The sequence below is a fragment of the Rheinheimera mangrovi genome (genome assembly GCF_003990335.1).
Classification (GTDB): Bacteria; Pseudomonadota; Gammaproteobacteria; order Enterobacterales; family Alteromonadaceae; genus Pararheinheimera; species Pararheinheimera mangrovi.
The window spans coordinates 1-57,671 of sequence record NZ_CP034683.1 but is presented as its reverse complement, the minus strand read 5'-3'; the positions used below and the strand labels follow the sequence as shown (position 1 = coordinate 57,671).

The window sequence follows — 57,671 nt, the reverse complement described above, 5'->3', positions numbered from 1 at the left end:
AGCAGCAAACCGGACGAGGCGCCGGTTCGTACTGTTTGCCCCAGCAGTACAGAGCTGACACTGACACCAAACCATTTAGCTGCTGCCCGCACTGCCACCAAGGCCATAATCACAGGAGCAAAAGCCACTAGTTCGGCAAAGTGCAGGTTAGCACCGGCAAATACAAACAAGACGATAAAAAACAGCTCAAAAGCACTGCCAAACTCCAGTGCAGACACTACTTCTTTGCGTTCCATACTGCGCACTATGATACCAACCACCAGCGGCGCAAAAAGTGCCGATAGTTTTAATTGCTGGGCCAAACCCAGACACAACATTAAAGCGCCAACCACCAGCGCCAGCTTGTATTGCACGGCACTTTGAGTGCGACTGGTTAAAAAATGCAGACCATAAGCAATAACCCCACCTAACAAGGCCGATCCCAACAATAAATACATAGGTTGCAACACGATTTGCTGCCAACCCGCATCCTGCTCTGCAAGCAATACCGGCACCACAAAAGCAAAGGCCAGGAAAGACAGCAGGTTATTCAAAGCAACTAAGGACTTGGCCGTTTCAGTGACCGGACCTTTGGCTCCGACTTCATGGGCAACGTGCAATAACACTGCAGGAGAAGACGACACTAAAATAGCAGCAATTAAGGCGGCCAAAGCCAATGGAATTTGGAATAACCATAACAGGGTAAAGACCGCACTGAAGGTTAAGGTACTTTCCACCAGTGCTATCACCAGTAAACGTGGTGACTGCCGTAGAAAACGCAAATCCAGTGAAGAACCCAGCCGATATAAAATCAGCGCCAGCGTGATATCTATTAATATGCGGGAGTCTTTCAGTACGGACTCAGTCAATAATCCCAAGCCACTAGGCCCAACTAAAAAACCTACCAGCATAAAACCTGTGATACTGGGTAACCAGGAAATACGATGCGCCAGATAACCACCCAAACTGCCAATCAACAGCAGCAAACCAAAGGATGACAGCGGCGTAATGGTCAGTGGCCAGGCCGGTAAAAACTCCATCCAAAACTCTCCATGGCAAATTAAAAACCAAATCAGCCGATTAGCTTATCACAGCCTTATGACGACAGAAGGTGTTGATTTGGCCAAGAGGCCCAAACTGTAATTTTAGCTCTGTATTAGCAGGTACTTGCAATACGCCGGCGTAAGAACCAGTGATCACCCATTCGCCTTGTTTTAAACCAATGCCTTGCTGACTTAAATGCTTTACCAGCCAATACAAAGGTAATAGCGGGTCCTGATTGGGGTGTTGAGCCGCAAACTTGTGTTGCTGGTCCGAATACTCCAGCACCAGCTCAAACTTTTCTGATAAAGATTCTTCAGCTAAAGCCGGGCCTATATACAAACCCTGATTAAATAACCCTGCCGCCAACTGATCTAAAAATTCTGCACCAGCATCAGCGTTGTAAGGCCTAATGATCAGCTCCAGTGCCAGATGAGTAGCACCAATCGCCGCTTTTACCTCAGCTTCGCTATAAGGTTCGGTGCGGGCAGGTAAATCGGTCGCCAGCAAAAATGCCAGTTCAGGCTCAATACTGTACTGCTCTGATTGTTGTTCAAACAAGCAAAGCTCGCCTTGTTGCAGATGAGCTATAGGCGCCAGTACCCATTTATCTGGCCCAGGCAGTCCGGCTTTCCAACCAACCACAGGCAGCCCCAATTCAATAAACAACCATTGTTGGATTGCAAAAGCTTCAGCCAGAGAAGTTGGACGTAACTCTGCTGGCAATAAAGGTGCGGCTTCACCACGTTGTCGATAATCCGCCAGCCAGGCCGCAGAAAGTTGAATTTGTTCTGGAGTCACAAAATAAGTCCTTCAAGCATTGATTGACAGCATCCATAGGGCTTTGTACTTTAAGCCGCCTGCGGGTGTAGTTCAATGGCAGAATGAAAGCTTCCCAAGCGTTATACTGACGACTTTAAACAGAAAAAGCACCCGAAGGTGCTTTTTGCAAACAGGCAATAGCCTTAGATTTGCGACTGAATATAGTTTGGCAAACCAATCAGCTTGATCAGGCGCAGCTGTTGTTCCAGCCAATGGGCGTGATCGTTTTCAGTGTCGTCCAATAAAGTCATCAGCAAATCGCGGGTGACATAGTCCTGCACTGACTCACACAAAGCTATGGTCTTTTTCAGTAAAGCACCCACCGAATACTCCACATTTAAATCGTTTTGCAGCATAGACGGCACGTCAGTACCCACCTGCAGCGGGTCACGTTTGGATAAATCCGGTGTGCCTTCTAAAAACAAAATACGTTCAATCAAGGCTGCCGCATGAGCTTTTTCATCTGTCACTTCGTGATCGATACGTTCAAACAGTTTGCTTAAACCCCAGTCGTGATACATACGGGAATGGATAAAATACTGATCCATGGCGCTGAGTTCATTCGACAGCAGCTCGTTTAAGGCGGCTATAACCTGTGTATTACCTTTCATTGTTAGTCTCCTGAACCCATTTGGCTTTGCAGATAATTTTCCAGACCGACCAAATTAATTTGTTGCTGCTGAGTGTCAATCCAGTCGACATGCTCTTCTTCGTGCTCCAGAATTTCCTGCAGCAATTCACGGCTGACATAATCCTGATGCTGTTCACACAATTTGATGGCATCACGTAACAAAGGCAGCTGATCGTGCTGGAAATCCAAGTCGCACTGCAGCATTTCTTCGGTGTCTTCACCTATACGTAACTTGCCTAAAGCTTGCAGGTTTGGCAGGCCTTCGAGGAATAAAATACGCTCAATCAGCTCGTCAGCCTGCTTCATATCTTTGATCGATTTTTTATAACAAACCGAATTCAACTGAGCCAAACCCCAGTTTTTATAGATACGGGCATGTAAAAAATACTGGTTAATGGACGTTAACTCAGAGGTCAGCACCTCATTCAGTTTAGCGAGCACTAAAGGTTGGCCTTTCATAGCGAATACCTGCAAATTCAAAAACTGTGCTTATTGTAGTCAAAAAATCAACAAACTCAAGAAAAAACCAACAAAATCAATAAGATGACATTGAGAATAGTTCGCTTTAGTGCCAGAGTTCTTGCTAAGTTTTTATAAAGACCAACAAATCAGTAGCTTAAGGCTTTTGCTACTGTCAGCAGCCTATTTTGTGTTTCATCGAATGCCCTGCACTATTCGGCGTGATACTGCGTAACAGCCACCAAATCAGATATACTCGGCCCCACACTAAGCAGTTGTAATACTAAAACATGCAGCAAGGCCAGAATTTATGAGTCAGACAGAAAAGAAAAAATCATCAGGTTTTTTAGTTAACCTGGCATTTAACATCGTTATTCCCACGCTGATTCTGAGCAAATTGAGTGAAGATCACCAGTTAGGCCCTGTCTGGGCTTTAGTGGTCGCTTTAGCCTTTCCTCTAGGTTTTGGCCTGTGGGAATTACAGCAAAGTAAAAAGGTAAACTTTTTATCTGTGCTGGGTGTGATCAGTGTGTTATTTACCGGGGGTATTAGCTTACTGCAGCTCGACCCAGCCTACATCGCCATTAAAGAAGCCGCTGTTCCCGGTATTATTGCGCTGGTGGTGTTAATCAGCCAGCGCAGCAAGTACCCGCTGGTGAAAAAAATCCTGCTGAACGACGAGCTGATGGACTTAACAAAACTGGAAGCCAGCTTAAAAGCTCACAACGCAGAACAGTTGTTTGCGGCCAAACTACAAAACTGTGCTTATCTGGTGGCAGGCTCTTTTATGGTGTCTTCTGTATTAAACTATGGCCTGGCGAAATACTTACTGGTCAGCCCTCCCGGCACTGTTGCATTTAACGAAGAGCTGGCGCAAATGACAGCACTGAGTTATCCGATAATAGCTTTGCCTTGTACTATTATGTTGATGGTCGCCGTTTGGTACTTGTTCAGTCAGATTGGCAAAGTGACAGGCGAAAGCATCGAAGCCTTTTTACGCCAGTAAAATCTTTCAATAGCAGGCGCTGCACAAACAGCGCCTTTTGTTGATCAAAAAAACTGTTAATTCACGTTATTAAAACGCTCAAAAGCCGCTGTTAAATCAGCAATTAAATCTTCTGTATCTTCCAGGCCAATATGCAACCGGATCAAAGGCCCGCTGTAAGGCCAACTGCTGGCTGTTCTGAGTTTCTGAATGTTTAAGTTCGGAATAATCAGACTTTCATACCCCCCCCAGGAAAAGCCCATTTTAAAATGTTGCATGCCTTCAATAAAAGCGGCCACGGCCTGAGCATCCCCTTGTTTTAACACAAAAGAAAACAAACCATTACTGCCACTGAAATCGCGCTGAAAAATATCATAGCCAGGGTTTTCAGGCAGAGCAGGATGACGCACAGTTTCGACTTCAGGTCGTTGTTGTAACCACTTCGCCACTTTTAGCGCATTCGCCTCATGCTGAGCTAAGCGCACCTTTAAAGTTCGCAAACCCCGACTGGCCAGATAGGCATCGTCTGCCGAAGCACAATAACCCATCAGATAACTGTGTTCGCGCAGTTGTGGCCAATGTTTTTCGTTGGCTGTGGCAATACCCAGCATGGCATCTGAGTGTCCTACTATGTATTTAGTCGCCGACTGAATACAGATATCCACACCCAAAGCATAAGCATCCAGCAACACTGGTGTGCCCCAGGTATTGTCCAGCATCAAGACTATGTCATGAGCTTTGGCAACTTTACTAATGGCAGGAATATCCTGCAGCTCCATCGTCAGAGAACCGGGAGATTCCAAAAAAATCACTTTGGTATTGATTTTAATGAGCGCACTGATGCCAGCACCAATCAAAGGGTCGTAATAAGTTGTTTCTATACCCAAACCTGCCAATAACTTATCGCAAATAGCCCGGGTTGGCTCGTAAGCCGTGTCGACCATCAGCAGGTGATCGCCTTGTTTTAAAAAGCTCAGTAAGGCGGCGTTAATAGCTGCAGCACCGCAAGGGTATAATGCACAACCCGCTGCCCCTTCCAGATCACAAATCGCATCCTGTAAGGCAAAATGAGTGGCTGTACCACGGCGGCCATAATAAGGCACTCTGTCGCCGCGATGAGCTGTCGCATGTTTCAGCTCGGCCATGCTATCAAAAACAATAGTAGAGGCTCGCACTACAGGAGGGTTGACTGCCGAACCTGTCCACTCTTTACCACGGCCAGCATGGATCAGTTGAGTTGCTTTTTTCATTAAGAACACCTTAGACATCCAGATGTCTGATAATCTACAGTTTTTTTCTGCTTAACGCCAGCCGTTGATCTCACTATGAGTTAACAGCTTTTCCAGTTGAGGTTTGGCAAAGTAATAGCCCTGATACCAATTGATACCGCAGGCGACCAGGTAATCCAGTTCAGTTTTGCTCTCAACCCCCTCGGCCAGAATTTAGTGCCTAACTCACAACAGACCGCCAGAATGCCCTTCAGTACAGCTTGTTTTACGGAGTCCTTGTCAATATCCCGAATTAAACCCATATCCAACTTTAACACCGCAGGCCTTAGCGAAGTTAACCAGGCTAAGCCAGAATAACCGGCACCAAAATCGTCTATCGCCGTGATAAAACCTCTTTTGGCATAACTCTCGAAAATGCGTTTGAGTTTGGTCTGATCGATGATTTGTTCACCTTCTGTCACTTCAAACATAATTTGGGTGATATCAAAACCAAACAGATCGCCCGCTTCAATAGTGGCGCGAATACAAGTTTCAGGGTTATAAACTGCATTAGGTAAGAAGTTAATACTTAATAATTTCTTCAAACCCAGCCTGGAAGCTGCTTCTATGGCTTTTACCCGGCAGGCCTGATCAAAATAGTATTTATTGCTGTCGTTGATATGCTCAAACACCCAGCCAGCACCCTGACCTTCAGGGCCGCGCACCAAGGCTTCGTAGCCAATAATATCTTGCACTGACCAGTCGATAATAGGTTGAAATGCCATACGAATTTCAAAACCAAGTGATTGACCACTTAAGCAGTCCATGCAGCTTTGTTGTTTAATTTGTTGAGGAAAATCCATAAAACTGACTCCATCATGCTTATATGTACCACATTAGATGACGAAGCAGAGAAAACGCAATTCAGCTGCGGCCAGTTGAATATGACAGGTGACGATATCAGATTGGTCTTATCGACGTTTTACTCCGTATTCAACTAGTCCCTATAGCAGCACAGACTGGTTTGCCTATGTCAGCCATGTATAATAGCCCAACACCAAGCAGAGCCCGAGCCTTATGAAATACAAAGACCTGCGTGACTTTATCAGTCAGCTGGAGCAACGTGGATTGCTCAAACGGATTTCGATGGAAATCGACCCTTATCTGGAAATGACCGAAATCGCCGATCGCACTTTACGTGCCGGTGGCCCTGCGTTGTTATTTGAAAACCCTAAGGGCTTTGATGTGCCTGTGCTGGTCAACTTATTTGGCACAGCAGAGCGGGTCGCTTTAGGTATGGGTCAGACTGATGTTTCAGCGCTGAGGGAAGTAGGTAAACTACTGGCCTTTCTGAAAGAACCAGAGCCGCCAAAAGGCTTGCGGGATGCCTGGGACAAACTGCCGGTGTTTAAACAAGTGCTGAATATGCCTGCAAAGGAAGTCAAAAAGGCGCCTTGTCAGCAAGTGGTGCTGACTGGTGACCAGGTTGATTTAACCAAACTGCCAGTGATGACCTGCTGGCCTGGTGATGCAGCTCCTTTAATCACCTGGGGTTTAACAGTCACCAAAGGCCCGCATAAAGAGCGGCAGAATTTAGGTATTTATCGTCAGCAAGTGCTGGGTAAAAATAAAGTCATTATGCGCTGGTTATCCCATCGTGGTGGGGCCCTGGACTTTTTAGAATGGCAAAAAGCCAATCCTGGCCAACCTTTTCCAGTGTCCGTGGCTTTAGGTGCCGACCCTGCCACTATTTTAGGTGCCGTGACGCCTGTGCCAGATACCTTGTCCGAATATGCTTTTGCCGGCTTATTGCGTGGCGACAATACTGAAGTCACCCGCTGTATCAGTAACGACTTGCAAGTGCCTGCCAGTGCGGAATATGTGCTGGAAGGTTATATAGCAGCTGGTGAAATGGCGCCTGAAGGCCCTTATGGTGATCACACCGGCTATTACAACGAAGTAGATTCTTTTCCTGTATTCACAGTGACCCATATCACCCACAGAGAAAAGCCGATTTACCACAGCACTTACACTGGCCGTCCACCGGATGAACCGGCTATTTTGGGTGTGGCATTAAACGAAGTCTTTGTGCCTATTTTGCAAAAACAATTTCCGGAGATTGTCGATTTTTATTTGCCGCCAGAAGGCTGTTCTTACCGCATGGCCGTAGTGACCATGAAGAAGCAGTACCCCGGCCATGCCAAACGCGTGATGATGGGGGTCTGGTCTTTCCTGCGACAGTTTATGTACACCAAGTTTGTGATTGTCTGTGACGACGATATCAATGCCCGTGACTGGCAGGATGTGATTTGGGCTATTACCACCCGGATGGATCCGGCGCGTGATACCACTTTAGTGGAAAACACACCTATAGATTACCTGGATTTTGCTTCTCCTGTATCGGGTTTAGGCTCAAAAATGGGTATGGACGCCACCAATAAATGGCCTGGTGAAACAACCCGCGAATGGGGAGAACCTATAGTGATGGACCCGGCCGTCACAGCCAAAGTAGATGCTATCTGGACTGAGCTGAATATAGTGCCGGCTGAGCAGCCAGGTTCAACACTCAAAGTACCGGGCCAGAAATGAGCCATCAGGTGACAGTATTGCCCAGTGGCCTGAGTTTTCAGGTGGAAAGCAACGAAACTATTCTCGAAGCGGCGTTACGCCATGGCATCGACTTTCCGTTTCGTTGTAAGCAGGGTGTTTGCACCTCCTGCGTCTGCCGACTGCGCTCTGGCTCTGTGTCTTATCTGCCACCTGAACCTTTGTCTGATCTGGATAAAGCGCAGAACTTTACCTATTGTTGTCTGGCTTATGCCGAGTCAGATCTGACCTTACACCACCCTTTTATTCGTGGCTAAGCCGCAGGATTATTCATGACCAAAGTGATTTGTACCGTCGATAAAATTCAGCCGTTAACCTCTGGTGTGCATCAGGTGCTGCTGACGCCACAACAAAAAGTAGAGTTTAAGCCTGGCCAGTATTTACAGCTGTGTTTAACAGATCAGGATAAACGTCCTTTTTCTGTGGCTTCAATTCCGGGTCAAACTCAACTGGAGCTGCAAATTGGCGGCGCTGTAGCCGATCAGTATTCAGGCCAGGCCTTAGCCCATCTGCAAAGCAATGATGAAGTGACGGTAGAAGTGGGTTTAGGTCAGGCGTTCTGGCGTGAAGACAGCCATAACCCCATTTTATTGCTGGCCGGTGGTACAGGCTTTTCTTATGTTTATAGCATAGCCCAGGCGATAGCAGCAGCAGGCGTAAAGCGACCGGTATTTTTGTATTGGGGCGTACGTCACCAAGAAGCTTTGTACCATATGCCTGAACTACAACAATGGGCTTCATCTCACCACGATTTCAGGCTGGTCCCTGTAGTACAAAGTCCATCCGATAACTGGCAAGGCCGTTCTGGCTTAGTGCATCAAGCCGTACTGGAGGATTTTGTTTCGCTGGAAGCCTACGATATTTATATTGCTGGCCCTTTCCCTATGGTGGGTGTAGTACGCGACGCTTTCCTAGAGCAAGGTGCAAAACGTGAACAAATGTTTGCCGACGCTTTTGCTTATATCTGATTAACCCTGAATAAAACAAAAGGGCCGCTTTATTAAAAGTGGCCCTTTTAATTAATGCTACAAAACTCTACTTTTTATATTTGTTAAACCAGTAGGTGATATAGGCAGGTTTCGCCATCAAATTACTGGGTCTGATGTGGATACCATGTGAAGCGCCAGGGATCCGCACCATAGCGGTTTCAATACCCCGTAACTGCAGCGCCTGATAAAACTGCTCAGTCTCAGAAATAGGTGTTCTGTGATCGGATTCACCCGTCATCAGCATGGTGGGGGTTTTCACATTGCCAACATAACTGATAGGTGAATGCTGCAGGTAATGCTCTGGTTTTTCCCACGGCATACCAGGAAACCAATACTGGCTAAAGTAATTGTACATATCAGCATTGAGGACAAAACTAAACCAGTTAATCACAGGATTAACTGCCACAGCAGCTTTAAATCTGTCGGTATGACCCACTATCCAACTGGTTAACAGACCACCACCACTGCCACCCGTTACAAATAACTGCTCTGGGTCGATAAAACCTTTAGCGACTGTAGCATCGACCACATCCATCAGATCGTTATAGTCTTCACTTGGAAACTTATGGTGAATTAAATTGGCGAATTCCATACCGTAGCTGGTGCTGCCACGAGGGTTGGTATACAACACTACATAGCCCTGAGCCGCCATCAGTTGTAATTCCATCGCAAATACAGGGCCATAGGCGGTATGAGGGCCACCATGGATTTCCAGTATCAGCGGATACTTTTTGGTTTTATCGAAGTTTGGCGGCAAAATCAGCCAGCTTTGTAACTTACGCTGGTCAACAGAAGATGTCACCCAAAACTCTTCCACTTCGCCTATATCACGGGCAAGCTGCAAATCTTTGTTCAGTTCGGTCAGTTGTTTCTTTTTACCATCCTGCCATAAGCCAAGCTCAGCTGGAGCCTGAGTCGACATCTGTGTATAGGCAATATCACCTTCATCCGACACGGTAAAACTTCCGCCAGTATAAGGACGGCTATAGGAGGCTCCGCCAACCTGGTCGACCAGCACTTTGCGCTTACCATTCAGAGGTTGTAACGCAATTTTACCCTGAGCCTGGTTGTCATACTGAATATAAAGCGCATCACTGTCGCCATCCCAGCTGAAGCTGTCGATCGCCCTGTCTAAATCTGCGGTAAGAGCTTTTACTTCGCCAGACTGCAAATTTTTCACGTACAGCTGGTCGGCCTGATGCGCCAGTTTCTTATCGTCATAACCAAGATAAGCCAGCCATTTGCCATCGCCGGATAAAGCAGGTGCATGGTCAGGGCCAAAACGATCAGTGACTTGCGTCAGGCTTTTATCTGCAATAGTCAACTTATAGAGGTCGCTATTCTGGGCCTGAGCTCTTTTATCCGATTGACGGTTAGCAGAAAAATAGAAAGCTTTGCTGTCGTTTTGCCAGCTGATTTCACCCGCATGATCAAAATCGCCGCTGGTCAGCTGGATAGGAGTACCGCCCTCAGCGGCCATCAGGTAGATATGTTTGTATCCGGCAGGTAAATAGCCCCGGCCATCAGCCCGGTATTGCATAGTGTCGATATAAACAGGAGCTTTGGCCCAGTCATTTTGTTCGGGCTTACCAGGTAAAGTCACAGGACTTGCTGCTTTTTTTGGCGTAAACATCGAAAAAGCCAGCCATTTACCGTCAGGTGACCAGCTTAAATCGGAAGGAGAAGCGGGTAAGTGGCTGACCTGACCACTCTGGCCATTGTCCATCCAACGAATATGGATTTGTGGTTTACCTGAAGCCGCTGAGATAAAAGCCAGTTTTTTGCCATCAGGTGACCAGACAGGTGAACTTATATCCGCTTGTTCTGACACTAAAGGTCGTAGCTGACCTGTTTTTGTATCACTCAGCCATAAAGAGCCAATACGTTTATCCAGAGCCTGATCAAAACGGTTACGCACAAAAACCACCTGATCGCCGTTGCTGCTGATTTGCGGATCGGAGACAAACTCTAACTGGAAGACATCTTCATACTGCAGGGGTTGTTTTGCAGCTATTGTGCTCAGACTGATACCTGAAATCGCTGCGAAAACTGCTGTTTTAATCAATAAATGCACCTGAACCTCGTTATTCTGATTATGGGTTGAGCAAATACTAGGTTGAGTTAGATTGGTATTGCCAGTGGGATGCGGCTAATGGGGGTGTTTTGGGGTTGGGGGTTGGTGGAATGGCCTGTAGGGGCGTTCCTTGTGGGATTTTAAAAAGCAGATTTGCTTTGAATTTGGGCGGTCAGGTGACAGCGGGCCGTCTTGTCCGGCCATTGCTCGACCCATCCTGGGCCTCGTCGCTTCGCGACCCGCTGAAGCGGTCCCAAACTGCTCCCGGCAGTTTGGTCGCAGAGCTCAATGCGTGAAACAGGCGTGACGCAAAGCAGTTTGCGTCCCATTTTTCCCTGTTTCACCCTGGCGGTGAACTACGTTGCTCACCCCGTCCGTGGGGTTCGTCCCTGCGGGACCCGCCGTTGGCGGTCCAAAAACGTTCCGGACGTTTTTGTCGCATGGGGAATGCCCTGCTCGAATGGCCCACCACCGATTTCGAAGTAAATAAAAAAACCCCTCGCTTTCGCGAAGGGCTTTTCCATTTATTGGGAGCCTGGCGGTGAACTACTCTCGCATGGCATCTGCCACACTACCATCGTCGCGGCTGCGTTTCACTTCTGAGTTCGGAATGGAGTCAGGTGGTTCCACAGCGCTATTGCCACCAGGCAAAAACTGTTTTTATGTCTTTAACAAGCAAACCGATAGAATTCTTTATCACACCAACAAACACCTTGGGCGTTGTATGGTTAAGCCTCTCGGGCAATTAGTATGAGTTAGCTTAACACATCACTGCGCTTCCACACCTCACCTATCAACGTTGTGGTCTCCAACGACCCTTATGTGTACTCAAGGTACAAGGGATGACTCATCTTTTGGCCGGCTTCCCGCTTAGATGCTTTCAGCGGTTATCCGTTCCGAACATAGCTACCGGGCAGTGCCATTGGCATGACAACCCGAACACCAGCGGTTCGTTCATTCCGGTCCTCTCGTACTAGGAACAACTCCAATCAATCATCCAACGCCCACGGCAGATAGGGACCGAACTGTCTCACGACGTTCTAAACCCAGCTCGCGTACCACTTTAAATGGCGAACAGCCATACCCTTGGGACCGACTTCAGCCCCAGGATGTGATGAGCCGACATCGAGGTGCCAAACACCGCCGTCGATATGAACTCTTGGGCGGTATCAGCCTGTTATCCCCGGAGTACCTTTTATCCGTTGAGCGATGGCCCTTCCATACAGAACCACCGGATCACTAAGACCTACTTTCGTACCTGCTCGACGTGTCTGTCTCGCAGTTAAGCTGGCTTCTGCCTTTGCACTAACCGTACGATGTCCGACCGTACTTAGCCAACCTTCGTGCTCCTCCGTTACTCTTTAGGAGGAGACCGCCCCAGTCAAACTACCCACCAGACACTGTCCGCAATCCCGATCAGGGACCCACGTTAGAACATCAAACATACAAGGGTGGTATTTCAAGGACGGCTCCATCAGGACTGGCGTCCCAACTTCAAAGCCTCCCACCTATCCTACACATGTAGGGTCAATGTTCAGTGCCAAGCTATAGTAAAGGTTCACGGGGTCTTTCCGTCTAGCCGCGGGTATACGGCATCTTCACCGCAATTTCAATTTCACTGAGTCTCTGGTGGAGACAGCCTGGCCATCATTACACCATTCGTGCAGGTCGGAACTTACCCGACAAGGAATTTCGCTACCTTAGGACCGTTATAGTTACGGCCGCCGTTTACCGGGGCTTCGATCAAGAGCTTCGCTTGCGCTAACCCCATCAATTAACCTTCCGGCACCGGGCAGGTGTCACACCCTATACGTCCTCTTACGAGTTTGCAGAGTGCTGTGTTTTTAATAAACAGTTGCAGCCAGCTGGTCACTGCGACTCTCATATGCTTACGGAGCAAGTCCTTCACACACAAGAGCGTACCTTCTCCCGAAGTTACGGTACTATTTTGCCTAGTTCCTTCACCAGAGTTCTCTCAAGCGCCTTGGTATGCTCTACCTGACCACCTGTGTCGGTTTCGAGTACGGTCGACAATACCTGAAGCTTAGAGGCTTTTCCTGGAAGCGTAGCGTCAACAGCTTCACCACCTTAGTGGCTCGTCTCGTGTCTCAGAATATAGGGAACCGGATTTGCCTAATCCCCCTTCCTACGCACTTTCACATGGACTACCAACGCCATGCCTGCCTAGCTTTCTCCGTCCCCCATCGCAGTATTGTCGGTACGGGAATATTAACCCGTTTCCCATCGACTACGGCTTTCGCCCTCGCCTTAGGGGCCGACTTACCCTACCCTGATTAGCATGGGATAGGAACCCTTGGTCTTCCGGCGGGGAAGTTTTTCACTCCCCTTATCGTTACTTATGTCAGCATTCGCACTTCTGATACCTCCAGCAACCCTCACGAGTCACCTTCAACGGCTTACAGAACGCTCCTCTACCACTTGCACATAGTGCAAGTCCACAGCTTCGGTGCATGGTTTAGCCCCGTTACATCTTCCGCGCAGACCGACTCGACTAGTGAGCTATTACGCTTTCTTTAAAGGGTGGCTGCTTCTAAGCCAACCTCCTAGCTGTCTATGCCTTTCCACATCGTTTTCCACTTAACCATGACTTTGGGACCTTAGCTGGTGGTCTGGGTTGTTTCCCTTTTCACGGCGGACGTTAGCACCCGTCGTGTGTCTCCCGAGTAGTACTCATTGGTATTCGGAGTTTGCAAAGGGTTGGTAAGTCGGGATGACCCCCTAGCCTTAACAGTGCTCTACCCCAATGGTATTCGCTCGAGGCGCTACCTAAATAGCTTTCGAGGAGAACCAGATATCTCCGAGCTTGATTAGCCTTTCACTCCGATCCACAAGTCATCCCCAAATTTTTCAACATTTGTGGGTTCGGTCCTCCAGTTAGTGTTACCCAACCTTCAACCTGCTCATGGATAGATCGCCCGGTTTCGGGTCTACACCCTGCAACTATTCGCCCAGTTAAGACTCGGTTTCCCTACGGCTCCCCTATTCGGTTAACCTCGCTACAGAATGTAAGTCGCTGACCCATTATACAAAAGGTACGCAGTCACCCAACAAGTGGGCTCCCACTGCTTGTACGTACACGGTTTCAGGTTCTATTTCACTCCCCTAACAGGGGTTCTTTTCGCCTTTCCCTCACGGTACTGGTTCACTATCGGTCAGTCAGGAGTATTTAGCCTTGGAGGATGGTCCCCCCATGTTCAAACAGGATACCACGTGTCCCGTCCTACTCGTTTTCATTGATAAAGCCTTTTCGTGTACGGGGCTATCACCCTGTATCGCCGCACTTTCCAGAGCGTTCCACTAACGCTTTACCAACTTAAGGGCTAGCCCCGTTCGCTCGCCGCTACTAAGGGGATCTCGGTTGATTTCTTTTCCTCGGGTACTTAGATGTTTCAGTTCTCCCGGTTCGCCTCGTATGACTATGTATTCATCATACGATACCTGATAAATCAGGTGGGTTTCCCCATTCGGACATCTGTGAGTCTAACGTCTCTTACCGACTTCTCACAGCTTTTCGCAGGTTAGCACGTCCTTCATCGCCTCTGACTGCCAAGGCATCCACCGTGTACGCTTAGTCACTTAACCATACAACCCCAAAATGTCTGAAGTTATAGGTGTGATAAGGTTCACAAATAAATTGTTTTACCTTGTTTCTTTCTATCAGCTTGCCAATTTGTTAAAGAGCACTTCGAGCATAAAGCTCAAAAAGAACAATTCTTTCAAAGAATGGTTGTTTTTAAGTTTTCAAACAGTATTTACTTTCAGAATCTTCTTAAGTAATGGTGGAGTTAAGCGGGATCGAACCGCTGACCTCCTGCGTGCAAGGCAGGCGCTCTCCCAGCTGAGCTATAACCCCAATCTACATTGGTTCATTCGTTGTCAAGCTGACTTGCAGCGAATTGGTTGGTCTGAGTAGACTCGAACTACCGACCTCACCCTTATCAGGGGTGCGCTCTAACCACCTGAGCTACAGACCAGCTCTAACTTGTCTGTTTGTCTTATCGCTTCGTTGCAACCATCGCTCACTCAGTCATGTACTTTTCGTACACTCCTTCATTCGCTCAGGCTACGCTTTGCGCTAAACCAAACATCCTGCGTTATCCTCGCGGATACCGCTTTTACTGTTTGCTCTACGTATCAATCAATCATCTGTGTGGACACTACACGAACTAGTCTGCTTTAGGTAAGGAGGTGATCCAACCCCAGGTTCCCCTAGGGTTACCTTGTTACGACTTCACCCCAGTCATGAATCACAAAGTGGTAAGCGCCCTCCCGAAGGTTAAGCTACCTACTTCTTTTGCAACCCACTCCCATGGTGTGACGGGCGGTGTGTACAAGGCCCGGGAACGTATTCACCGCAACATTCTGATTTGCGATTACTAGCGATTCCGACTTCACGCAGTCGAGTTGCAGACTGCGATCCGGACTACGATACGCTTTAAGAGATCCGCTCACTGTCGCCAGCTTGCCTCCCTCTGTACGTACCATTGTAGCACGTGTGTAGCCCTACTCGTAAGGGCCATGATGACTTGACGTCGTCCCCACCTTCCTCCGGTTTATCACCGGCAGTCTCCCTAGAGTTCCCGACCGAATCGCTGGCAACTAAGGATAGGGGTTGCGCTCGTTGCGGGACTTAACCCAACATTTCACAACACGAGCTGACGACAGCCATGCAGCACCTGTCTTACGGTTCCCGAAGGCACAACTGCATCTCTGCAGTCTTCCGTAGATGTCAAGAGTAGGTAAGGTTCTTCGCGTTGCGTCGAATTAAACCACATGCTCCACCGCTTGTGCGGGCCCCCGTCAATTCATTTGAGTTTTAATCTTGCGACCGTACTCCCCAGGCGGTCTACTTAGTGCGTTAGCTGCGCTACTCACAGTACAAGACCACGAACAGCTAGTAGACATCGTTTACGGCGTGGACTACCAGGGTATCTAATCCTGTTTGCTCCCCACGCTTTCGCACCTCAGCGTCAGTATTGTGCCAGGGGGCCGCCTTCGCCACTGGTATTCCTCCAAATCTCTACGCATTTCACCGCTACACTTGGAATTCTACCCCCTCTCACATACTCTAGTTAGCCAGTTTTGAATGCAATTCCCAGGTTGAGCCCGGGGCTTTCACATCCAACTTAACTAACCGCCTACGTGCGCTTTACGCCCAGTAATTCCGATTAACGCTTGCACCCTCTGTATTACCGCGGCTGCTGGCACAGAGTTAGCCGGTGCTTCTTCTGCGAGTAACGTCAAAAATTGCAGCTATTAACTACAATCCCTTCCTCCTCGCTGAAAGTGCTTTACAACCCGAAGGCCTTCTTCACACACGCGGCATGGCTGGATCAGGCTTGCGCCCATTGTCCAATATTCCCCACTGCTGCCTCCCGTAGGAGTCTGGACCGTGTCTCAGTTCCAGTGTGGCTGATCATCCTCTCAAACCAGCTAGAGATCGTCGCCTTGGTGAGCCATTACCTCACCAACTAGCTAATCCCACGTAGGCGCATCCGATAGCATGTGGCCCGAAGGTCCCACACTTTGGTCCGTAGACATTATGCGGTATTAACAGTCGTTTCCAACTGGTATCCCCCTCTATCGGGCAGCTTCCTACGCATTACTCACCCGTCCGCCGCTAAATCAGGGAGCAAGCTCCCCTCATCCGCTCGACTTGCATGTGTTAGGCCTGCCGCCAGCGTTCAATCTGAGCCATGATCAAACTCTTCAATTAAAGTTTAATTGCTACCTAAGTAGCTGCTCAGTATCACTGACTTAAAACATATTTCTATGTAAGTCACTTCACTGATATATATTCTTTGTGCGATTGCTCGCTGCAGAATCTAAACCGTGAGTGCCCACACAGATGATTGATTGCTTATTGTTAAAGAGCTGTGCCGAACCGGTTATTACCTTGCTCAGCGGGAGGCGTATCTTACACTTCCCAGAATTTGTGTCAAGCCAGCGTCTTGAAATTATTTATCAAACCCACCTACTCAACGCGCTTCGCTTCACTTTTGAGCCTTTCGACTCCACCGCGTTGCGAGGCGGCCATTTTAGTGATTTTCAACTCCGTGTCAAGCGATGTTTTGCATCATTTTTCACTTCATTTCAAAACCACCCCAGAGCTGCTTTCGCACCACCCCGTCGGCATGGCGCGCATTATAGGGAGTTTTTGGCGGCGCGCAACACTCTTTTTAAGAAAACTTGGACTTTTGAGTGCGACAGCCTGAAATTCGACCGAACCGTGCTTTTTTTCAACATTTGTCGCATAATCCTGCAGCAGCAGAGGAAATTCTTATGTCATTAACTTCATATAAAGGTAAAACTCCACAGCTTGCTGACGGAGTTTATGTGCATCCATCGTCTGTTTTGGTCGGTGATATTCAAATTGGTCATAATAGTAGTATCTGGCCATTAGTAGCAGCACGGGGTGATGTGAACATTATCCGTATTGGTGAGCGTACTAATGTGCAGGATGGTTCTGTGCTTCATGTATCACGGCCAAGCACCAAGAACCCAGGCGGTTCTCCCCTTCTTATAGGAGACGATGTCACAGTAGGGCATAAAGTGATGTTGCATGGCTGCCAGTTGGGTAATCGTATTCTGGTCGGTATGGGCGCTATAGTGATGGACGACGTGATAGTAGAAGACGATGTCATTATTGGCGCCGGTAGTTTGGTGCCACCAGGCAAAAAATTAGAGTCGGGTTATCTCTATGTAGGCAGCCCGGTAAAACAAGCCAGGCCGTTGAATGAAGCAGAGCGTAGTTTTTTGACTCAGTCTGCTATTAACTATGTGGTATTAAAAGATGAGTATCTGGCCGAGCCGTTAAGCTGAGCCATCCAGGTACAACACACCATCTTTATTAAAGCGGTCTGCTTTGACCGCTTCTTCTATTTGTTCTTCCCAATAAAAGCAATCTTCTTTTATTTGTTCAAGCCAACTGTGGTTATCCCAGCCTTGTGGCTTCTTTATATAGATACGTAAGCGCATACCTGCGGCTAAACAACTGCAGCTGACGGAGTCAGTGTTGTCATCAAAACTGAAGTCATGATTAAAAATCAGTTGCTGGTTCATGCTTTCACCATTGCCGTCAGTTGCTGAAGAACAGGAGTGACATCAGGTTTTACACCCCGCCATATCGCAAAACTTTCGGCGGCCTGACTAACTAACATACCTAAACCATCAGCACAGTGCGGCACAGCTTGTTGCTGACACCAGTTCAGAAAAGCCGTCGGCTCTTTGCCATACAACATATCGTAGGCCAGAGTACAGTGCTGCAGATGGTGTTCTGCCAGAGGTGGTCTTTGTTGCTCCAGGCCACTGGAGGTTGCATTGATCACTATACCCCACTGAATAGCTGATACATCCTCATAACCTGATGCAGTGACTTGCTTTCCAAATAGCTCAGCTATGGCCAGGGCTTTAGCCGCGGTTCTGTTGGCGATATGGATCTGTTTTACGCCTGCCGCCAATAAAGGCCCTATGACACCACGACAAGCTCCGCCGGCACCTAAGATTAGAATCGACGCATTCTGAAGCTTGGCTCCCAGCCGGGTTAAGTCAGCCACTAAACCCAAACCATCGGTGTTATCGCCACAAAGCACACCGGCTTTATCTATATATAATGTATTGACCGCACCTGCCTGCAACGCGCGTTCACTAAGTTGTTCTGCTAACTGATAGGCCTGCTCCTTAAAAGGCACAGTGACATTGCCGCCCCGGCCACCAGCAGCGACAAAGCTAAACCAGCTGTCGGCAAAGGCGTCGACCGGTGCTAAAATGGCCTCGTAACTCAAAGCTTGAGCGGTTTGTTTGGCAAACCAGCTATGGATCAGCGGCGATTTTGAGTGCCCAACAGGATTTCCAAATACAGCGTAACGGTCCACAGGTTCACCATGAAAAAGTTGTTTGACGCGATTTTTAATAAAAGCCAGCCAAATAGCAAGCCACATCCGACTCCGGCGACCACGCCATACGAGCTGATTGGCGGCGAAGTAGCAACACGGCGTCTGGCCAACAGATTCTACGACATCATGTCGACAGCACCAGAAGCAGCTGAATTGTATGCCATCCATCCTCTGCCACTGGATACGATAAGGCAAAAGTTTTTTGAGTTTTTATCCGGCTGGTTGGGCGGCCCTGCTTTGTTTGAAGAAAAATACGGCCATCCACGTTTGCGGATGCGCCATATGCCTTTTGCTGTGGATCAGCAGATGCGCGATCAGTGGATGTTTTGTATGGATAAAGCCTTGGCAGAAGTAGTTGAAGACAAATTGCTGCGCCAGGGCTTAAGTCATTCGCTGGGGCAACTGGCCAGTCATATGATTAATCGAGATACCTAAACACAACTATCCATTACAACAAGAAGGGGCAGTTCGGCCCCTTCTCTTTCCTGCTGTTTTATTTACTCAATGATTATTGCTGCGGCACAGCACGCTGCAAAATCTGCTGTAAAAACAAGCCAAACTGATGACCATGATGTGCCAGCATTTGCGGGAACATTGAAATAGAGGTCATACCGGGGAAAGTATTAATTTCGTTTAGCAAAATCTCACCTTCTTCGGTCAGGAAAAAATCGACTCGCGACAAATGCCGTAAATTCAGTTGTCTGAATGCTTTTAAGGCCAGTTGCTGCATTGTAGCAATTTGAGATTCGGTCAGGCCGGCAGGTTCCAGACTGGTAGTGGTATGACTGGCGTTGCTGTATTTTTCTTCGTAAGAATAAAAGCTGTCCTGCGGCACACAAATTTCGCCTGGGTGGGTCGCTATCAGTTCGTCACCATATTGATAAACAGCCACCTCTAGCTCGCGCGGTTTTAGTGCTTTTTCAATCAACACCTGCCCGGAATAACCAAAAGCGTCGTCAATGGCCTTGAGCAGTTCATCTTCAGTACTGGCTACATAACACCCCACCGAAGAACCCTGACTGGCCGCCTTCACAAAGACTCTACCCCATTTGGTCAGCGCCTGTTTGGCTTGTTGCAGGCTGTTCGTTGACGCTTCGGTTAAAAACAAATATGGGGTATTTGGAATACCAACGGCCGATAACCATAATTTGGTGCTGATTTTATTAAAACATAAAGTGCTGGCTTCCGGCCCACAGCCCAGATAAGGCAAGCCGGCCAGCTCCAGCATAGATTGCAGATCACCGGTTTCGCCCGGGTAACCGTGAATACAAGGCACCACATAATCAACTAAAAGGGTTTTATCACCAGTCAGCAATTGACGGTTTAAACCTAAGCTACAATCAGAGCCGTCAGCAGCCAGCCAACGGTCTTTCTGTATCTCAACTCTGGTTACTGCAACACCCGGCAAAGCAGCTAATTGTTGTTCGAGAAAATCAGCGCTGCGAAGTGACACGTCGTGTTCAGCACTACCACCACCACACAATAACAATACATGGATATTTATCATTTAGTTTTTCCTGAGATACAACAAGCAGACACTAAACAGACATTGAAAGTAGTTATCCGTTCAGGCCCAGCCAATCTTGTGGCGTTAAATAACGTTGATACAACTGTGCTTCCGGCGAACCTGTTTCAGGCTGATAACCATATTGCCAGCGTACTAAAGGTGGCATCGACATCAAAATAGATTCAGTGCGACCACCACTTTGCAAACCAAACAAAGTGCCTCGGTCAAACACCAGATTAAACTCGACATAACGGCCACGGCGATAAAGCTGGAACTGGCGCTCTGCTTCCGAAAACGCCTTGTTTTTATTACGTTCGACTATTGGCAGATAAGCCTTAGTAAAGGCTTCACCTACAGCAGACATAAAAGCAAAACTCTGCTCAAAACCCGGTTCGTTTAAATCATCAAAAAACAAACCACCTACACCACGGGTTTCGTTGCGGTGCTTTAAGTAGAAGTATTCATCGCACCATTTTTTGTATTTAGGGTAATAAGTGGCGTCAAACCCATCGCAACAGTCTTTGGCCACCTGATGCCAATGCACCACATCCGCTTCAACCGGATAAAAAGGTGTTAAATCAAAACCGCCCCCGAACCACCAGACCGGTGCTTCACCCTCTTTTTCGGCGATAAAAAACCGTACATTGGCGTGACTTGTGGGGATATGTGGATTGAGCGGATGGATCACTAAAGACACGCCCATGGCTTCAAACTTACGCCCAGCCAGTTCAGGCCTGTGCGCTGTAGCTGAAGCTGGCATCTTATCGCCAAAAACATGAGAGAAATTCACACCAGCTTGTTCAAACACAGCACCCTGAGTCAATACACGACTGCGACCACCACCGCCTTCTGCCCTGTCCCAGCTTTCTTCGACAAAAATTGAAACGCCATCAGCAGCGGCAAGCTCAGCGCAAATGCTGTCCTGCAGTGCCATTAAAAAAGCTTTTACCTGATGTTTATCGACGTTTTGCATTTGCTTATCTCTTGATTCGCAGGCGACTATTAGCCCGCCCGATATATATGGCCCGTAGTGATATCACGTATTTCTGAAGGCACAGCTCGCCCACCTGTTGGCGCATCCACTATTACAGCAACTTGCTCTGCCAGTTGCTGCTGAACTTCGACCGTGCTGCGACAAGGCTCGAGGCCAGATAAATTTGCACTGGTCGAGGTAATAGGCTTACCAAAAGCCAGACATAACTGCTGCACTACAGGGTGATCACAAACCCGAATCGCAATGCTATCAAACTGCCCTGTCAGCCAGTCACTGCAAAGATTCGAAGCGGGCACTACCCAGGTCACTGCAGCTTTGTCTTTCACTCCTGCACTGTCACGCCATGAATCCAGCATCAGCTGAGTTTGTTCTGTGCTGAGCTGGTCGGCTGCAATATATGGAATCAACTGGGAAAAGTCCGCAGCAATTAAGATTAAGCCCTTGGATTTTGGCCTTTGTTTGACCTGCAGCAAGTTTTCAATGGCCTGACTATTATCCGGGTCGCAGCCAACACCAAACACAGCTTCGGTTGGGTAGGCAATCACTTGACCTTGTCGCAGGGCGGTCACGGCAGATGTGATATCTGTCACTTTTTTAAGTCCTGTATCTGAGGTTTTTAATCAAAAATCTTTCTGGTCGCGGCCAGAGTCTTCCCTGAAGCTACAGCTTCAATTACTTTGCGTATATAATAGCGGCCTTATTATGCCAGTTCTTTGCAGCTTTAAGGAAACAACGATGAAAGTAGGTATTATCATGGGGTCTAAATCTGATTGGCCCACAATGAAAAACGCGGCCGATATGTTAGATCGTTTTCAAATCGCCTATGAAACCACTGTTGTTTCAGCTCACAGAACCCCTCAACTTTTGGCTGACTATGCAACCAATGCGGCCAGCCGTGGTTTAAAAGTCATTATTGCCGGTGCTGGCGGCGCAGCCCATTTACCTGGTATGGCGGCGGCTTTTACCAGTCTGCCGGTCTTAGGTGTGCCAGTGCAGTCGAAAGCCTTAAAAGGTCTGGATTCCTTGTTATCCATAGTGCAAATGCCAAAAGGTGTTGCAGTGGGAACGCTGGCTATTGGTGATGCGGGTGCTGCCAATGCTGGCTTATTGGCCGCCCAAATTCTGGCGACCTCTGATGCAGAGCTGATGAGCAAAATTGACGCTTTCCGCAAAGAACAAACTGACTCTGTATTGGCTCACCCGAATCCAGCCGAGGAATAAGCAATGAAGGTTCTGGTTTTAGGTGCTGGTCAACTGGCTCGAATGATGAGTCTGGCTGGCACGCCACTGAATTTAAAAGTCTCGGCTTATGATGTAAACAGCGACACAATTGTTGACCCAGTCACTCAGCAACAACTGGGCACTGGTCTGGTTCAGGCTATTGCCAATGCCGATGTCATCACTTCTGAGTTTGAGCATATTCCTTATCCGGTGCAGGAGCTGTGTCAGCAAAGCGGTAAGTTTTTACCCAACAGCACAGCAATCAAAGCAGGTGGCGATCGCCGTCAGGAAAAACAACTGCTGGATAAAGCCGGTGTCGCCAATGCGGCCTACAAAATTGTGGTGACTGAGCAGGATTTTTATCAGGCCATAGAACAGCTGGGCTTACCACTGGTACTGAAAAGTGCTTTAGCTGGATATGACGGCAAAGGCCAGTGGCGCTTAAAAACTCAGGCGGACGCACAAGCCATTTGGGCTGATATTCAGCAGTTTATGGCAGGCGCCGATCACACTTTGCCTCAAGCTATAGTGGCAGAGCAGTTTGTCCGTTTTGACCGTGAAGTCAGTTTAGTTGGAGCCCGTAATCAGGCTGGCGAAATGGTGGTCTACCCTCTGACAGAAAATCATCATGTCGCTGGTGTACTGGCAGTGTCTTTGGCCTTGCCAGGTCAGCAGGAATTACAGCAACAAGCCAAGCAGATGTTTGAAGCTGTAGCCAGCGCTTTGGATTATGTTGGTGTATTGGCACTGGAGTTTTTTCAGGTGGGTGACCAGCTGCTGGTCAATGAGATAGCGCCACGGGTGCATAACTCAGGACACTGGACTCAACAAGGTGCAGACACCTGTCAGTTTGAAAACCACTTAAGAGCTGTTTGTGGTTTGCCTTTGGGCAGCACAGCTTTAGTGCGCCCTACTTTGATGGTGAATATTCTGGGCGAAGACCATGTCAGCCCTGCCGTCTTAAGCTTACCAAGCTGCCATTTGCACTGGTACGGCAAAGGCAAAAGACCTGGCCGCAAAATGGGCCATATCAATTTAAGTGCCTCCAGCACCAGCGAACTGGCACAACGTTTTGATCTGCTGCGTCAGCATTTACCAGAGCAGGAATTCCCAGAGCTGGATTTAGTAGCGGCACGCTTAAAACAACTGCAATAACAGATCTACTGTTAACGAAAAGGCCCGTACGGGCCTTTCAGATTAATGACAAACCCCACCTTTTTGATGGGGTTTGTTTTTTTAAGGACTTTTAGCGCGAGTTTTACGACAGTTGACGGCTGAAGCTCGATGACTTCATGACTGAGTGTTTTGGCACGTTGGGTTGTTCTGAAGAGGTCTGGTCGTGTGTCTGTGGTCGATTAGCAGGTGTTTGAAGGGCTTCTTCCTCAGGCGGCCAGTAGCAACGCCATTTTTTTGATGTTTTGCGCGGTGCCTGCCATCAGGCATTGCATTTGTACGTTCTGTAATCCTCTGAAGCGTGCATATCGGTGACCATGATGTTGTTTAGCGTCTGCGAAGCTACGCTCTACCGTCTCTTTTCGTCGTTGGTAGATTTTCTTACCCCAAGCGCTGAGTCTCGTCTGGTTTGCGGCTTCTTTGGCTTGCTCAAACACATGCCGCGTCAACACTTTGGTCTGGTTTTTACTGCGCGTGCATTGTTTGAGTAACGGACAATTCCTGCATATCGCCGGGTCTGATTTGTATTCGTGGTATCCATCACGGTTGGTGGTGCTGTACTGAAGACTCTGACCTTGTGGGCAGAGGTAGCTGTTGCTGTCTTTCTCATAGCTGAACGCACTTTTACGCAGCAGTCCCTTGCCTTTATTCGGTCGACGATACCCCATCACAGGTTCAATCTGGCGCTCTTGAATTAAGTGACACAACATGGCCGTGTTGTAGCCAGCATCTAATCCGACCGCCACCGGGTTCAGGTCAAAACGCTCCAGTTGCCGGTCTAATCGGGCAAGGTAAGGTTGACTGTCGTGCACATTACCAGGGGTTGCAAAGGTATCGGTGATAAGGCCATGTTTGCCGTCGACGGTTCTGTGGTCCAGGTAGAAGAAGCCTTGTGGCTTGCCTTCGCGTGTCATAAATCCACTGTCCGGGTCCGTGGTGCTACTCTTGATAGATTGCAGTTCACAGACCTGTTCTTGCTTCTCCTTCAGCGGCTTTTTTCCGGCGACTTTACGCTCCTCCTCAACCGCTTCATTCAACTGCCTGATGTACGCAGATGTGCTGGCAGACACCAGTTTATTGATGGACTTCCCCTTGTTCGCACTGGCTTTTAAATGGGTGCTGTCGGTGTACAGCGTGCGTCCTCCAATCAGATGGCGGGATATGGCCTGCTCCACAATATGGTCAAAGATACGCTGAAATACATCAGTGCCATTAAAGCGGCGGATACGGTTCTGGCTTAAGGTCGAGGCATCCGGCACTTTATCCGTCAGGCTCAACCGTAAAAACCAGCGATAGGCTACATTGACTTCGATTTCCTGCATCAGTCGCCGCTCACTTGGCACACCAAATACATAACCGAGCAGCATGATTTTAAACAGCACCACAGGGTCAATCGCCGGACGGCCATTGTCTTTGCAATAGAGGTGAGCCACTTCAGCGCGGATAAATTCAAAATCAATAGCAGTATCAATCTTACGAACCAGATGGTCTTTAGGAACCAGTTGCTCCAAAGTTACCATCTCAAGCTGATATTGTTGGGGAGATGTGTCTCGTAACATAGATAATCAGTCCTGTGTTGAACTGATTCTATTAGATCAAAGGTCTGGAGCTACGTCCAGACCTTTGTCAGCAGTCTGAAAGGCCCGTACGGGCCTTTTTTTATTTGCTGCCAGTTTGGAGCCCTGTTTTAACTGCCCTGCACTTTCTGACATTTCTTACTGGCACAAAGTAACTTCACACCAGAAGCTGAAGGTTTTTCCATCAAAAGTGGATAATTACAGAACTGGCATTGTCCTTCGACTGGCTTAAAGTTCAGCAGGCATTTGCAGTCCGGGTATCTGCTGCAACCGTAAAAGGCTTTGCCGTATTTACTGGTCCGCTCCAGCAACTGCCCTTTTTTGCATTCAGGGCAAGCCAGATCACTGGCTTCAGGTTCATCGGCATGCACCACAAAATGACAATGCGGGTAATTACTGCAACCAATAAACATACCGTAGCGGCCATTTTTCACCGCTAATTCGTTTCCGCATTCTGGACAAAGTTGATCTTCCAGCACTTTAACTACTGTATTTTCATGCGGATGCAGAGCCTTCAGGTAATTACAGGCTGGATAGTTGCTACAGCCTAAAAAAGGTCCGTTTTTGCCACTTTTAATCTGCAAGGCATGGCCGCACAGAGGACAAGGCTCTGCGGTTTTTTCGTGTTGAAAAAGTGTATCGTCAGACTGGGACATACAAAGGCCATAGAAGAAAACTGGCAGGATTATATACCCAAAATAATTGGAGTTGCAGCAATGCTTACAACGAAAAAGGCCGCTTAATGCAGCGGCCCTGTAGGTTCGTCAAAAATAAGGTCTTCCATCTGGGCATAAGCATTTTCACGACCAGGCACATTAAACAGCACCATCAACACCACCCATTTTAAATCGTCCAGACTGACAGAACTCTGATCCAGGTCCATCACTCTGTCCAATACCATCTCGCGGGTGGGCGCATCCAGCACGTTGATTTGTTCCAAAAACAGCAGGAAACCCTGACACTCAGTCTCCAGCTTACGTTGCTCTTCCACAGTGTAAATACGGACTGCGGTCGAATTCACTTTGGTTAAATAGGGCTTAACATGACTTTCCTGCAAGGCAGACAACGAATCCAGCCAGCGCAGGGCCTTAAAAATATCATCATCATGGAAACCAGCTTTGCTGAGCTCACGCTGCAGATCGGCATGATTTACATAAATTTCTGACTCATTGTGGATATAGTTTTCAAACAAATATATGAGGATATCAAACATAGTCAGGCCCTCCTCACTCTGATGTAACCACCAGGTACTGCTGCCACTTCACCGGCCAATTCCAGTTGAAGTAATTCAATTGAGACTTGCGCTACAGATAAACCACTACGCTCTGCTATTAGATCAATTGCAGTGGCCTCATCACCTACGTTAGCCAACAAGCTGTCGTCAAACAAGTCTGTTTGTAATTTTTTTTCTTTGTCCTTTACAGTACTTAGACTGTTATTTTGTAAAAAGCTCCATTCTTCTATGATATCGGCGACACAAGTGGTTAATTTAGCACCTTGCTGAATAAGCTGATGGCAGCCCGCAGCCTGCAGATTGTAGATGGAACCCGGAATCACAAAGAGTTCACGACTGTACTCTGCGGCATAACCTGCGCTGATTAAAGACCCACTTTTAAGCGCGGCCTCTACCACTAAAGTACCCAAGCTTAAGCCGACCACAATACGATTGCGCAGTGGAAAATGCTCTCCTTTCGGAGGCACGTCAGGCAAAAACTCTGAAACCAAAGCACCGCTGTTGGCAATGTCGCCGGCCAGTTCTTTATGCGCAGGCGGATACACTGAATCAAAACCATGGCCAAGCACTGCTATGGTATTGCCACCTACTGACAAAGCCCCTCTGTGACTGCAGCCATCTATGCCTTTGGCCATGCCGCTGGTGACAGTTAAACCTAAACGACATAAGTCAGCCGCAAAATTAAAAGCCACTTGCTTGCCTGTAGCAGTCGGCTGACGACTGCCGACTATCGCAATCTGTGCTTCGTTTAACAAAGCCGGATTGCCTTTGATAAACAAGGCAAAAGGCGGCTGTTTAATCTGGCTGAGTAATTCTGGATAAAGTGGGTCTATGTAACGGATAAAATGATGATCCGGGCTGGCTTGCAGCCACTGCAGACAATCTTCTATACGCTGTGGCCTGATTGCCCTGTGGCACTGAATCTGGCCTGCAGTAAACCCAAGCTGCTGCAGTTGAACATCATCCAACTGATGGAAATCTGCGGCAGTGACCAGCTCTGCCCACTGCTGATGCTTCAGCCTGTCCATAGATGGTATAGCTGCTAAACGGATCCAATGCTCGAGGTCATCCATTTTCCTCTCCTTTGTCAGAACACTAGAGATTACCTATTAAATCACCCACCCGTACCGGTTGTTCTGTGCGTAAAATCATCGCAAAACTGCTGTGTTCACTCACTTTGACTATCATCAGCTGGCCCACTAATTCGGTGGGCATTTCATCGGCAGAACCTACCACTTCATGCAAAATGCGCTGGAGCTTGTCGCTGTCTTCCGGATACGAAGGTTTATCGCAAAAATCAACCACTGCGGGCGACGGACGGAATATCCCCAGCAAATGACCAGGTTGTAGCTGAGCGTTCTGGCCTTGATTCAGCAGCACAATTTCGCCTTTGGCAAACTCGCGCCATTCAGATGCGCTATCCACTATCACTCCGGAAACTACAGTTTCTGGCGATTGCAGTTGAAAAAAGTCCGGATACACAGACTGCTGTGGCATAGGTAACAACCTGTCACCTTGTTTCACTTCACGTCTGGATTTTTGCACTTCAATCCGGCTGATTTGTTGCTCGTCCACCATGGCGGGCGGCAAGACTTTTGCTTCTGCCATTAATATGGCTTCATAACCCAATACATTACCGCTTTGTGGGTCTTCGTAGACTTCCCCCTGCCGGTAAATGCCATAACGCTGAGTTTGATCCAGCTCCCCCTGAACATAAAGCAGATGACCGGATACAGCATTTTTCACGTTATCCTTGCCACCCAACACATAAGGCAGGCTTTCCAGTTGATCCTCAGATACCAGTTGCTCTTCCGATAAAAAAGGCGCTATTCCGGCAAGTGAGACTAAAGGCACTGCTTTGTCTGCTTTTGCTATACGTCGAATTTGAGGGGTTAATTTGATAGTGCCTGCAGCTGTGCTATTGCTTTGGGATTGAGTAACTTCGGAGCTGCTGGCTGTCACTCGCTGGCTATTTAAAGTCAGTATCGGCTGACCGTCGGCATCAAACTGCAAATGCAACTCATCACCGGGATAAATCAGATGAGGATTATTCACTTGGGGGTTTAACTTCCATAAACGCGGCCACAACCAGGGGTGCTGCAAATACAAACCCGCTATATCCCATAAGGTGTCGCCCGCCTTGACCTGATACAAGGTAGGCGCATCAGCCTTGAGTTTCAGCTCATCAGCCAGCAGAATAGTACTGAAAAACACAGAGAAGCTGACTAAAATAGCAAGAAGCTGCTGTCGCATAACACCGTCCCCATCCGTACTTATAGTAATTCTTGCACACTAAGCTATTCATACTGTGCATAAATGGCTAAAATTAGACCATAGCACAGCCAATTGAACATAGACGACTTTTGTAGGTTCCATGACAGTATTAACAGTTTTACATTATCCAGACGACCGTTTACGCACAGTAGCCGCTGCTGTGCCTGAAGTTACGGCCGAAATTAAGCAACTGACAGCAGATATGCTGGACACTATGTATGCCGAAAATGGCATAGGCTTAGCCGCCACTCAGGTCAATGTGCACAAGCGTGTTGTCGTGATCGATATTTCAGAAAACCGTGACGAGCCGATGATTTTTATCAATCCGGAAATCATTGCCAAAAGTGGTGACACTGAATACGAAGAAGGCTGTTTGTCTGTGCCGCAAAGCTACGCCAAAGTAGAACGCGCCGCCGCAGTGACAGTCAAAGCGCAAAACAGCAAAGGCGAGTGGTTTGAAATTCAGGCTGAAGGTTTACTGGCGATTTGTTTACAGCACGAGCTGGACCATTTAATGGGCAAATTGTTTATAGATTATTTATCGCCATTAAAACGTGACCGTATTAAGAAAAAGCTGGAAAAAGAAGCTCGTCTGGCAGCCCGTTAATCAAGCAGGAACTATTTTGACCACTCCTTTACGTATTATTTTTGCGGGCACACCAGATTTTGCTGCCCGCCATCTCGCCGCCCTGCTGGATTCCCCTCATCAGGTGATTGCCGTCTACAGTCAACCCGACAGACCTGCAGGTCGTGGTCATCAGTTACAACAAAGCCCGGTGAAACAACTGGCATTGCAACATGATATTCCGGTGTATCAGCCGAAGTCGTTAAAAAAGGCCGCTGCTCAACAAGAATTAGCGGCGTTAAATGCCGATCTGATGATAGTGGTCGCTTATGGCCTGATCCTGCCTCAAGCTGTGCTCGATGCTCCACGTTTAGGTTGTATCAATGTGCATGGCTCGTTATTACCACGCTGGCGCGGTGCTGCACCTATTCAACGCGCCATTTGGGCCGGTGACGCCGAATCTGGCGTGACTATTATGCAAATGGATATAGGCCTAGATACAGGCGCTATGTTGAGCAAAGTCAGCACCCCTATAGCAGCAGATGAAACCAGTACCAGCCTGTACGACAAACTGGCTCTGACCGGCCCTGTCGCTTTAGTGGATGCTCTGGCTAATCTGCAAGCTCTGCAAGCCCAAGCTCAGCCACAGCAGGATCATTTGGCGAACTACGCCGAAAAATTGTCCAAAGAAGAAGCTTTGTTAGATTTCAGCAAGCCAGCCATAGCCCTTGAACGCGAAATCCGCGCTTTTAACCCATGGCCAATGAGCTATCTGCAACTGGGTGCTCAGCAGCTAAAAATCTGGCGCGCAGTAACAGAACCAGGTTCAGGCCAAGCAGGCCAAGTCTTGCGGGTCGATAAAAAAGGCATAGCTATTCAAACTAGTGATGGCGTGTTGGTAATCACCGAATTACAACCTGCCGGAAAAAAAGCCATGAAAGTAATGGATTTTCTCAATGGCCGCGCCGACTGGTTTCAACCAGGACAGATGCTGAGTGGCACTCATGAGTAAAAATTTACGCGCTCTGGCGGCAACAGCCTGTTATCAGGTGGTGGATCAGGGTAAATCCTTATCAGAAGTTCTGCACAAAGCTCAGCAAGAGCTGGAATCCCCTTTAGATAAAGCCCTGCTGCAGGAAATCTGTTTTGGCGTGATGCGCTATTTGCCTCAGCTGGAAACTGTCTGTCAGAAGCTGATGGATAAACCTCTGGTCAAACACTTGCGACCGCTGCAGTTTTTAATTTACGTCGGTTTGTATCAGCTGAAATTTTTACGGGTACCAGACCATGCCGCCATAGGCGAAACCGTAGAAGCAGCCCGCGCCTTAAAAGGCCAAAGTCTGACAGGCTTAATTAACGCCGTATTACGTTCAGTGCAGCGCCAGCCAGAAGTCTTTGATTTTCAGGAAGCCCCTTTACCAGTCCGCTACAATCATCCGGGCTGGATTATTCAGTTGCTGCAACAGGCGTATCCGCAGCAGTGGCAGCAAATACTGGATGAAAATCAGCAAAAAGCGCCGTTATGGCTGAGGGTCAATCAGTTACGTACTACACCCGAAGCTTATCTGGCCGCTCTTGCTGAACAAGGCATAGCAGCCAGTCAGCCTTTTGCTTATTTACCTTGTGCCCTACTTCTGGAGCAGGCTTCTGATGTGACCTTATTACCAGGTTATGCCGATGGCTGGTTTTCAGTACAGGATGGTGCAGCTCAGCATGCGGCTTATTTCCTGGGTGCGCGCAATAACGATTCGGTATTAGATGCCTGCTGCGCTCCTGGTGGCAAAACCTGCCATATTCTGGAGCTTGCGCCAGAAGCTGATGTATTAGCGCTGGATAAAGACCCACGCCGTTTAGACAGGGTGTACGACAATCTGGACCGCTTAGGTTTAGATGCCCGGGTGATGGCCGCTGACGCTGCAGACCCGGATGATTGGGCAGGCTTCCAGACCTTTGACCGCATATTGCTGGACGTGCCATGTTCAGCCACTGGCGTGATCCGTCGCCACCCTGATATTCGCTGGCTGCGGAAGAAAACCGATATAGCGCCATTAGTCGAGTTGCAGCAACAAATTTTGCGCAATATCTGGCCTTTGTTAAAGCCTGATGCTGCATTGTTGTATGCCACCTGCTCTGTGTTGCCGGAAGAAAACCTGCAACAAATTCAGGCCTTTTTAGCAGAACATCCAGATGCAAAATTGATCCCCTTGGCCGACAGTCACCCGGACTTGCACTGGCAAATTTTGCCAGGCCAGCAGCAAATGGATGGTTTCTTTTATGCCAAACTTCGCAAGACAAAGCGGTAACGCAGAGGCTTTATGAAAATTATAATTCTGGGTGCAGGTCAGGTAGGTGGCACTTTAGCGGAAAACCTGGTCGGTGAACAAAACGACATTACTGTCGTTGACACCAATATTGAAAAGCTACGCGCCCTGCAAGACAGATACGATTTGCAGGTGGTGCATGGCCATAGTGCGCACCCGGATATTTTAAAACGTGCCGGGGCTGAAGACGCCGATATGATTATTGCAGTCACCAGCAGCGACGAAGTAAACATTGTCGCTTGTCAGGTGGCCTACAGTATTTTTAATACACCGCTGAAAATTGCCCGTATCCGTACTAACCAGTATCTGAAATACCGCGACCAGTTGTTTAACAAAGACGATATGCCAGTCGACCACTTTATTTCCCCTGAAACCCTGGTCACCGACTATATCAAACGCTTGATCGACTACCCTGGCGCTTTGCAGGTGGTGGAGTTTGCCGAAGGCCGTGTCAGCTTAGTAGCGGTAAAAGCCTATTATGGTGGTCTGCTTGTCGGCCATGCCTTATCGACCTTAAAACAGCATATGCCGCATGTGGATGCCCGTGTTGCCGCTATCTATCGTCGTGGTCATGCGATTAAGCCCTTAGGCACTACGGTAATAGAAGCGGACGACGAAGTATTTTTTGTCGCAGCCACTAAACATATCCGCGCTGTGATGAGCGAGCTGCAAAAGCTGGAGAAAAGCTATCACCGCATTATGATAGCCGGTGGTGGTAACGTAGGTTATGGTTTGGCTCGCGCCTTAGAGAAAAACCATAGCGTGAAGCTGATTGAACGCAGTAAAGAGCGAGCTGAATACCTGTCCAGTGCTTTGGACAATACAGTGGTTTATGTCGGCGATGCGTCAGACCCTGAATTGCTGGAAGAAGAAAACATCGAACAGGTGGACGTGTTTTTAGCGGTCACCAATGACGATGAAGCCAATATTATGTCCGCCATGCTGGCCAAACGTATGGGCGCACAAAAAACCATGGTGCTGATTAAACGCGGCGCTTATGTGGATTTGCTGCAAGGCGGCGAAGTAGATATAGCGGTATCACCACAACAAGCTACTATTTCAGCCCTGCTGACCCATATCCGTCGTGGTGACATAGTGAACGTTTACTCACTGCGCAGAGGAGCTGCAGAAGCCATTGAGGCTGTTGCTCATGGTGATAAATCAACGTCAAAAGTAGTAGGTCAGGCCATAGGCCAGATTAAACTGCCACCAGGCGCAACCATAGGCGCCATAGTGCGTGGCGACGAAGTATTAATAGCTCACGATAACGTAGTGATTGAAACTGACGACCATGTGATTTTATTTCTGGTGGATAAAAAGTACATCACCGAGGTAGAACGCTTATTCCAGGTCAGCGCGATATTTATTTGATACCACTCGGCACTTGCATCTGACCATCTAATAGCAGCGCAAGGGCTGGGACAAGCCGCGGCCCCTCTGCAATCCAACCAGAACATGGATTAACACCTATTGCTGGTTAAAAAAACCGTAGGGGCGGGTCTTGCATCCGCCCGTCTGGAATTCCAAATTGATTTAGGAAAGATTAATCCGCAAGGACGACGGCAGAATTAATCTTTCCAGAACGCGGCAGTAAACAGCACCAACAAGGTAAAAATCTCTAAACGACCAAAGATCATAGCGACCACCAACACCCACTTGCCCGCATCAGGCACTGAGGCAAAGTTGGCGGCCACTTCACCCAGACCAGGGCCTAAGTTGTTTAAACAGGCGGCGGTAGCAGTAAAAGCGCTGATATTGTCCATACCGACCAAAAGCAGCAGCAACATAATAACTACAAAGACAAAAGCGTAAGCAGCAAAGAACCCCCAGACGGCTTCCACTATCCGATCCGGTACTGGCCGACGGCCAAGTTTGATCGAATAGACAGCCCGTGGATGCACTAACCGGTTTAACTCCCTTTTACCCTGTAAAAATAGCAGCAGTACCCGCACTACTTTTAAACCACCAGCAGTAGAACCAGCACAACCGCCGATAAAGCTGGCGAAGATTAACAGAATAGGCAAAAACAACGGCCAGCTGGAAAAACTTGCGGTAGAGAAACCCGCAGTAGTGGACATAGACACAGCCTGAAAAAAACCATGGTTTAACGCATTTTGCCAGTCCGGATAAATCCGCTCTTCTAAAAGCACCAAAAAACACAGCAGCATCAACGCCAACTGAATAGCAACAAAGGCTTTAAACTCTGGATCGCGCCAATAGGTTCTAATGTTTTTGCCTCGTACAGCGGCAAAGTGCAGAGGAAAATTGACTGAACTAATCAATAAAAAGATGGCACAAATCATATTAATACTGACGCTGTTAAAATAACCAATACTGGCGTCGTAGGTTGAAAAACCTCCTACAGCTACGGTAGAAAATGCATGGCAAATCGCATCAAAAACACTCATACCTGCGACATAAAAAGAGACAGCACAAGCGATAGTAATACCCAGATAGATAAACCACAGATGCTTGGCGGTATCAGCGATACGGGGTGTCATTTTGTTATCTTTGACCGGACCCGGAGTTTCAGCCCTATACAACTGCATACCACCCACCCCTAACATCGGCAGTATAGCCACAGCCAATACGATGATCCCCATACCACCGAACCACTGCATTTGCTGGCGATAATACAAAATAGCTTTGGGCAGACTTTCTAAACCGGTCAGCACTGTAGCACCTGTGGTGGTTAAGCCTGAAAAAGACTCAAACATACTGGCAGCCAGATCCATATCCGGATTTTCGGTCAGCCAGAAAGGTAAAGCCCCTACTGCACCTAATACGGTCCAGAACAGCACCACTATTAAAAAACCTTCCCGTACTTTCAGTTCAGACTTTTCATTGCGGTTTGGATACCAGACGACAAAACCAATCAGTAAGGACAAGAAAAAAGACAATAAAAAGGGCACTCCAGCGCCGTCTTGATACCAATAGGCAACAAAGGCAGGAGGCAACATGGTAATACTGAAGATGGTAACCAGCAGACCTAAAATACGAATGATGGAACGGTATTGCATCAGGAATCCTGCTCTGACGGGTTATGCCACATCAGGGTGGCTTGCGGTTCTTTTAGTCTGAGTATGGTCTGCATAAACTGCTGTTCAAATTCCTGTTGGTCGCTTTGAGCGATACGTACTGTTAAGCGCACTTGCTGGTCAAACTCTTGCTGATCTACCAACCAGCGGTTTTGCCACAGACGCTGCATGGCTTCAAAAACTGCATAAGGCACAGACAAAGTGGCCTGTTGCCGTATAGGTATAAATTCGCGTTGTGTCAGCGTCAGAGCTTGTCGTACTGCATCACTATAAGCTCGGACTAATCCGCCAGTGCCCAGCTGAATGCCGCCATAATAACGCACTACAGTCGCACAAAGCCCTACCATGCCGGAGCCTTGCAATACAGCCAACATAGGTTTGCCTGCAGTGCCTGAAGGTTCACCATCATCACTGAAGGCTTGCGGCTGACCCGTTGCACCTGCTGGCAACAGCATAGCACTGCAGACATGAGCTGCTTGTGGATGTTGCTGCTTTTGCTGACGAATAATCTGCTGGCCTTCTGCCAGACTCTGTATTGGCCATAAAGTACATAAAAAACGGCTGCGTTTGATTTCTTGCTCAGACGAAACCGTTTTAGCCAACACCCAACTGCCGGACATCAAAGCGCCTTAAGCTAGCTTCAGCTCACGGGTCATATTTTCGTTGCGGTCTTTGTGCACTATGACGTTATCTTCAATCCGGATACCACCGTATTTACGGAACTCCGCCACTTTATCCCAATTCACCGCTTTGCCATGGGCTGTTTCTTTTAAATCAGCCAATAAAGAGTCAATAAAATACAAACCCGGCTCTATGGTAAAGACCATGTTGGCTTCAACCAGACGAGTGGTACGCAGGAATGGATGATCGGCAGGAGCCGCCACATGAGTACCACGTTCATCGGCCATAAAACCGCCGACATCATGCACCTGTAAACCCAGGTGATGACCTAACCCATGCGGGAAGAAGGTACGGCTGATACCGGATTCCACAATGCCTTCAGCTGACATCTGTACAAAGTTGAAGTCGGCCAGTATCTTTGCAATATGTTGATGAGCTTCGATATGTAAATCCGGGTATTTGATGCCTGGCTTTAAGCCATCCACCAGCTTCAGCTCTATGTCCGTCATGGCATTGATCAGCGCAGCAAATTCATCGTCTAGAAAGCTGTAAGTCCGGGTAATATCAGCGGCATAGCCATGGAAACTGGCACCAGCATCAATTAAAAACGAATGGAATTGGTCCGGTTTTTTTCGCTCTAAAGCTGTGTAATGCAAAATGGCCGCGTTTTGATTCAGCGCTATGATATTGCCGTAAGGCACTTCGTTTTCGCCCTGACCCACAGCTGCCAGATACGCCAGCTGAATATCAAACTCTGAACCTCCCGCCATAAAAGTAGCTTTGGCAGCATTGTGCCCTGCCACTGCAAGAGTGTTAGCCTGACGCATACAGGCCAGCTCGTAGTCGGTTTTATAAGCCCTATGGTAATGCAGATAGCTGATCACGCCTTCAGGGTTAATTTCGCTAAAACCTAAAGCAGTCGCCACTTCAATATGCTCGCCCAGATAGGCCATACGGCCTTTGTCATAAGGCAAAATACGTTCAACCTGATTGGCCTTTTCCAGAATCTGAATATCAAAAAAACCAGACCAAAACGAATCCGGAGCGTCTGGCACTTTATGCCAGAAATCTTTTGGCAGATAAAACGCTAGTTTAGGTTTATTCACACCATCGACAATCAACCAGCAATTCGGGTTGTCTACCACTGGGATCCAGGCTTTAAACAGCGGATTTACTTTAAAAGGGTAATCCATATCGTCGAGGAACTGGCGTTTGGCCTGACCTGAGTGGATCACTAACGCGTCCAGATTCTCGCGGGCTAATACGGCTTTAGTGCGTTGCTGCAACACAAATAAATGAGCGGCGTAAAGTTCATGATAAGCTGGACGCATAAATTCGGATCCCAATAAATATTTACTAATTCAAAGCCATTGTACCACGAGAGCCTTAGCCCTCGATCCCTACCCGCATTTCTGCCAGAGGCTCAAAAATATGCTGGCTTTTCTGCATTTTTAAGCTGTAGATCTGGTAATACATCATGACGTTTTTGACATAATCACGGGTTTCCTTAAAAGGAATAGTTTCAACCCAGATATCCAGTGGCACTGAACCATCTTTTGGGATCCAGGATTTCACTCTGCTATAACCGGCGTTATAAGAGGCTGTGGCAAAAACAACATTGTTGTCAGTGCTTTTCATCAGGTAGTTCAGATAATAAGTACCGTAATTAATATTGGTGACCGGATTGTACAACTGCTCAACTGGCACACGACGGCCGGTAATATGTTTGGCCGTTGCTGGCATTATTTGCATCAGACCATGAGCACCAACAGGCGATTTAGCCGTTGGAATAAAGGTACTTTCACGCCGCGCTATCGCCATAGCCCAGGCCGGATCGACCTTGGCTTTTTTCGAGTAGGTCTGAATTTCTTTGTTAAAGGCCATAGGGAAACGTAAGTCGACATCATCCCAATAGCCAGCTTTGGCCAGTGCCACTATAGCGTTATCGTACCAACCCAATTCATAGGCCAGTTTAACGGCGCTGTATTTTTGTAAGTCGCTGCCGTATTGCTGCAAATGTGTCAGTTCACGTTTGGCTGCATTGGGTCGCTTAAGCGCTTGCCATTCTTTCATTCGCCGCACTGGAGCACTGCTTTTAAAAGCTAAAAAGTCGGTGGCTGACACTGGCACTGGCTTATGTGCCAGACTTGGCGGCTGACCTAAATGAGCAGCAGCCAGATAGCCGTAGTAACTGCGCAGCTTGGCCAGTTGTTGATAAATATGCACAGAGGATTCTTTTAAGTTCACCTGCTGATAAGCGCGGGCTAACCAATATTGGCTGGAATCTTCTTCGGCCAGTTTTGCAGGCAATGCTTTTACGGCATCAATGACTGCGTACCAGTCTTTTTTGCGTAACAGGCTGGCCAATTGCCACTGCACAAACAAAGTGTCTTTGTATTCATTTGGCACTATGGCGATAAATTTATCAGCTCGGGGATCGTTTTTACTGGCTAAAGCTATGGCAATCTGACGAGCGGTCACAGCACGATTTTCGTTGCTGAAGGCCGGGTCATGAGCAAATTTGTTCCAGACCTCAATAGCTTGATCTGGTTTTTTCCATACCAACTTTTGTATGCCATAGGCAGCTAAATCACGCTCAAGTGGGCTGCGCAGTGGCAGGAAGCTTTTGCGATAGACCAACGCAGGGTTGTCCATCACCTGCACCCACTTCTCTGCCAGGTATTTCTGGTCCTGCGGTAACAAACTACGTAAATAAGGCAACATGCGCTGATTGTCAGCTTTTACCGCGGCCAACACCCGTTGCCAAACGGCATCAGGCGTACGCTGACCGGCTTTGCGCCAACGGTCAAAAATAGGGTCGCATTCATCAGGACGAGTTTTACCTACAGCCCACAAATCACGTACTGCGGGCCAAACGGCAGCAGGCTTTTCCAGCACCAGCCGCATTTCCAAAGCCTGACAATCAAGCACAACGTCAGAGCCATATTGATAGTTCTTCAGAAATAACTGAGCTTGTTTGCGATTTGCCAGATAATTCAGCCAACGCGCGCGTAAAGTACGCTCTAATGGTGTGCCCTGATGCTCTTGCATAAAACGTACAACAGCATTGGTGTCATCCAGCGATTTACTTAGCCACTCCAGTTCCAGATAAGGCTGCAGCGGATAAGCCTGCATTTCTTTTAATACTTTTTTGGCCTGAGTTTCAGTCAGTTTATGGATATTTTTCTCAGCCAGTTCGAAACGTTTACGCATGCCCTCATTGATAGCATGTACAGGAAAAACGACGGACAAGGCGGCGGTTGCCAGCAACCAAAGCGATGGACGGAAAACAGAGGATAAACGCCACATACAAATATTTACCACCTATAGTTACTGGAACATCCACCGTCAATTCAAACAAGTGTTTAAATAACGGTTGAAATTTTTACTTAACCACGACACACTGAGACTGCAATAGACTCATCTTACCAGTTGCGAATAAAAGCAACAGTCCACCCTATCGGACGAAGGAGAACATTCATGATCTACCAGAGTAACAGCATCACCGTCGCCTATCTGGCGGATGGTATTGCCGAGTTTACCTTTAATGCTGCCGGTTCAGTTAATAAATTTGACCAACAAACCTTAGCAGATTGTCGCACCGCTTTGAATCTGCTGCATGCAGATAAAAACCTCAAAGGCGTGATTTACACCTCAGGAAAAGACGCATTCATCGTTGGCGCTGACATTACAGAGTTTTTAGGTACATTCCAGCAGCCTGAAGCTGAACTTATCCCCTGGATCAAATCTGCCTCTGACGTATTTGACCTGGCAGAAGATTTACCGGTTCCAACCATTGCTGCTATTCGTGGTTTTGCCTTAGGTGGTGGTTTCGAGTGGACCTTAACTGCAGACTACCGTGTCGCAGACACCACAGCCAAAGTAGGTTTACCTGAAGTGAAACTGGGTTTAATGCCAGGCTTTGGTGGTTCAGTGCGTTTACCTCGCATTATTGGTGCTGACGGTGGTATGGAATGGATCACCACAGGTAAAGAACGTGGTGCTGACGCTGCGTTAAAAGAAGGCGCTATCGACGCCGTTGTTGCTCCGGAAAAATTAAAAGACGCAGCCTTGTCGATGATCAAGGATGCCATTGCCGGCAAACTGAACTGGCAGAAAAAACGTGCCGTTAAATTACAGCCATTAAAGCTGAATAAAATTGAAGCCACCATGAGCTTTAACACAGCCAAAGGCATGGTATTTGCCAACGCAGGTAAACATTACCCTGCTCCTATGGTTGCGGTAGAAACTATCGAAGCAGCAGCCCGCTTAGACCGTGCTGGTGCTGTCGCTTTAGAAAACGCCTCTTTTGCCAAACTGGCAAAAACTTCTGCCGCTTCGGCCCAGATCGGCTTATTCCTGAACGACCAGCTGATTAAAGGCAAAGCGAAAAAAGCAGCCAAAACAGCGACCAAAGACATTAAAAAAGCAGCCGTTTTAGGTGCAGGCATTATGGGTGGCGGCATCGCTTACCAGTCTGCATTAAAAGGCGTGCCAGTTGTGATGAAAGACATAGCCGACAAAGCTTTAGAGCTGGGTATGGGCGAAGCCACCAAGCTGCTGAACAAGCAGGTTGAACGCAAAAAGTTAGATGCTGTAGGTATGGCAAAAGTGATTGCCAGCATCCAGCCGACTTTGAGCATGGAGCCGGTAAAAGCCGTTGATATAGTGGTAGAAGCTGTAGTTGAAAACCCCAAAATCAAAGGTGCGGTGCTCAAAGAAGTAGAAGAGTTAGTAGCAGCAGACGCTATTATTACCTCGAACACTTCGACTATCTCTATCGATTCATTAGCCGCCAACTTAAAAGACCCAAGCCGCTTCTGTGGTATGCACTTCTTTAACCCAGTGCACCAAATGCCGCTGGTTGAAGTTATTCGTGGTAAGGACACCAGCGAAGAAACCGTAGCTGCGGTAGTGGCTTATGCAGCTCGTATGGGCAAATCTCCTATAGTAGTCAACGACTGCCCAGGTTTTTATGTCAATCGCGTACTGTTCCCTTACTTTGCAGGCTTCAGCAAACTGGTGTTAGACGGTGCTGACTTTGCCAAAGTAGACAAAGTGATGGAAAAAACCTTTGGCTGGCCTATGGGCCCTGCTTACTTACTGGATGTAGTAGGTTTAGATACAGCCTTCCACTGCACTGACGTAATGGCTGCTGGCTTCCCAACTCGTATGGGTAAAGTGGAAAACGACCCTGTGGCTGTGATGTATCAGGCACAACGTTTCGGTCAGAAAAACGGTGCAGGTTTCTATGCCTACAGCAAAGATGCCAAAGGCAAGCCGAAGAAAGACTCAGATGCTGCAGCCTATGAATTACTGGCTAAAGCAGGTAGCACAGGCGTGGAATTCAGTGCTGACGACATAATTGCCCGCTGTATGGTGCCCATGATTAACGAAGTGATCCGCTGCTTAGAAGAAGGCATTGTGGCCTCAGCTGCAGAAGCAGATATGGGCTTAATTTATGGTTTAGGTTTCCCTCCGTTCCGTGGTGGTCCGCTGCGTTATGCCGACACCATTGGTCTAGCGAACTTTGTGGCTTTAGCCGACAAATACGCTCATTTAGGTGAAATCTATCAGGTAACAGACAAAACCCGCGCCATGGCAGCTTCTGGTGCCGTGTTCTACCCTGTTTAAGGCGGAGAGAAACAAATGAAACAAGCAGTGATAGTTGATTGTATCCGTACCCCTATGGGTCGTTCTAAAGCTGGTATCTTCCGCAACGTGCGTGCAGAGGAATTATCGGCTTATGTGATGGCCGCTCTGGTTGAACGTAACCCGGCTTTAGATCCGGCTGAAATTGACGATGTGATCTGGGGTTGCGTGCAACAAACTCTGGAACAAGGTTTTAACGTCGCCCGTAACGCCGCTTTGTTGGCAGGTATCCCGCATTCTGTACCAGCTGTGACGGTAAACCGCCTCTGTGGTTCATCCATGCAAGCCTTACACGACGCAGTACGTGCTATTCAAACCGGCATGGGTGATGTGTACTTAATTGGTGGTGTGGAACATATGGGCCATGTGCCTATGACCCATGGCGTGGATTTCCACCCAGGTTTAGGCAAAAACATAGCCAAAGCTGCAGGTATGATGGGTTTAACCGCTGAACTGTTAGGTAAACTGCATGGCATCAGCCGTCAGCAACAAGACGAATTTGGTGCCCGTTCACACCGTTTGGCGTATGAAGCCACGCTGCAGGGTCGTTTTAAAAACGAAATCATCCCGGTGCAAGGCCATGACGCTGACGGCGTACTGAAAGTCTTTGATACCGACGAAGTAATACGTCCAGAAACCACAGTAGAAGCCTTAGCTGGTCTGCGCCCTGTGTTTGACCCAGCCAACGGTACTGTAACTGCGGGGACATCCTCTGCTTTATCAGACGGTGCTTCCGGCATGCTGGTGATGAGCGAAGAAAAAGCCAAAGCCTTAGGCTTAAAAATCCGCGCCAAAGTCATAGGTATGGGTGTAGCAGGTTGCGATCCATCCATCATGGGTTACGGCCCTGTTCCTGCCAGTAAAAAGGCGTTAAAAGCGGCGGGTTTAACAGTGGCTGATATCGATTATGCCGAGTTAAACGAAGCCTTCGCTGCTCAGGCGCTGCCAGTGATGAAAGACTTAGGCTTACTGGAAGTGATGGATACTAAAGTGAACTTAAACGGTGGCGCCATTGCTTTAGGTCACCCGCTGGGTTGCTCTGGCTCACGGATCAGCACCACACTGATTAACGTGCTGGAAGACAAAGGTGGCAAATACGGCTTAGCCACTATGTGTATCGGCTTAGGCCAGGGCATAGCGACAGTGTTTGAACGTGTCGAATAAATAGTAGCTGTTAGCTATTGAATAACAGGGTTGGCTTAGGCCAGCCCTTTTTATTATATTCAGCCTAAGTTAGCATATGCGCCTTTTCTCACGTGGAACCTGAACTATGTCAAACCCTGAACAGTTATTTTTAGCGGCCGATCAGCAGCTGGATACTTTAGGTTTACGCTGCCCTGAGCCTGTGATGTTGACCCGCTTGGCGATTCGAAAAATGACGGCTGGCCAGACTTTATTAATTACCGCTGACGATCCGGCTACTACCCGGGATATACCAGCTTTTTGTCGTTTTATGGAGCATGAACTGGTGGCCAGCGATACCAGCGCCGAGCCTTATCGTTATTTAGTAAAAAAGTCTGGCTAAGGCACAAGTTTCAAGTTTCAAGACTTCGTTTTCAGGCTTAAAGAAGCACAAATGCCGGGTAGACTTTCAGCCGTCATGCCTTCTTGTAAAAACCCATCTGTAGAGCTTAGTTTTGCTCTTGCTGTATCATCCGCTGCCATCACCTGATCAATCCAGCTGGTATAGCTTGATACTCGGGTATACAGCTCTTTGACGCCATATTCACCGACATCCTTAAACCAGGAGTCCACTCTGGAACTCACGCCCAACAGATAATAGTCATCGTCTTTTTTTAGATAAGCCGGGCCACCACTGTCGCCATTACCTGATACACCTTCCAGCTCCAGAGCCTGTTGATCCGATTCAAAAACAAAACGCAGATCGAATTTGGTCACTGCTGTTACTTTATTCTGGGCCTTACGCAGCACACCATTATTTTCTTTATAGCCTACAGTTTCACCTGTTAAGCCTGTGCCAGTGCCTCCACTGCCGATAAACCACAGTACCTGATCACTCTCGTCCTGCTGACGGTATAACCTAGCTGGCTGCACGCTAAGCACAGGTTTTGCCAGCTTAATCAGCGCCAAATCATTGTGTTCACCCAGCTGATATGTCGGGTAACTATAACGTGCTTGAACTTCAACCAGTTCATCTCCCACTTGAACAGGCTGGCCAGGATTTAAACAAAACACCGTATGAGCGGCGGTGAGCACCCATTCTGGCGCAATCAAAGTGCCGTGCACACCAATGTTGTAGAAGGTCACCAAAGGCGGAAAATCAGCCTTAGATGCCAGATACTGCTCTGGCGCTTTGTCGTGGCGAATAACAATTGCTGAAGCCTGCATCGCAAGAATACCGCTCGCAATCAGGAAACAGCCACTCAACAGCCTTAACTTGATCCTGTTCTGCATCAGTCTTTCCTTATTTAGCTTCTAATTACAAGCAGATTGACAGAAAAACAAAAACAACTTAAGTCATTAAATGTAAGCAGTTATTTAAACAAAACCTGCTGATCCATCTGCATTTTTCCGCCCTTTAGATGAAGTTTTCCGCTCTTTATAGGTTCACTCTGTAAGGGTCAACCCCCTTCCGCCACACTGCCAGCATCAAGACAATGAATCACTGATAAACAAGGAAAACACCATGCAACAGTTCAATAAAATCTTTAATCAAACCAATTTAAACCTGCTGCTAATCACAGCGCTGGTGGCTTTAACCATTAAAACCCAATGGCTGCCCAGCGACAGCAGCACAGTGCGCGAACTCAATGTACAGCGTATCAATGTGATGGAGCCTAGTGGGCATCCGCGGCTGGTGATCGCCAATACAGGCCATGCGCCTAAGGCCATAAAAGAAGGCAAAGAGTTTTTCGATCCGGGCCCACGCCCAGGCATGATTTTTTACAATGACGAAGGCACAGAAAACGGCGGTTTTGTATTTCGTGGTTTTGAAAAAGACGGCAAAGTAGAACATGGTCTGCATTTATCCTTTGACCGTTACAATCAGGACCAAAGCCTGGCGCTGCAGCATATTGAACAAGACGGCATGCTGATCACTGGCCTGAACGTGGTAGACAGACCGCAGTACCCCATAGACGACTATATGCAGCTGATGCTGGCAGCAGAAAAAGGTGATGCGAAAGCTCAAGCGCGCATAAAAGAACTGGAACAACAACACCCAGATATTCATGGCAACAGAAGAGCTTTTTATGGCACATTAAACAAAAAAGCTATGCTGCAACTGAATGATCCACAAGGAAATAAACGAATTGAAATGGCTGTAGGAAAAGATGGCAAACCTCAACTGGTGTTTTACGCCGAAGATGGCAGCGAATTGATGCGTTTGCCTGAAGCAGTACAGGTGAAAGGATGAAACAACTCAAAACCTTTTTCAGCTTGCTGCTGTTTTCCTATGGCTTGATGTTGTATCTGGCGCTGTTGCAAACAGCGCCGGGACAACCCCTGCTGTTTCACGCTGATGCTCCACTTTGGCTGACCTTGCAGGCGGCGTTATCGCTTTGGTTAAGCCGTACTTTGGATGCCCGGCTTTGGACCAAACATACACCAACCTCTTTGTTACAGCGTTACAGCCAAAGCTTTGCTTTAAGTATGGCACTGTTTGTCGGCCTGATGACCGTATTACAGCTGGTTATTGACCTGGCCACCAGCCAGCCCTTAGTAATGCAGCAGTATTTGCGGGTGAGCCTGATGTATCTGCTGGTGCATAGTTTAATAGCTGGTGCTGATTTGTTGTGGCAAGCTTTAAAGCGCCAGCAACAGCAACAACTCGAGCTGCTGCAGGCACAACAACATAACCAGCAGTTCAAGTTGCAATTACTGCAACAACAACTGGACCCACACTTTTTGTTTAATAACCTCAATGTACTGTCTGTGCTTATTCATAAAAGCCCGGATCAGGCTGAGCAGTTTCTTGACCATTTTGCCGATATTTACCGTTACCAATTGCAGCAAGGCAGTAAAACGCTGGTGCCTTTGGCTGACGAGCTGGCTTTTGCACAGCAGTATATGACACTGTTGGCGCAACGTTTTCCGGCCAGTTTTCAGCTAAAGAGCTCTGTAGAGCCGGAGCAACAAACTAACTATCAGTTAGTGCCCTGCAGCCTGCAGTTGCTGCTGGAAAACGCAGTGAAACATAACAGCGCATCAGCTGAACAACCATTGTTGATTCAACTGGAACTGCAACAAGGTCAGTTAATAGTGCGTCACCCATTGCGAACCAAGGCTTATGCCCAGCCCGGTACAGGCACAGGTTTAAGCAATTTATCTGAGCGCTGCCAGACGGTGCTGGGCAAGCCAATAGAAGTGACACAAAACGACGAGTTTATCGTCTCTGTGCCACTGCAGCAGAGTGTTTAAAGGGCGGCATAAGCAAGGATGGGCCATGAAAGTACTGATTATTGAAGACGAAGTATTAGCGGCAGAAAAACTGGCCGCTTATCTGAAACGCTATCAACCCGACGCCGAACTGGTAGCTCAGCTTAGTTCTGTCGCTCAGGTGATTGAGTTTTTCTCTGCAGATCCAAAAGCTCAACAACTGGATTTAATCTTCTCCGATGTAGAGCTGACAGATGGTCAGGTATTTACTGCGTTAGAGCAGCTGGATTTGCCTTGCCCTGTGCTTTTCACCACAGCTTATGATCAGTACTGGATGCAGGTGTTTCAGTATCAGGCGGTGGATTATTTGCTGAAGCCCTTCTCCTACCCCAGATTTGCCGAAGCTATGCTGAATTTCGCTCAGCTGAAACATAAGCTGCAACAGCCTGTAACAGCTACAGCACCGGCTTATAAAAAGCGGTTTTTATTACGTAAAGGCCAAAGTTTATCTATTTTGCCAGTCGCCGATATTCTGCTGATACGTGCCGCCAACGGCGTATTACTGGCGACAGATAAAAATAACAGCGTACATATACTGACCGAAGCCAATTTGGGCGATATAGAAAACCAGCTCGACCCCAGCGAGTTTTTCCGGCTAAACCGCAGCGATATTATTCATATCAGCAGCATCTTACAGGTAGAGCCTTACAACAAAGAGTCAGTGGCTGTAGTGCTAAGCTGCGACAAAGAACCCGCCATCAGCAGTAAAACCAGAACAGCGCAGTTTAGGAAGTGGTTAAATCAGTAGGTTCCGAAGCATCAACTTTTATCATCACTTTAACCAACAAAAAAGGAGCCGAAGCTCCTTTTTTAATTACTATCAATCAATTGCGTATCACTGCAATACAGAAATATCCGCTACGCGCAGGAATAATTCACGTAATTGCTGTAACAAAGCCTGACGGTTTAAGCGAACTGCAGCGTCATCAGCATTGACCATGACTTTATCGAAGAACTGATCGACCACATCACGCATGGCGGCCAGATGGCTTAAACCTTCAGCGTAGCTGCTTACAGTGGCCTGATAGGCTTGTTCAGCCACTATGGCCTTATGCAGGGCTTGTTCGGCGTCTTCGCTTAGCAGAGCGCTGTTGATGCTTTGTGGAATAGCTTCTGTCACTTTCGCCAGAATGTTTGCTACCCGCTTATTGGCCGCGGCTAAAGCTAAAGCGGCGTCCAGTTTGCGGAATTCAGCCACTGCTTTAACACGACGGTCGAAGTCAGCCGGATTGGTTGGACGGCGGGCCAATACAGCCTGGATCACGTCCACACCAAAACCTTCGCCTTCATACCAGGCGCGGAAACGGCCCAGCATAAAGTCCAGCACTTCGTCGGAAACGCTATCCTGAGTCAGCTTGTCACCGAAGGTGGTTTTGCTGAATTCAATCAGTTCAATCAGATCCAGTGGTAACTGCTTTTCCACCATAATACGCAGTGCACCTATGGCGGCACGGCGTAAGGCGAAGGGGTCTTTGTCGCCTTTTGGCGCCTGGCCTATACCAAAGATACCGACCAGCGAATCCATTTTATCGGCAATGGCCACAGCACAAGCTTCGAGCTGGCTTGGCAGGCTGTCACCGGCAAAACGTGGTTTGTATTGCTCATTCAGCGCTACAGCCACTGCTTCAGCCTCACCGTCCAGACGGGCATAATGCATCCCCATCACGCCCTGCACTTCAGGGAATTCGCCAACCATATTGGTCATTAAGTCGGTTTTAGACAGTAAACCAGCGCGTTCGGTATGTTGTACGTCAGCACCAATTTTGCCAGCAATAAAGGCTGCGACTTTGGCGATACGCTCTGATTTCTCCAGCAAAGTGCCCAGCTTTTGCTGGAACAAGACAGTGCTTAATGCAGGCAGACGATCGACCAGTTTAGTTTTTGCATCTGTGACAAAAAAGAACTGAGCGTCAGATAAACGTGGGCGCACTACTTTTTCATTACCCGAGATAATCTGGCTCGGATCTTTGCTCTCAATATTGGCCACAAAGATGAATTTATTCAGTAACTTGCCATTTTTATCAACCAGCGGGAAATACTTCTGGTTGTCTTTCATGGTGGAGATTAGCGGCTCGGCAGGCACCTGCAGGAAACGTTCTTCAAAAGAGCCCACCAGCACAACTGGCCATTCAACCAATGAAGCCACTTCTTCCAACAAAGCATCATCCATCAGTGCCACGCCGTTTAAGGCTTTGGCCTGAGCTGCCACATTTTCAGCAATAATAGCTTTACGTTTAGCGAAGTCGGCAATGACATAAGACTGTTCCAGCGTGCTTAAGTAGGCATCGGCATTTTTGATTTCGACCAAAGCTGGTGCATGGAAACGGTGGCCATAACTAACACGGCCCGACTCTTTGCCAAGAATAGTAGCAGGCACTACGTCGTCACCTAATAACAGGGTGACAGTGTGCACAGGACGGATAAATTCGGCCGTTGAATTGCCCCAACGCATTGGCTTGGCAATGGGCAACTTGGCTAAAGCAGTGCTGATCACAGCGGGTAACAATGCAACTGTGTTTTCGCCTTTAATCAAAGCTTTGTGAATTAACCAGGCACCTTTGTCTGTTTCTAAACGTTCCGCCTGATCTGCGGTAATACCGTTCGACGCAGCCCAGGCTGCAGCAGCTTTGGTTGGCTGACCATCGGCATCAAAAGCCGCAGCCAAAGCCGGACCACGTTTTTCCACCACTTTGTCTTGTTGTTGTAACGCCAGTTGGTTGACACGAACAGCTAAACGGCGTGGCGCAGCATACCAGCTGACATTGGCATGGCTTAAGTTCTGTTTGGCCAGCTCTTCAGTGATATTGTCAGCAAAGGCAGTCGCCAGAGTTTTTAATGCTTTTGGTGGTAACTCTTCGGTACCAATTTCTACGAAAAAATCTTGCACAGACATTATGCCTCCTGCGTTGACTGGTTACGGCTCTTGCTATCACTACATAAGGGAAAACCTAACTTTTCCCGCGCAGCGAAATAGGCTTCAGCACAGGCTTTGGCCAGGGTGCGCACCCGCAGAATGTAACGCTGACGCTCAGTCACAGAGATGGCGTGACGGGCATCCAATAAGTTAAAAGCATGCGAAGCTTTCATTACTTTTTCATAAGCCGGTAAAGCTAAACCTGCTTCAATCAGCTTCTGGCTTTCGGCCTCACACTGGTCGAAGTAAGCAAAGAGCGCAGGCACGTCAGCATATTCAAAGTTGTAAGTGGATTGCTCTACTTCGTTCTGATGGAATACATCACCGTAAGTGACACGACCTAAAGGACCGTCAGCCCAGACCAGATCATAAATACTGTCCACGCCCTGAATGTACATTGCCAGACGCTCTAAACCATAGGTAATTTCGCCTGTAACAGGACGGCACTCTAAGCCACCTACTTGCTGGAAATAAGTGAACTGAGTCACTTCCATGCCGTTTAACCATACTTCCCAACCCAGACCCCAGGCGCCCAGAGTTGGCGATTCCCAGTTGTCTTCTACAAAACGGATATCGTGCACCAGGGTATCAATGCCCAGTTCACGTAAGGAACCTAAATACAGCTCCTGAATATTGGCTGGTGACGGCTTTAAGATCACCTGAAACTGATAGTAGTGCTGCAGACGGTTTGGGTTTTCACCGTAACGGCCATCAGTAGGACGGCGGCAAGGCTGCACATAAGCCACGTTGGTAGGCTCAGGGCCTAAAGAACGTAAAAAAGTCATAGGATGGAAAGTACCGGCCCCTACTTCCATATCCAGCGGCTGAACAATAACGCAGCCCTGGCGTGCCCAATAATCTTGTAATGCCAGGATCAACCCCTGGAAGGTCTTCATATCGTACTTTTGCATTAGCCTGACCTGCTGGTAAAAATGACTGAAAAGTATACCTATTTGCGGCGTCGAACTGTAGCGCTGATTTTAAATTGTTGAATGAATTTCTTGGATTTAAAGGCTTGAGGAGTCTTGCGAGGTATCTTGCTCTAGCTCTTTGATGATGTCTCTGAGTTTCATTTTGAATAAGGAGTCAATTTTCGCATCACTTAGTTTGCCCACTTTATTCGCGCCTAAGTAACTTAGAAGAATCTCTTTTTTCTCAACAGTACTCATAGTGTCAAAGTTAACGACATATTTATGAGTAGATTTGTCTGTTCTGCGCGCTTCATAATATGCTTTTAGAACCTTTTTAACTTTTATCTTACCTTTGATTCCTGCCCTTGACAGCATGCTGGTTACAGTCGAATCAATATGACGAAAGCAGGTTGTATTATCCGCTTGTGAAAAATAAAACACCCAGCCCAACCTTTTTGATTGGAAAATACATCCCGAAAGCTTCAAGTTCAGACGCCACTGGCAAACATCAAGTGCTTTTATCCGATCAGCATCATTTTTTGAAATTTCATTTTTATATTTGTAGGCTGTTAGTACAGAGGCAATCTTCGATTCAAAATTTTTTATGCTGCTTTCTTTAGGAGATATACGACCAGCTTTGAATGAATATCCCAGATACTCAAAACCTTTTGAAATAGGTTCAACCTGAGTCTTAGAACCAATTAAATCTCTTTCATGTGGTTCTAAAAGTTTGCTCTTTAAATAACTAATAGCCCGCGCATAGAGAGCTTCCGAGTCTTCCTTACTGCATAGGATCAGAATATCGTCAACATACCTAGTGTAGTGAAGACTCGGGTCTTCATAAAAGTGTTGATCAACATCGGAGATATAAATTTCAGCTAGTAAGTTTGATATGGATAGTCCCTGCGGCACACCTTTGTCATTAATGCTTGTGATCACTCCCCCCTTCGGTACAGTAGGCATTCTGATAGCATTTTGAATCAAAGCTAATATTTGCTTTTTTCGGATCTTTTTCTTAAGTATCTTTAACAGTTGCTCGTGAGGTATTGACGGATAAAAGTTCTTTAAATCTATTTTGATAAAAGCACCGTACCCACCACTTTTGACAGCCTCAACAACACGATTAATTTTAACTTGAGGGATTTCAGTAATTGCTTGCGGGTATAGTTTTGCAAGAAATTTTGACAGCGCTTTAAGGATTACTCTGTCTCTTATTGTCGGTATAGATAAAACTCTTGGGGGTTTGTTTGCGCCTTTAGAGATAAGTTTCTCTTTAAACTGTGAAAATCTATAGCAATCAGAATTAATCCTTTCAAGTGCAGCCGAAATATCGCGCTTAGCATCTTTCTCGTAAACTATTGCACGGCAGTTATCTATACCTGTTGCAGTACTATCTTTTATATATTTGGCATAGATCTCTAGTAATGAAGACAGCTTAAATAATTTACTAAACTCTCGGCTCGCACTCATAAGGAATACATTCCGAAGATAATGATAAGGGGTGTAATGATGAACGCAATTAAGAATAAGCAAGCGGTGCTCTTAACTACATAATAAAAAATGAAAGCATGCCAGGCTGGCGTTCTAGTTGTCGAATTTTTCACTCTGAATGTCAAATCATCAAATTCAGTATGATTTTCGCCTTTAGCTATGATCAATTGATATCGTTCGTCAGTTTCGCTGAATTCGTCGACGGGCAATTCATTTTTTACTTCTAGTTCACGGTAAAGTTTCTGCAATTCTAAGTAGTTTTTTCTCATTTCAATTTCGCGGCCACGATAATCGCGGTTTGATACAACCAACGATAAAACTAGGACGATTAAAGAAATGCAGGTGACGAGAATATCTCCGTTACTACCGAAAATCAGAGGAAAACGGATCATTACTATTGAAGATATAACAGTAATCAATGAGTACCAGATTAATAAATTCTGAGTTACTTTATTAAGCAACATGAGCCTTTCGTGGGCCATTATTCTCGCTTTATACGTAAACCAAACCTTATTTTTCAATGCATCTACGTTTTTCATTTATCTTTCCTTGAAATGCTCGGTGAGAATAATTAAGCACGTTAATACTCCAAATTGCTTTGAAGTCAAAACAAACACAAGTGTTGTTGATTAGATCCATCTCTAACCCTAAAGCTAGAAACCTGACACCCACCGAGCCGTTACATAGTAGCAAAGAATGATACAAAAACTACTGTAGAATATTGTTATTTATGCCCATCTAAACGAATACTCCCTCCCCTTAGCCGCAAGCCGTTCAAAAATGGGTGGCCAAGGTTTTAAGACGAGGAGTGTCTGAGCGAGGAGCGGTAGCGACGAACGAGTTGCCGAGTCGCCTTGGACGCACTTTTTTGAGCGGGCTTTCGCAGCGGCCAGGGTCGCCTTTTCTTTGCGCCACTTTCTTTTGGCGACGCAAAAGAAAGCGGCTCGCCAACGGCGAAAGCAGTTGAATTATATGGGAATTCCGGTTTGTATCAGCAATAAAAAAACAGGCTTAACTCAGCCTGCTTTTTAGCATTTGTTAGCGTACCAACAAACTTACACGTCCAGGTTCGCCACCCGCAGCGCGTTTTCTTCGATAAAGTTACGGCGTGGTTCTACGTCGTCACCCATCAGGGTATTAAACAGCTGGTCGGCACCAATGGCGTCCTCAATAGTCACACGCAGCATGCGGCGGGTATTTGGATCCATGGTGGTTTCCCATAACTGCTCAGGGTTCATCTCACCCAAACCTTTATAACGCTGGATATATAAACCACGTTTTGATTCGGCCATTAACCATTCCAGTGCTTCAACAAAGCTCTCTACTGGTTTGATTTTTTCGCCACGGCGGACATAACCACCTTCTTCAATTAAGTCACGGATGGCAGTGCCTAATTCAACAATGCGGCCGTAGTCGACTGACGTGATAAAGTCGTAATGCAGCAGGTATTCGTTGTCGATACCGTGCTGGCGAATGATCACTTTTGGCACAAACAACTGGCGTTCGCGGTCTTCTACCACACTGTATGCATAGCTGGAACCGTCGCCTTCGCGCTCTTGCAAGCGGGTGACAAGGTTCTTCGCCCAGGTTTCCGCCAAAGCTGCGTCTTTACACAGCTCAGGTGTAATAGCAGGCACATAAACCAGTTCGTTCAGTAAGTTCGACGGGATCTTACGGCTTAAACGAGTGATGGTAGCTGTCACTCTATGGTACAGCTGGACCAGCGTTTCCAGCTGAGCACCACCTATGCCTGGCGCGTCTGCATTGACGTGTAAGGTCGCCTCATCCAGCGCCAGAGTCGTTAAGTACTCAGTTAAAGCCGGGTCATCTTTAATATATTGTTCTTGCTTACCTTTTTTCACTTTGTATAAAGGCGGCTGTGCAATATAGATGTAACCACGTTCGATCAGCTCTGGGGTTTGACGGTAGAAGAAGGTCAACAACAGAGTACGGATGTGAGAACCATCGACGTCAGCATCCGTCATCAGGATGATGCTGTGATAACGGGTTTTATCCGGGTTGTATTCGTCACGGCCAATACCACAACCTAAAGCTGTGATCAGCGTGCCTACTTCCTGAGAGGAAATCATCTTGTCAAAACGGGCTTTTTCTACGTTCAGGATTTTACCTTTCAGCGGCAGAATAGCCTGGTTTTTGCGGTTACGGCCCTGCTTGGCAGAACCACCCGCAGAGTCACCCTCTACCAGGTAAAGTTCTGATAATGCAGGGTCTTTTTCCTGACAGTCGGCCAGCTTACCTGGTAAACCTGCGATATCTAAGGCACCTTTACGGCGTGTCATTTCGCGGGCTTTACGAGCTGCTTCACGAGCGCGGGCCGCGTCAACAATTTTGCCAACGATAATTTTGGCTTCGCCCGGGTTTTCTAACAGGTATTCATTCAGTTTTTCGTGCATTGCACTTTCAACTGCAGACTTCACTTCGCTGGATACCAGTTTGTCTTTGGTCTGAGAACTGAACTTAGGGTCTGGTACTTTTACACTGATAACAGCAGTTAAGCCTTCACGGGCGTCGTCACCAGTGGCGGAGATTTTCATCTTCTTGGCGTAGCCTTCATGCTCCATATAGGTGTTTAACACCCGGGTTAAAGCAGAACGGAAACCCGCTAAGTGAGTACCACCATCTCGTTGTGGAATGTTGTTGGTAAAACAGTAAATGCCTTCCTGGAACGAATCGTTCCATTGCATCGCCACTTCTACAGAAATACCATCTTCTTCACGGTGTGAAGTGAAGTAAAAGGCCTTTTGGTGTACCGGGGTTTTAGTGCGGTTTAAGTACTGCACAAAAGCTTCGATACCACCTTCATATTTGAAATGGTCAGTTTTGTCGTCACGTTCGTCGGTCAGAATAATGCTGACGCCTGAGTTCAGGAATGACAATTCACGTAAGCGTTTCGCCAGAATATCGTAGTGAAAATTGATATCGCTGAAAATCGTTGGGCTTGGCCAAAAACGAATAGAAGTACCAGTGCCTTCAGTTTCACCTACTACAGCCAAAGGTGCGTCAGGCACACCTAAACGATAGATTTGTGAATGCACTTGCTGTTTACGGCGAATGGTTAATTCCAGTTTGTCCGATAAAGCGTTTACTACTGAAACACCTACACCGTGCAAGCCACCAGACACTTTGTAAGAGTTATCATCAAACTTACCACCGGCGTGTAATACCGTCATGATTACTTCAGCTGCAGACACACCCTCTTCATGCATATCTGTAGGAATACCACGACCGTTGTCGCGTACTGATACTGAGTTATCTGTGTGGATAGTTACCCATACATCAGTACAGTGGCCAGCTAAGGCTTCATCGATGGAGTTGTCGACGACTTCGAATACCATGTGGTGTAAGCCTGAACCGTCGTCCGTATCACCGATATACATACCGGGTCTTTTACGTACGGCATCCAGGCCTTTTAATACTTTGATACTCGACGAGTCGTAAATATGTTCTTCGGCCATCTTCATTCTGTCCGTATTGTTATCTGTCCGTGTTCCACGTGAAACAATGCCGGATTCAGATCCGGTATTGCTGGCAAAACCTGGTCAGTATTAATCGCTGAAATAAATACCTGCGAATTAATGGTGTTTAAAAAACTAAATATATGACGCTTGGAATTATCGTCTAATTCCGAGGCCAAATCATCAATTAATAACAGTGGCTGTTTATGGCCGTAGTTATAAATCACGTTACTTTGCGCAACTTTAAGCGCAAAGAGTAATACTTTGAGTTGTCCACGCGACAACACTTCTTCAACAGCTTGGCCCGCTACTTTCAGCTTTAAATCCGCCTTTTGTGGGCCAAACTGACAATGTCCTAATCGCAAATCCTGCGCAAAATTTTGCTGCAGTAATTGCTGTAGTTGCTCAGGCGCTTCGATACGTTCCGGCCAGCCAGAATACAACTGCATGCTTAAACCCGAAGACCAGGGCGCATCAACTAATAGCGGCTGAACCGCCGCATCCAAAGCCAAGATGTACCGCTGGCGTAAAGCCTGTAATTCAAACGCCAAACTGGCCAGATTCTGGTCCCAGTAGGCATATTCATCGTTATAACGCTTTTGTGTTTTTAACAAGGCGTTACGATGTTTTAGTACACGCTGCAATTTGCTCCACAAGGAATAAAAACTGTGTTCCACGTGAAACAACCCCATATCGAAAAACTGCCGTCTTTCTTTTGGGCCTCCCAGTAATAGCTTAAAGCTCTCCGGGGTAATTAATTGTACCGGCAGCAGTTGGGCCAGTTCAGAGACACGGTTCAGGTCTTCCCCGTTTAACCGCATCCGAAGCTCGCCTTCCCGTTCGCGCTGCAAGCCTAGATTTAATATCTGCTGCGCCATCTCAACTTTGGCATTCAGTAAGAATGCCGGTTGTTCATAGCGGATCAGCTTTTCTGGTCTGCTGCTGCGAAAAGAACGGCCATGTGCCAAATAATAAATGGCCTCGAGCAAACTGGTTTTGCCGCTGCCATTTTCGCCATAAATCAGGTTTATCCCGGAACGAAACTCTAATTGAGCTTCGGCAATGTTGCGAAACTGCTGAATTCTAAGCGTATTTAATGCCATTCACTATAAACGCATTGGCATCACAACATACATGGCGCCAGACTTAGCCCCAACTCCTTCAATCAAAGCACTGGAGTTGCCGTCACTTAAATGCAGCACTACCAGGTCGGTTGATAAGGTGTTTAATACGTCGAGTAAGTAGCCCACGTTAAAACCAATCTCCAGCGTATCACCCTGGTATTCCACTTCGATGGTTTCTTCCGCCTGTTCGTGCTCAGGATTATTCGCCACAATTTGCAGCTCGCCTGAACTCAGGGTGAAACGCACACCACGGTATTTTTCGTTCGATAAAATGGAAGCGCGAACGCAAGAATCTTTTAATACATCACGGTGCGCTGTCACCAGCTTAGTGCTGTTGCGCGGCAATACACGACGATAATCAGGGAAACGGCCGTCAATCAATTTACAGCTGAAGCTGAACTGAGAGTCGGTTAAACGAATATGGTTTTGTCCCAAACTTAAAGTGACCAGCTGATCATCGGCAATCAATAAACGCATTACTTCCAACACACCTTTGCGCGGAATAATAATTTGTTTTTGATGACCGGCCGTAGCTGCTAATTCAATAGAACTCATGGCCAGACGGTGACCATCAGTTGCGACAGAACGTAAAGTGCCGTTATCCACTTCAAATAACAAACCGTTTAAGTAATAACGCACATCCTGATTTGCCATTGAAAATGCAGTGTCGTCTAACAAATGACGCAACTGGCTGCGTGGTAACTGTAAGTCGACCTCACCTTGCCAGCTTTCTAAATTTGGATAATCGTTGGCACTTAAGGTCGACAAGGTAAATTTACTTTTGCCTGTGCTGACCACACAGTTTTCGCCTTGCACTGTGACACTTAATAAAGAAGTGTCGGGTAAGCTGCGGCAAATATCCAGAATCTTTTTCGCTGGCACCGTAATACGGCCTGGGCTTATCAATTGCTGGATAGGTGACATCGCCACCAGTTCAATTTCTAAGTCGGTACCGGTCAGAATTAATTGACCGTCTTCGCGCGCCTCAATCAACACATTGGACAAAATAGGTAAAGTATGGCGCCGTTCAATAGCACCTGACACCATTTGTAAGGGTTTGAGTAGAGCGTCGCGTTCAATAGTAAATTGCATCACCATTCCCTATTATGAAGACAATGTTCGAATTAAGTTTTGGAAATCTTCTTTAATTTCATGCGTTTCTTCTTTTAACGATTCGATTTTACGACACGCATGTAAGACTGTGGTGTGGTCACGGCCACCAAAAGCATCGCCAATTTCCGGCAAGCTGTGGTTGGTCAGTTCTTTCGCCAAAGCCATCGCCATTTGACGGGGGCGGGCTACGGAACGACTGCGGCGTTTAGACAATAAGTCCGCTACCCGTATTTTGTAATACTCAGCCACAGTTTTCTGAATATTTTCAATAGTGACTAATTTGTCCTGCAACGCCAGCATGTCGCGTAATGCTTCGCGTACAAAGTCAATGGTAATAGGACGGCCAGTAAAGTTGGCATTGGCAGAAATACGGTTTAACGCGCCTTCTAATTCACGCACATTGGAGCGAAGACGTTTAGCGACAAAAAACGCTACTTCTTCCGGCAGACGTATATTTATCTCCTGCGCTTTACGCATCAGGATCGCAACCCGGGTTTCCAGCTCTGGTGGTTCGATCGCAATAGTTAAACCCCAGCCGAAACGGCTTTTTAAGCGCTCTTCCACGCCGTCGATTTCTTTTGGATACCGATCGCTGGTTAAAATGATCTGCTGGTTCCCTTCAAGCAAGGCGTTAAAGGTATGGAAGAACTCTTCCTGGGAACGGTCTTTTTTCGCAAAGAACTGAATATCATCGATAAGCAGCGCGTCGACAGAACGATAATAGCGTTTGAACTCTTCTATTGCATTGTTTTGTAAGGCTTTCACCATGTCCTGCACAAAACGTTCTGAGTGCATATAAATCACTTTGGCATCTGGTTTTTTCGCCAGAATACCGTTACCTACCGCATGCAATAAGTGAGTTTTACCTAAACCTGTGCCGCCATATAAAAATAGCGGGTTATACGCAGTGCCCGGATTATCGGCCACTTGCTTGGCAGCAGCGCGCGCTAATTGGTTCGATTTACCTTCAACAAAGTTATCGAAGTTGTGCTTTGCATTAACATTGCTGTTGACTATAGTCTTTGGCGCTGGATCTGGCATGGTAGCTAATGGAGCAGCAGCAGGTGCAACTCGTTGCAGTTGATTGACAGGAGCAGCTAAAGGCTTTTGGGTTGAACCCACATCAAAGCGTAAACGTGGCGCATGATCGCCACAATAGCCTTGGATCAGTTCATTGATCCGGTTCAGGTATTTGTCACGCACCCAATCCAACACAAAGCGGTTAGGCGCATACAAAGTCAGTGCGTCATGCGAGCTGTCAGCTTGTAATGGACGGATCCAGGTTCCAAAGTCACGAGCCGGTAGCTCGGCCTGGAGCGCTTCGAGGCAATTTTTCCAAACGGACTGATACACCAT

The 57,671-nt window shown here is 47.4% G+C and carries 48 protein-coding genes, 2 tRNA genes and 3 rRNA genes (1 of these 53 running past the window's edge); 18 read left to right on the top strand and 35 right to left on the bottom strand.

Annotation, left to right across the window (positions count from 1 at the left end; translation table 11 throughout):
- The 4 genes from EK374_RS00265 to bfr (EK374_RS00250) form a co-directional block, all read right to left on the bottom strand.
- Nucleotides 1–1,019, bottom strand: partial view of a cation:proton antiporter gene (locus EK374_RS00265; RefSeq protein ID WP_127019075.1) — the 5' portion only. 328 nt of this gene lie to the left of the window's left edge; 1,019 of the gene's 1,347 nt are visible here — the first part of the coding sequence; its start codon is at nucleotides 1,017–1,019; its stop codon lies off the left edge, out of view.
- A 40-nt stretch (nucleotides 1,020–1,059) separates the two neighbouring features.
- On the bottom strand, nucleotides 1,060–1,821 hold the full coding sequence (locus EK374_RS00260) for a fumarylacetoacetate hydrolase family protein (protein WP_127019073.1): 762 nt from the start codon (nucleotides 1,819–1,821) through the stop codon (nucleotides 1,060–1,062).
- A 164-nt stretch (nucleotides 1,822–1,985) separates the two neighbouring features.
- Nucleotides 1,986–2,453, bottom strand: a complete 468-nt coding sequence (bfr, locus tag EK374_RS00255; RefSeq protein WP_127019071.1) for a bacterioferritin — start codon at nucleotides 2,451–2,453, stop codon at nucleotides 1,986–1,988.
- A gap of 2 nt (nucleotides 2,454–2,455) precedes the next feature.
- Nucleotides 2,456–2,932 carry a bacterioferritin gene (gene bfr / locus EK374_RS00250; protein WP_127019069.1) on the bottom strand — a complete coding sequence of 159 codons (477 nt, stop codon included), beginning with the start codon at nucleotides 2,930–2,932 and terminating at the stop codon, nucleotides 2,456–2,458.
- A gap of 310 nt (nucleotides 2,933–3,242) precedes the next feature.
- Between bfr (EK374_RS00250) and EK374_RS00245 the strand changes: the two genes are divergently transcribed.
- Nucleotides 3,243–3,938 (top strand): VC0807 family protein, encoded by a 696-nt coding sequence (locus EK374_RS00245; protein ID WP_127019067.1) that lies wholly within the window; start codon nucleotides 3,243–3,245, stop codon nucleotides 3,936–3,938.
- A 56-nt stretch (nucleotides 3,939–3,994) separates the two neighbouring features.
- On the opposite strand, the gene EK374_RS00240 is transcribed toward EK374_RS00245, so the two are convergent.
- Both EK374_RS00240 and EK374_RS00235 read right to left on the bottom strand, forming a co-directional pair.
- Nucleotides 3,995–5,167: a cystathionine beta-lyase gene (locus EK374_RS00240; protein ID WP_127019065.1), complete on the bottom strand. Its 1,173-nt coding sequence runs from the start codon at nucleotides 5,165–5,167 to the stop codon at nucleotides 3,995–3,997.
- 80 nt (nucleotides 5,168–5,247) lie between these two features.
- Nucleotides 5,248–5,988: an EAL domain-containing protein gene (locus tag EK374_RS00235; RefSeq protein WP_233280296.1), complete on the bottom strand. Its 741-nt coding sequence runs from the start codon at nucleotides 5,986–5,988 to the stop codon at nucleotides 5,248–5,250.
- A 214-nt stretch (nucleotides 5,989–6,202) separates the two neighbouring features.
- Here EK374_RS00235 and ubiD point away from each other — a divergent pair, with 214 nt between their 5' ends.
- The 3 genes from ubiD to fre are packed head-to-tail and all read left to right on the top strand — an operon-like array spanning nucleotide 6,203 to nucleotide 8,700.
- Nucleotides 6,203–7,714, top strand: a complete 1,512-nt coding sequence (gene ubiD / locus EK374_RS00230; protein ID WP_127019063.1) for a 4-hydroxy-3-polyprenylbenzoate decarboxylase — start codon at nucleotides 6,203–6,205, stop codon at nucleotides 7,712–7,714.
- Nucleotides 7,711–7,989, top strand: coding sequence for a 2Fe-2S iron-sulfur cluster-binding protein (locus EK374_RS00225; protein ID WP_127019061.1), 279 nt, complete (start codon nucleotides 7,711–7,713; stop codon nucleotides 7,987–7,989). Before ubiD ends, EK374_RS00225 begins: the two co-directional genes overlap by 4 nt.
- 15 nt (nucleotides 7,990–8,004) lie before the next feature.
- Nucleotides 8,005–8,700 (top strand): NAD(P)H-flavin reductase, encoded by a 696-nt coding sequence (gene fre / locus EK374_RS00220; protein WP_127019059.1) that lies wholly within the window; start codon nucleotides 8,005–8,007, stop codon nucleotides 8,698–8,700.
- A gap of 67 nt (nucleotides 8,701–8,767) precedes the next feature.
- Here the strand turns inward: fre and EK374_RS00215 are convergent, their stop codons facing one another.
- From EK374_RS00215 to EK374_RS00190, 6 genes are all read right to left on the bottom strand, one after another.
- Nucleotides 8,768–10,795, bottom strand: coding sequence for a S9 family peptidase (locus EK374_RS00215; RefSeq protein ID WP_127019057.1), 2,028 nt, complete (start codon nucleotides 10,793–10,795; stop codon nucleotides 8,768–8,770).
- A gap of 533 nt (nucleotides 10,796–11,328) precedes the next feature.
- A 5S ribosomal RNA gene (rrf, locus tag EK374_RS00210) occupies nucleotides 11,329–11,443 on the bottom strand.
- A gap of 76 nt (nucleotides 11,444–11,519) precedes the next feature.
- Nucleotides 11,520–14,398: ribosomal RNA gene (locus EK374_RS00205) — 23S ribosomal RNA — on the bottom strand.
- A 195-nt stretch (nucleotides 14,399–14,593) separates the two neighbouring features.
- Nucleotides 14,594–14,669: transfer RNA gene (locus EK374_RS00200), tRNA-Ala, on the bottom strand.
- Between the two features lie 44 nt (nucleotides 14,670–14,713).
- A tRNA-Ile gene (locus tag EK374_RS00195) sits at nucleotides 14,714–14,790 on the bottom strand.
- A 207-nt stretch (nucleotides 14,791–14,997) separates the two neighbouring features.
- A 16S ribosomal RNA gene (locus EK374_RS00190) occupies nucleotides 14,998–16,532 on the bottom strand.
- The 16S, 23S and 5S rRNA genes sit together here with 2 tRNA genes alongside, the layout of an rRNA operon.
- Before the next feature lie 566 nt (nucleotides 16,533–17,098).
- Between EK374_RS00190 and EK374_RS00185 the strand changes: the two genes are divergently transcribed.
- Complete coding sequence (locus EK374_RS00185; RefSeq protein WP_127019055.1) at nucleotides 17,099–17,638, top strand: gamma carbonic anhydrase family protein; 540 nt, start codon at nucleotides 17,099–17,101, stop codon at nucleotides 17,636–17,638.
- Here the strand turns inward: EK374_RS00185 and EK374_RS00180 are convergent.
- Entirely contained in the window at nucleotides 17,630–17,878 is a 249-nt protein-coding gene (locus EK374_RS00180; protein WP_127019053.1) for a DUF1488 domain-containing protein, read from the bottom strand. The genes EK374_RS00185 and EK374_RS00180 overlap by 9 nt on opposite strands.
- On the bottom strand, nucleotides 17,875–18,690 hold the full coding sequence (gene aroE / locus EK374_RS00175; protein ID WP_127019051.1) for a shikimate dehydrogenase: 816 nt from the start codon (nucleotides 18,688–18,690) through the stop codon (nucleotides 17,875–17,877). The genes EK374_RS00180 and aroE overlap by 4 nt, the downstream gene beginning before the upstream one ends.
- 9 nt (nucleotides 18,691–18,699) lie before the next feature.
- On the opposite strand from aroE, the gene EK374_RS00170 reads away from it, so the two are divergent.
- Entirely contained in the window at nucleotides 18,700–19,146 is a 447-nt protein-coding gene (locus EK374_RS00170) for a group II truncated hemoglobin (RefSeq protein ID WP_127019049.1), read from the top strand.
- 73 nt (nucleotides 19,147–19,219) lie between these two features.
- Here the strand turns inward: EK374_RS00170 and EK374_RS00165 are convergent, their stop codons facing one another.
- The 3 genes from EK374_RS00165 to EK374_RS00155 are packed head-to-tail and all read right to left on the bottom strand — an operon-like array spanning nucleotide 19,220 to nucleotide 21,802.
- The gene (locus EK374_RS00165; protein ID WP_127019047.1) at nucleotides 19,220–20,218 is read right to left on the bottom strand and encodes a D-alanine--D-alanine ligase; all 999 of its coding nucleotides are present in this window, start codon (nucleotides 20,216–20,218) and stop codon (nucleotides 19,220–19,222) included.
- A 52-nt stretch (nucleotides 20,219–20,270) separates the two neighbouring features.
- Complete coding sequence (hemF, locus tag EK374_RS00160; protein ID WP_127019045.1) at nucleotides 20,271–21,191, bottom strand: oxygen-dependent coproporphyrinogen oxidase; 921 nt, start codon at nucleotides 21,189–21,191, stop codon at nucleotides 20,271–20,273.
- A gap of 29 nt (nucleotides 21,192–21,220) precedes the next feature.
- Nucleotides 21,221–21,802, bottom strand: a complete 582-nt coding sequence (locus EK374_RS00155; protein ID WP_127019043.1) for a Sua5/YciO/YrdC/YwlC family protein — start codon at nucleotides 21,800–21,802, stop codon at nucleotides 21,221–21,223.
- A gap of 145 nt (nucleotides 21,803–21,947) precedes the next feature.
- Here EK374_RS00155 and purE point away from each other — a divergent pair, with 145 nt between their 5' ends.
- Nucleotides 21,948–22,433: a 5-(carboxyamino)imidazole ribonucleotide mutase gene (gene purE, locus EK374_RS00150; RefSeq protein WP_127019041.1), complete on the top strand. Its 486-nt coding sequence runs from the start codon at nucleotides 21,948–21,950 to the stop codon at nucleotides 22,431–22,433.
- Between the two features lie 3 nt (nucleotides 22,434–22,436).
- A complete protein-coding gene (locus EK374_RS00145) occupies nucleotides 22,437–23,588 on the top strand; it encodes a 5-(carboxyamino)imidazole ribonucleotide synthase (protein ID WP_127019039.1) in 1,152 nt (383 codons plus the stop codon).
- A gap of 227 nt (nucleotides 23,589–23,815) precedes the next feature.
- Here the strand turns inward: EK374_RS00145 and EK374_RS00140 are convergent, their stop codons facing one another.
- The 5 genes from EK374_RS00140 to EK374_RS00120 all read right to left on the bottom strand — a co-directional run bounded on the left by EK374_RS00140 (nucleotide 23,816) and on the right by EK374_RS00120 (nucleotide 28,670).
- Nucleotides 23,816–25,165 (bottom strand): IS1182 family transposase, encoded by a 1,350-nt coding sequence (locus EK374_RS00140; protein ID WP_127019037.1) that lies wholly within the window; start codon nucleotides 25,163–25,165, stop codon nucleotides 23,816–23,818.
- A gap of 128 nt (nucleotides 25,166–25,293) precedes the next feature.
- Nucleotides 25,294–25,839: a DNA topoisomerase family protein gene (locus tag EK374_RS00135; protein WP_127019035.1), complete on the bottom strand. Its 546-nt coding sequence runs from the start codon at nucleotides 25,837–25,839 to the stop codon at nucleotides 25,294–25,296.
- Between the two features lie 83 nt (nucleotides 25,840–25,922).
- Nucleotides 25,923–26,396: a DUF494 family protein gene (locus EK374_RS00130; protein WP_046519776.1), complete on the bottom strand. Its 474-nt coding sequence runs from the start codon at nucleotides 26,394–26,396 to the stop codon at nucleotides 25,923–25,925.
- A 2-nt stretch (nucleotides 26,397–26,398) separates the two neighbouring features.
- Complete coding sequence (dprA, locus tag EK374_RS00125) at nucleotides 26,399–27,490, bottom strand: DNA-processing protein DprA (protein WP_127019033.1); 1,092 nt, start codon at nucleotides 27,488–27,490, stop codon at nucleotides 26,399–26,401.
- Between the two features lie 22 nt (nucleotides 27,491–27,512).
- Complete coding sequence (locus EK374_RS00120) at nucleotides 27,513–28,670, bottom strand: LysM peptidoglycan-binding domain-containing protein (protein WP_127019031.1); 1,158 nt, start codon at nucleotides 28,668–28,670, stop codon at nucleotides 27,513–27,515.
- Nucleotides 28,671–28,791: 121 nt separating this feature from the next.
- Between EK374_RS00120 and def the strand changes: the two genes are divergently transcribed.
- From def to trkA, 4 genes are read left to right on the top strand one after another with little or no spacing between them, the layout of a single operon-like run.
- Nucleotides 28,792–29,298 carry a peptide deformylase gene (gene def, locus EK374_RS00115; protein ID WP_127019029.1) on the top strand — a complete coding sequence of 169 codons (507 nt, stop codon included), beginning with the start codon at nucleotides 28,792–28,794 and terminating at the stop codon, nucleotides 29,296–29,298.
- A gap of 16 nt (nucleotides 29,299–29,314) precedes the next feature.
- Nucleotides 29,315–30,268: a methionyl-tRNA formyltransferase gene (gene fmt / locus EK374_RS00110; RefSeq protein ID WP_127019028.1), complete on the top strand. Its 954-nt coding sequence runs from the start codon at nucleotides 29,315–29,317 to the stop codon at nucleotides 30,266–30,268.
- On the top strand, nucleotides 30,261–31,559 hold the full coding sequence (rsmB, locus tag EK374_RS00105) for a 16S rRNA (cytosine(967)-C(5))-methyltransferase RsmB (RefSeq protein WP_127019026.1): 1,299 nt from the start codon (nucleotides 30,261–30,263) through the stop codon (nucleotides 31,557–31,559). Before fmt ends, rsmB begins: the two co-directional genes overlap by 8 nt.
- Before the next feature lie 12 nt (nucleotides 31,560–31,571).
- Nucleotides 31,572–32,948: a Trk system potassium transporter TrkA gene (gene trkA, locus EK374_RS00100; RefSeq protein WP_127019024.1), complete on the top strand. Its 1,377-nt coding sequence runs from the start codon at nucleotides 31,572–31,574 to the stop codon at nucleotides 32,946–32,948.
- Nucleotides 32,949–33,145: 197 nt separating this feature from the next.
- Here the strand turns inward: trkA and EK374_RS00095 are convergent, their stop codons facing one another.
- From EK374_RS00095 to EK374_RS00080, 4 genes are read right to left on the bottom strand one after another with little or no spacing between them, the layout of a single operon-like run.
- Nucleotides 33,146–34,597 (bottom strand): TrkH family potassium uptake protein, encoded by a 1,452-nt coding sequence (locus EK374_RS00095; protein ID WP_127019022.1) that lies wholly within the window; start codon nucleotides 34,595–34,597, stop codon nucleotides 33,146–33,148.
- Nucleotides 34,597–35,235 carry an IMPACT family protein gene (locus EK374_RS00090; RefSeq protein WP_127019020.1) on the bottom strand — a complete coding sequence of 213 codons (639 nt, stop codon included), beginning with the start codon at nucleotides 35,233–35,235 and terminating at the stop codon, nucleotides 34,597–34,599. The genes EK374_RS00095 and EK374_RS00090 overlap by 1 nt, the downstream gene beginning before the upstream one ends.
- A gap of 9 nt (nucleotides 35,236–35,244) precedes the next feature.
- Complete coding sequence (pepQ, locus tag EK374_RS00085) at nucleotides 35,245–36,567, bottom strand: Xaa-Pro dipeptidase (protein ID WP_127019018.1); 1,323 nt, start codon at nucleotides 36,565–36,567, stop codon at nucleotides 35,245–35,247.
- A 55-nt stretch (nucleotides 36,568–36,622) separates the two neighbouring features.
- The gene (locus EK374_RS00080; RefSeq protein WP_127019016.1) at nucleotides 36,623–38,545 is read right to left on the bottom strand and encodes a transglycosylase SLT domain-containing protein; all 1,923 of its coding nucleotides are present in this window, start codon (nucleotides 38,543–38,545) and stop codon (nucleotides 36,623–36,625) included.
- 171 nt (nucleotides 38,546–38,716) lie between these two features.
- On the opposite strand from EK374_RS00080, the gene fadB reads away from it, so the two are divergent.
- The 3 genes from fadB (at nucleotide 38,717) to tusA (ending at nucleotide 42,413) form a co-directional block, all read left to right on the top strand.
- Nucleotides 38,717–40,870: a fatty acid oxidation complex subunit alpha FadB gene (gene fadB, locus EK374_RS00075; protein WP_127019014.1), complete on the top strand. Its 2,154-nt coding sequence runs from the start codon at nucleotides 38,717–38,719 to the stop codon at nucleotides 40,868–40,870.
- A gap of 15 nt (nucleotides 40,871–40,885) precedes the next feature.
- Nucleotides 40,886–42,052 (top strand): acetyl-CoA C-acyltransferase FadA, encoded by a 1,167-nt coding sequence (gene fadA / locus EK374_RS00070; protein WP_127019012.1) that lies wholly within the window; start codon nucleotides 40,886–40,888, stop codon nucleotides 42,050–42,052.
- Nucleotides 42,053–42,158: 106 nt separating this feature from the next.
- Nucleotides 42,159–42,413: a sulfurtransferase TusA gene (gene tusA / locus EK374_RS00065; RefSeq protein ID WP_127019010.1), complete on the top strand. Its 255-nt coding sequence runs from the start codon at nucleotides 42,159–42,161 to the stop codon at nucleotides 42,411–42,413.
- Between the two features lie 17 nt (nucleotides 42,414–42,430).
- Here the strand turns inward: tusA and EK374_RS00060 are convergent, their stop codons facing one another.
- Nucleotides 42,431–43,303: a S1 family peptidase gene (locus EK374_RS00060; protein WP_127019008.1), complete on the bottom strand. Its 873-nt coding sequence runs from the start codon at nucleotides 43,301–43,303 to the stop codon at nucleotides 42,431–42,433.
- A 232-nt stretch (nucleotides 43,304–43,535) separates the two neighbouring features.
- Here EK374_RS00060 and EK374_RS00055 point away from each other — a divergent pair, with 232 nt between their 5' ends.
- Genes EK374_RS00055 through EK374_RS00045 form a run of 3 tightly spaced genes read left to right on the top strand, consistent with a single transcriptional unit; the run spans nucleotide 43,536 to nucleotide 46,034 of the window.
- Nucleotides 43,536–44,264: a hypothetical protein gene (locus tag EK374_RS00055; protein ID WP_127019007.1), complete on the top strand. Its 729-nt coding sequence runs from the start codon at nucleotides 43,536–43,538 to the stop codon at nucleotides 44,262–44,264.
- The gene (locus EK374_RS00050; RefSeq protein ID WP_127019006.1) at nucleotides 44,261–45,268 is read left to right on the top strand and encodes a sensor histidine kinase; all 1,008 of its coding nucleotides are present in this window, start codon (nucleotides 44,261–44,263) and stop codon (nucleotides 45,266–45,268) included. The genes EK374_RS00055 and EK374_RS00050 overlap by 4 nt, the downstream gene beginning before the upstream one ends.
- Before the next feature lie 25 nt (nucleotides 45,269–45,293).
- Nucleotides 45,294–46,034, top strand: coding sequence for a LytR/AlgR family response regulator transcription factor (locus tag EK374_RS00045; RefSeq protein WP_127019004.1), 741 nt, complete (start codon nucleotides 45,294–45,296; stop codon nucleotides 46,032–46,034).
- A gap of 87 nt (nucleotides 46,035–46,121) precedes the next feature.
- Here EK374_RS00045 and glyS read toward each other — a convergent pair whose 3' ends face one another.
- The 8 genes from glyS to dnaA form a co-directional block, all read right to left on the bottom strand.
- Nucleotides 46,122–48,179: a glycine--tRNA ligase subunit beta gene (gene glyS, locus EK374_RS00040; RefSeq protein ID WP_127019002.1), complete on the bottom strand. Its 2,058-nt coding sequence runs from the start codon at nucleotides 48,177–48,179 to the stop codon at nucleotides 46,122–46,124.
- On the bottom strand, nucleotides 48,179–49,111 hold the full coding sequence (gene glyQ, locus EK374_RS00035; RefSeq protein WP_127019000.1) for a glycine--tRNA ligase subunit alpha: 933 nt from the start codon (nucleotides 49,109–49,111) through the stop codon (nucleotides 48,179–48,181). Before glyQ ends, glyS begins: the two co-directional genes overlap by 1 nt.
- A 96-nt stretch (nucleotides 49,112–49,207) precedes the next feature.
- Nucleotides 49,208–50,581 (bottom strand): reverse transcriptase domain-containing protein, encoded by a 1,374-nt coding sequence (locus tag EK374_RS00030; protein ID WP_127018998.1) that lies wholly within the window; start codon nucleotides 50,579–50,581, stop codon nucleotides 49,208–49,210.
- Complete coding sequence (locus tag EK374_RS00025; protein ID WP_127018996.1) at nucleotides 50,578–51,141, bottom strand: SLATT domain-containing protein; 564 nt, start codon at nucleotides 51,139–51,141, stop codon at nucleotides 50,578–50,580. Before EK374_RS00025 ends, EK374_RS00030 begins: the two co-directional genes overlap by 4 nt.
- Before the next feature lie 516 nt (nucleotides 51,142–51,657).
- Nucleotides 51,658–54,078, bottom strand: a complete 2,421-nt coding sequence (gene gyrB / locus EK374_RS00020; RefSeq protein WP_127018994.1) for a DNA topoisomerase (ATP-hydrolyzing) subunit B — start codon at nucleotides 54,076–54,078, stop codon at nucleotides 51,658–51,660.
- 2 nt (nucleotides 54,079–54,080) lie between these two features.
- On the bottom strand, nucleotides 54,081–55,181 hold the full coding sequence (gene recF, locus EK374_RS00015) for a DNA replication/repair protein RecF (protein ID WP_127018992.1): 1,101 nt from the start codon (nucleotides 55,179–55,181) through the stop codon (nucleotides 54,081–54,083).
- A 3-nt stretch (nucleotides 55,182–55,184) separates the two neighbouring features.
- Nucleotides 55,185–56,294 carry a DNA polymerase III subunit beta gene (gene dnaN, locus EK374_RS00010; protein WP_127018990.1) on the bottom strand — a complete coding sequence of 370 codons (1,110 nt, stop codon included), beginning with the start codon at nucleotides 56,292–56,294 and terminating at the stop codon, nucleotides 55,185–55,187.
- Nucleotides 56,295–56,306: 12 nt separating this feature from the next.
- Nucleotides 56,307–57,668, bottom strand: coding sequence for a chromosomal replication initiator protein DnaA (gene dnaA / locus EK374_RS00005; protein ID WP_127026615.1), 1,362 nt, complete (start codon nucleotides 57,666–57,668; stop codon nucleotides 56,307–56,309).
- Nucleotides 57,669–57,671: the final 3 nt, after the last annotated feature.

Excerpts from the sequence above, each read along its gene's own strand:
- bfr (WP_127019071.1), bottom strand. The coding sequence starts at position 2,453 with ATGAAAGGTAATACACAGGTTATAGCCGCCTTAAACGAGCTGCTGTCG.
- bfr (WP_127019069.1), bottom strand. The coding sequence starts at position 2,932 with ATGAAAGGCCAACCTTTAGTGCTCGCTAAACTGAATGAGGTGCTGACC.
- EK374_RS00245 (WP_127019067.1), top strand. The coding sequence starts at position 3,243 with ATGAGTCAGACAGAAAAGAAAAAATCATCAGGTTTTTTAGTTAACCTG.
- EK374_RS00240 (WP_127019065.1), bottom strand. The coding sequence starts at position 5,167 with ATGAAAAAAGCAACTCAACTGATCCATGCTGGCCGTGGTAAAGAGTGG.
- EK374_RS00235 (WP_233280296.1), bottom strand. The coding sequence starts at position 5,988 with ATGGATTTTCCTCAACAAATTAAACAACAAAGCTGCATGGACTGCTTA.
- ubiD (WP_127019063.1), top strand. The coding sequence starts at position 6,203 with ATGAAATACAAAGACCTGCGTGACTTTATCAGTCAGCTGGAGCAACGT.
- EK374_RS00225 (WP_127019061.1), top strand. The coding sequence starts at position 7,711 with ATGAGCCATCAGGTGACAGTATTGCCCAGTGGCCTGAGTTTTCAGGTG.
- fre (WP_127019059.1), top strand. The coding sequence starts at position 8,005 with ATGACCAAAGTGATTTGTACCGTCGATAAAATTCAGCCGTTAACCTCT.
- EK374_RS00185 (WP_127019055.1), top strand. The coding sequence starts at position 17,099 with ATGTCATTAACTTCATATAAAGGTAAAACTCCACAGCTTGCTGACGGA.
- EK374_RS00180 (WP_127019053.1), bottom strand. The coding sequence starts at position 17,878 with ATGAACCAGCAACTGATTTTTAATCATGACTTCAGTTTTGATGACAAC.
- EK374_RS00170 (WP_127019049.1), top strand. The coding sequence starts at position 18,700 with ATGAAAAAGTTGTTTGACGCGATTTTTAATAAAAGCCAGCCAAATAGC.
- EK374_RS00165 (WP_127019047.1), bottom strand. The coding sequence starts at position 20,218 with ATGATAAATATCCATGTATTGTTATTGTGTGGTGGTGGTAGTGCTGAA.
- hemF (WP_127019045.1), bottom strand. The coding sequence starts at position 21,191 with ATGCAAAACGTCGATAAACATCAGGTAAAAGCTTTTTTAATGGCACTG.
- purE (WP_127019041.1), top strand. The coding sequence starts at position 21,948 with ATGAAAGTAGGTATTATCATGGGGTCTAAATCTGATTGGCCCACAATG.
- EK374_RS00145 (WP_127019039.1), top strand. The coding sequence starts at position 22,437 with ATGAAGGTTCTGGTTTTAGGTGCTGGTCAACTGGCTCGAATGATGAGT.
- EK374_RS00140 (WP_127019037.1), bottom strand. The coding sequence starts at position 25,165 with ATGTTACGAGACACATCTCCCCAACAATATCAGCTTGAGATGGTAACT.
- EK374_RS00135 (WP_127019035.1), bottom strand. The coding sequence starts at position 25,839 with ATGTCCCAGTCTGACGATACACTTTTTCAACACGAAAAAACCGCAGAG.
- EK374_RS00130 (WP_046519776.1), bottom strand. The coding sequence starts at position 26,396 with ATGTTTGATATCCTCATATATTTGTTTGAAAACTATATCCACAATGAG.
- dprA (WP_127019033.1), bottom strand. The coding sequence starts at position 27,490 with ATGGATGACCTCGAGCATTGGATCCGTTTAGCAGCTATACCATCTATG.
- EK374_RS00120 (WP_127019031.1), bottom strand. The coding sequence starts at position 28,670 with ATGCGACAGCAGCTTCTTGCTATTTTAGTCAGCTTCTCTGTGTTTTTC.
- def (WP_127019029.1), top strand. The coding sequence starts at position 28,792 with ATGACAGTATTAACAGTTTTACATTATCCAGACGACCGTTTACGCACA.
- rsmB (WP_127019026.1), top strand. The coding sequence starts at position 30,261 with ATGAGTAAAAATTTACGCGCTCTGGCGGCAACAGCCTGTTATCAGGTG.
- trkA (WP_127019024.1), top strand. The coding sequence starts at position 31,572 with ATGAAAATTATAATTCTGGGTGCAGGTCAGGTAGGTGGCACTTTAGCG.
- EK374_RS00095 (WP_127019022.1), bottom strand. The coding sequence starts at position 34,597 with ATGCAATACCGTTCCATCATTCGTATTTTAGGTCTGCTGGTTACCATC.
- EK374_RS00090 (WP_127019020.1), bottom strand. The coding sequence starts at position 35,235 with ATGTCCGGCAGTTGGGTGTTGGCTAAAACGGTTTCGTCTGAGCAAGAA.
- pepQ (WP_127019018.1), bottom strand. The coding sequence starts at position 36,567 with ATGCGTCCAGCTTATCATGAACTTTACGCCGCTCATTTATTTGTGTTG.
- EK374_RS00080 (WP_127019016.1), bottom strand. The coding sequence starts at position 38,545 with ATGTGGCGTTTATCCTCTGTTTTCCGTCCATCGCTTTGGTTGCTGGCA.
- fadB (WP_127019014.1), top strand. The coding sequence starts at position 38,717 with ATGATCTACCAGAGTAACAGCATCACCGTCGCCTATCTGGCGGATGGT.
- fadA (WP_127019012.1), top strand. The coding sequence starts at position 40,886 with ATGAAACAAGCAGTGATAGTTGATTGTATCCGTACCCCTATGGGTCGT.
- tusA (WP_127019010.1), top strand. The coding sequence starts at position 42,159 with ATGTCAAACCCTGAACAGTTATTTTTAGCGGCCGATCAGCAGCTGGAT.
- EK374_RS00060 (WP_127019008.1), bottom strand. The coding sequence starts at position 43,303 with ATGCAGAACAGGATCAAGTTAAGGCTGTTGAGTGGCTGTTTCCTGATT.
- EK374_RS00055 (WP_127019007.1), top strand. The coding sequence starts at position 43,536 with ATGCAACAGTTCAATAAAATCTTTAATCAAACCAATTTAAACCTGCTG.
- EK374_RS00050 (WP_127019006.1), top strand. The coding sequence starts at position 44,261 with ATGAAACAACTCAAAACCTTTTTCAGCTTGCTGCTGTTTTCCTATGGC.
- EK374_RS00045 (WP_127019004.1), top strand. The coding sequence starts at position 45,294 with ATGAAAGTACTGATTATTGAAGACGAAGTATTAGCGGCAGAAAAACTG.
- glyS (WP_127019002.1), bottom strand. The coding sequence starts at position 48,179 with ATGTCTGTGCAAGATTTTTTCGTAGAAATTGGTACCGAAGAGTTACCA.
- glyQ (WP_127019000.1), bottom strand. The coding sequence starts at position 49,111 with ATGCAAAAGTACGATATGAAGACCTTCCAGGGGTTGATCCTGGCATTA.
- EK374_RS00030 (WP_127018998.1), bottom strand. The coding sequence starts at position 50,581 with ATGAGTGCGAGCCGAGAGTTTAGTAAATTATTTAAGCTGTCTTCATTA.
- EK374_RS00025 (WP_127018996.1), bottom strand. The coding sequence starts at position 51,141 with ATGAAAAACGTAGATGCATTGAAAAATAAGGTTTGGTTTACGTATAAA.
- gyrB (WP_127018994.1), bottom strand. The coding sequence starts at position 54,078 with ATGGCCGAAGAACATATTTACGACTCGTCGAGTATCAAAGTATTAAAA.
- recF (WP_127018992.1), bottom strand. The coding sequence starts at position 55,181 with ATGGCATTAAATACGCTTAGAATTCAGCAGTTTCGCAACATTGCCGAA.
- dnaN (WP_127018990.1), bottom strand. The coding sequence starts at position 56,294 with ATGCAATTTACTATTGAACGCGACGCTCTACTCAAACCCTTACAAATG.